The sequence below is a fragment of the Enterococcus sp. DIV0213h genome, assembly GCF_051711285.1.
Classification (GTDB): domain Bacteria; phylum Bacillota; class Bacilli; order Lactobacillales; family Enterococcaceae; genus Enterococcus_D; species Enterococcus_D casseliflavus.
The window spans coordinates 2,665,001-2,720,473 of record NZ_JBIOMH010000001.1 but is presented as its reverse complement, the minus strand read 5'-3'; the positions used below and the strand labels follow the sequence as shown (position 1 = coordinate 2,720,473).

The 55,473-nt window shown below is 39.0% G+C and carries 68 protein-coding genes, 2 tRNA genes and 1 rRNA gene (1 of these 71 running past the window's edge); 59 read left to right on the top strand and 12 right to left on the bottom strand.

Going from position 1 to position 55,473, the window contains the following annotated elements; translation table 11 throughout:
- Window positions 1-78: transfer RNA gene (locus IGI77_RS12690), tRNA-Ser, on the top strand; it begins 10 nt to the left of the window's first position.
- A 142-nt stretch (window positions 79-220) separates the two neighbouring features.
- Here the strand turns inward: IGI77_RS12690 and IGI77_RS12685 are convergent.
- From IGI77_RS12685 to IGI77_RS12670, 4 genes are all read right to left on the bottom strand, one after another.
- Window positions 221-1,354 (bottom strand): tyrosine-type recombinase/integrase, encoded by a 1,134-nt coding sequence (locus IGI77_RS12685; RefSeq protein WP_041120566.1) that lies wholly within the window; start codon window positions 1,352-1,354, stop codon window positions 221-223.
- 107 nt (window positions 1,355-1,461) lie between these two features.
- Window positions 1,462-2,172, bottom strand: coding sequence for an Ltp family lipoprotein (locus IGI77_RS12680; RefSeq protein WP_144316750.1), 711 nt, complete (start codon window positions 2,170-2,172; stop codon window positions 1,462-1,464).
- Window positions 2,173-2,265: 93 nt separating this feature from the next.
- On the bottom strand, window positions 2,266-2,742 hold the full coding sequence (locus tag IGI77_RS12675; protein ID WP_142964689.1) for an ImmA/IrrE family metallo-endopeptidase: 477 nt from the start codon (window positions 2,740-2,742) through the stop codon (window positions 2,266-2,268).
- An 8-nt stretch (window positions 2,743-2,750) separates the two neighbouring features.
- Window positions 2,751-3,188 (bottom strand): helix-turn-helix domain-containing protein, encoded by a 438-nt coding sequence (locus IGI77_RS12670; protein ID WP_270267263.1) that lies wholly within the window; start codon window positions 3,186-3,188, stop codon window positions 2,751-2,753.
- Between the two features lie 149 nt (window positions 3,189-3,337).
- Between IGI77_RS12670 and IGI77_RS12665 the strand changes: the two genes are divergently transcribed.
- The 15 genes from IGI77_RS12665 to IGI77_RS12595 all read left to right on the top strand — a co-directional run bounded on the left by IGI77_RS12665 (window position 3,338) and on the right by IGI77_RS12595 (window position 9,452).
- Window positions 3,338-3,601 carry a helix-turn-helix transcriptional regulator gene (locus IGI77_RS12665; protein WP_142964690.1) on the top strand — a complete coding sequence of 88 codons (264 nt, stop codon included), beginning with the start codon at window positions 3,338-3,340 and terminating at the stop codon, window positions 3,599-3,601.
- A gap of 15 nt (window positions 3,602-3,616) precedes the next feature.
- On the top strand, window positions 3,617-3,943 hold the full coding sequence (locus IGI77_RS12660) for a DUF771 domain-containing protein (protein WP_041120560.1): 327 nt from the start codon (window positions 3,617-3,619) through the stop codon (window positions 3,941-3,943).
- Between the two features lie 13 nt (window positions 3,944-3,956).
- Complete coding sequence (locus IGI77_RS12655; protein WP_179190645.1) at window positions 3,957-4,094, top strand: hypothetical protein; 138 nt, start codon at window positions 3,957-3,959, stop codon at window positions 4,092-4,094.
- 4 nt (window positions 4,095-4,098) lie between these two features.
- Window positions 4,099-4,353 (top strand): hypothetical protein, encoded by a 255-nt coding sequence (locus IGI77_RS12650; RefSeq protein WP_413127382.1) that lies wholly within the window; start codon window positions 4,099-4,101, stop codon window positions 4,351-4,353.
- 18 nt (window positions 4,354-4,371) lie between these two features.
- The gene (locus tag IGI77_RS12645; protein ID WP_223080229.1) at window positions 4,372-4,593 is read left to right on the top strand and encodes a hypothetical protein; all 222 of its coding nucleotides are present in this window, start codon (window positions 4,372-4,374) and stop codon (window positions 4,591-4,593) included.
- 169 nt (window positions 4,594-4,762) lie between these two features.
- Window positions 4,763-5,587: a rolling circle replication-associated protein gene (locus IGI77_RS12640; RefSeq protein WP_438770178.1), complete on the top strand. Its 825-nt coding sequence runs from the start codon at window positions 4,763-4,765 to the stop codon at window positions 5,585-5,587.
- Window positions 5,588-5,601: 14 nt separating this feature from the next.
- Window positions 5,602-6,009 (top strand): hypothetical protein, encoded by a 408-nt coding sequence (locus IGI77_RS12635; protein ID WP_438770177.1) that lies wholly within the window; start codon window positions 5,602-5,604, stop codon window positions 6,007-6,009.
- On the top strand, window positions 5,984-6,484 hold the full coding sequence (locus tag IGI77_RS12630) for a Holliday junction resolvase RecU (RefSeq protein ID WP_438770176.1): 501 nt from the start codon (window positions 5,984-5,986) through the stop codon (window positions 6,482-6,484). Before IGI77_RS12635 ends, IGI77_RS12630 begins: the two co-directional genes overlap by 26 nt.
- A gap of 4 nt (window positions 6,485-6,488) precedes the next feature.
- Window positions 6,489-6,791, top strand: coding sequence for a hypothetical protein (locus tag IGI77_RS12625; RefSeq protein WP_438770175.1), 303 nt, complete (start codon window positions 6,489-6,491; stop codon window positions 6,789-6,791).
- Window positions 6,751-7,131, top strand: a complete 381-nt coding sequence (locus IGI77_RS12620; RefSeq protein ID WP_438770174.1) for a hypothetical protein — start codon at window positions 6,751-6,753, stop codon at window positions 7,129-7,131. Before IGI77_RS12625 ends, IGI77_RS12620 begins: the two co-directional genes overlap by 41 nt.
- A gap of 23 nt (window positions 7,132-7,154) precedes the next feature.
- Window positions 7,155-7,457 (top strand): MazG-like family protein, encoded by a 303-nt coding sequence (locus IGI77_RS12615; protein ID WP_438770173.1) that lies wholly within the window; start codon window positions 7,155-7,157, stop codon window positions 7,455-7,457.
- Between the two features lie 43 nt (window positions 7,458-7,500).
- Complete coding sequence (locus tag IGI77_RS12610) at window positions 7,501-7,716, top strand: hypothetical protein (protein ID WP_438770172.1); 216 nt, start codon at window positions 7,501-7,503, stop codon at window positions 7,714-7,716.
- Between the two features lie 27 nt (window positions 7,717-7,743).
- Window positions 7,744-7,953: a hypothetical protein gene (locus tag IGI77_RS12605; RefSeq protein WP_169058870.1), complete on the top strand. Its 210-nt coding sequence runs from the start codon at window positions 7,744-7,746 to the stop codon at window positions 7,951-7,953.
- Between the two features lie 42 nt (window positions 7,954-7,995).
- Window positions 7,996-8,661 carry a DNA cytosine methyltransferase gene (locus IGI77_RS12600; protein WP_438770171.1) on the top strand — a complete coding sequence of 222 codons (666 nt, stop codon included), beginning with the start codon at window positions 7,996-7,998 and terminating at the stop codon, window positions 8,659-8,661.
- A 2-nt stretch (window positions 8,662-8,663) separates the two neighbouring features.
- Window positions 8,664-9,452, top strand: coding sequence for a DNA adenine methylase (locus IGI77_RS12595; RefSeq protein ID WP_438770170.1), 789 nt, complete (start codon window positions 8,664-8,666; stop codon window positions 9,450-9,452).
- Window positions 9,453-9,494: 42 nt separating this feature from the next.
- On the opposite strand, the gene IGI77_RS12590 is transcribed toward IGI77_RS12595, so the two are convergent.
- The gene (locus tag IGI77_RS12590; protein WP_153883646.1) at window positions 9,495-9,650 is read right to left on the bottom strand and encodes a hypothetical protein; all 156 of its coding nucleotides are present in this window, start codon (window positions 9,648-9,650) and stop codon (window positions 9,495-9,497) included.
- 109 nt (window positions 9,651-9,759) lie between these two features.
- Here IGI77_RS12590 and IGI77_RS12585 point away from each other — a divergent pair, with 109 nt between their 5' ends.
- The 29 genes from IGI77_RS12585 (at window position 9,760) to IGI77_RS12445 (ending at window position 32,744) form a co-directional block, all read left to right on the top strand.
- A complete protein-coding gene (locus IGI77_RS12585; RefSeq protein WP_218193408.1) occupies window positions 9,760-10,170 on the top strand; it encodes a hypothetical protein in 411 nt (136 codons plus the stop codon).
- Window positions 10,160-10,444, top strand: a complete 285-nt coding sequence (locus IGI77_RS12580) for a hypothetical protein (RefSeq protein WP_438770169.1) — start codon at window positions 10,160-10,162, stop codon at window positions 10,442-10,444. The genes IGI77_RS12585 and IGI77_RS12580 overlap by 11 nt, the downstream gene beginning before the upstream one ends.
- Before the next feature lie 5 nt (window positions 10,445-10,449).
- A complete protein-coding gene (locus tag IGI77_RS12575) occupies window positions 10,450-10,935 on the top strand; it encodes a hypothetical protein (protein WP_438770168.1) in 486 nt (161 codons plus the stop codon).
- A 3-nt stretch (window positions 10,936-10,938) separates the two neighbouring features.
- A complete protein-coding gene (locus tag IGI77_RS12570) occupies window positions 10,939-11,193 on the top strand; it encodes a hypothetical protein (protein ID WP_438770167.1) in 255 nt (84 codons plus the stop codon).
- Between the two features lie 4 nt (window positions 11,194-11,197).
- The gene (locus IGI77_RS12565; RefSeq protein ID WP_196044568.1) at window positions 11,198-11,521 is read left to right on the top strand and encodes a hypothetical protein; all 324 of its coding nucleotides are present in this window, start codon (window positions 11,198-11,200) and stop codon (window positions 11,519-11,521) included.
- A 159-nt stretch (window positions 11,522-11,680) separates the two neighbouring features.
- Entirely contained in the window at window positions 11,681-12,169 is a 489-nt protein-coding gene (locus IGI77_RS12560) for a hypothetical protein (protein WP_438770166.1), read from the top strand.
- Between the two features lie 210 nt (window positions 12,170-12,379).
- Window positions 12,380-12,727, top strand: a complete 348-nt coding sequence (locus tag IGI77_RS12555) for a hypothetical protein (RefSeq protein ID WP_311824836.1) — start codon at window positions 12,380-12,382, stop codon at window positions 12,725-12,727.
- Window positions 12,728-12,759: 32 nt separating this feature from the next.
- On the top strand, window positions 12,760-13,092 hold the full coding sequence (locus IGI77_RS12550) for an HNH endonuclease (RefSeq protein ID WP_144316765.1): 333 nt from the start codon (window positions 12,760-12,762) through the stop codon (window positions 13,090-13,092).
- A 151-nt stretch (window positions 13,093-13,243) separates the two neighbouring features.
- A complete protein-coding gene (locus IGI77_RS12545; RefSeq protein WP_118215270.1) occupies window positions 13,244-14,485 on the top strand; it encodes a phage portal protein in 1,242 nt (413 codons plus the stop codon).
- Window positions 14,478-15,239: a hypothetical protein gene (locus IGI77_RS12540; RefSeq protein ID WP_231434896.1), complete on the top strand. Its 762-nt coding sequence runs from the start codon at window positions 14,478-14,480 to the stop codon at window positions 15,237-15,239. The genes IGI77_RS12545 and IGI77_RS12540 overlap by 8 nt, the downstream gene beginning before the upstream one ends.
- Before the next feature lie 59 nt (window positions 15,240-15,298).
- Window positions 15,299-16,708, top strand: coding sequence for a DEAD/DEAH box helicase family protein (locus IGI77_RS12535; protein WP_142964706.1), 1,410 nt, complete (start codon window positions 15,299-15,301; stop codon window positions 16,706-16,708).
- Window positions 16,709-16,788: 80 nt separating this feature from the next.
- The gene (locus tag IGI77_RS12530) at window positions 16,789-17,250 is read left to right on the top strand and encodes a capsid assembly scaffolding protein Gp46 family protein (protein ID WP_041120521.1); all 462 of its coding nucleotides are present in this window, start codon (window positions 16,789-16,791) and stop codon (window positions 17,248-17,250) included.
- A 4-nt stretch (window positions 17,251-17,254) separates the two neighbouring features.
- Entirely contained in the window at window positions 17,255-18,148 is an 894-nt protein-coding gene (locus tag IGI77_RS12525; protein ID WP_194185628.1) for a phage major capsid protein, read from the top strand.
- The gene (locus IGI77_RS12520; RefSeq protein WP_438770165.1) at window positions 18,148-18,474 is read left to right on the top strand and encodes a hypothetical protein; all 327 of its coding nucleotides are present in this window, start codon (window positions 18,148-18,150) and stop codon (window positions 18,472-18,474) included. The genes IGI77_RS12525 and IGI77_RS12520 overlap by 1 nt, the downstream gene beginning before the upstream one ends.
- 4 nt (window positions 18,475-18,478) lie before the next feature.
- Window positions 18,479-18,922, top strand: a complete 444-nt coding sequence (locus IGI77_RS12515; RefSeq protein WP_041120514.1) for a phage Gp19/Gp15/Gp42 family protein — start codon at window positions 18,479-18,481, stop codon at window positions 18,920-18,922.
- The gene (locus IGI77_RS12510; RefSeq protein WP_231434898.1) at window positions 18,864-19,202 is read left to right on the top strand and encodes a hypothetical protein; all 339 of its coding nucleotides are present in this window, start codon (window positions 18,864-18,866) and stop codon (window positions 19,200-19,202) included. Before IGI77_RS12515 ends, IGI77_RS12510 begins: the two co-directional genes overlap by 59 nt.
- A complete protein-coding gene (locus tag IGI77_RS12505) occupies window positions 19,195-19,431 on the top strand; it encodes a hypothetical protein (RefSeq protein ID WP_041120510.1) in 237 nt (78 codons plus the stop codon). Before IGI77_RS12510 ends, IGI77_RS12505 begins: the two co-directional genes overlap by 8 nt.
- On the top strand, window positions 19,432-19,767 hold the full coding sequence (locus tag IGI77_RS12500) for a hypothetical protein (RefSeq protein ID WP_438770164.1): 336 nt from the start codon (window positions 19,432-19,434) through the stop codon (window positions 19,765-19,767).
- 12 nt (window positions 19,768-19,779) lie between these two features.
- Window positions 19,780-20,361 carry a phage tail protein gene (locus IGI77_RS12495; RefSeq protein WP_086295612.1) on the top strand — a complete coding sequence of 194 codons (582 nt, stop codon included), beginning with the start codon at window positions 19,780-19,782 and terminating at the stop codon, window positions 20,359-20,361.
- A complete protein-coding gene (locus tag IGI77_RS12490; RefSeq protein WP_086295611.1) occupies window positions 20,358-20,621 on the top strand; it encodes a hypothetical protein in 264 nt (87 codons plus the stop codon). Before IGI77_RS12495 ends, IGI77_RS12490 begins: the two co-directional genes overlap by 4 nt.
- Window positions 20,622-20,632: 11 nt before the next feature.
- Window positions 20,633-21,016, top strand: a complete 384-nt coding sequence (locus IGI77_RS12485) for a DUF5361 domain-containing protein (protein WP_438770163.1) — start codon at window positions 20,633-20,635, stop codon at window positions 21,014-21,016.
- Window positions 21,016-23,421, top strand: coding sequence for a phage tail protein (locus tag IGI77_RS12480; RefSeq protein ID WP_438770162.1), 2,406 nt, complete (start codon window positions 21,016-21,018; stop codon window positions 23,419-23,421). The genes IGI77_RS12485 and IGI77_RS12480 overlap by 1 nt, the downstream gene beginning before the upstream one ends.
- Complete coding sequence (locus tag IGI77_RS12475) at window positions 23,418-24,908, top strand: distal tail protein Dit (RefSeq protein ID WP_438770161.1); 1,491 nt, start codon at window positions 23,418-23,420, stop codon at window positions 24,906-24,908. Before IGI77_RS12480 ends, IGI77_RS12475 begins: the two co-directional genes overlap by 4 nt.
- Complete coding sequence (locus tag IGI77_RS12470; RefSeq protein ID WP_438770160.1) at window positions 24,905-28,723, top strand: hypothetical protein; 3,819 nt, start codon at window positions 24,905-24,907, stop codon at window positions 28,721-28,723. Before IGI77_RS12475 ends, IGI77_RS12470 begins: the two co-directional genes overlap by 4 nt.
- A 13-nt stretch (window positions 28,724-28,736) precedes the next feature.
- Entirely contained in the window at window positions 28,737-28,940 is a 204-nt protein-coding gene (locus tag IGI77_RS12465) for a hypothetical protein (protein WP_434237154.1), read from the top strand.
- 55 nt (window positions 28,941-28,995) lie between these two features.
- Window positions 28,996-29,439: a phage holin family protein gene (locus IGI77_RS12460; RefSeq protein WP_200125069.1), complete on the top strand. Its 444-nt coding sequence runs from the start codon at window positions 28,996-28,998 to the stop codon at window positions 29,437-29,439.
- Window positions 29,440-29,478: 39 nt separating this feature from the next.
- Window positions 29,479-29,733, top strand: a complete 255-nt coding sequence (locus IGI77_RS12455; protein ID WP_438770159.1) for a DUF5960 family protein — start codon at window positions 29,479-29,481, stop codon at window positions 29,731-29,733.
- 1 nt (window position 29,734) lies between these two features.
- The gene (locus IGI77_RS12450; protein WP_438770158.1) at window positions 29,735-30,550 is read left to right on the top strand and encodes an N-acetylmuramoyl-L-alanine amidase; all 816 of its coding nucleotides are present in this window, start codon (window positions 29,735-29,737) and stop codon (window positions 30,548-30,550) included.
- 679 nt (window positions 30,551-31,229) lie between these two features.
- Complete coding sequence (locus IGI77_RS12445) at window positions 31,230-32,744, top strand: hypothetical protein (protein ID WP_438770157.1); 1,515 nt, start codon at window positions 31,230-31,232, stop codon at window positions 32,742-32,744.
- A gap of 40 nt (window positions 32,745-32,784) precedes the next feature.
- Here IGI77_RS12445 and IGI77_RS12440 read toward each other — a convergent pair whose 3' ends face one another.
- The 4 genes from IGI77_RS12440 to IGI77_RS12425 form a co-directional block, all read right to left on the bottom strand.
- Window positions 32,785-33,054, bottom strand: coding sequence for a hypothetical protein (locus IGI77_RS12440; RefSeq protein ID WP_438770156.1), 270 nt, complete (start codon window positions 33,052-33,054; stop codon window positions 32,785-32,787).
- Window positions 32,975-33,241, bottom strand: coding sequence for a hypothetical protein (locus tag IGI77_RS12435; RefSeq protein ID WP_438770155.1), 267 nt, complete (start codon window positions 33,239-33,241; stop codon window positions 32,975-32,977). Before IGI77_RS12435 ends, IGI77_RS12440 begins: the two co-directional genes overlap by 80 nt.
- A 1-nt stretch (window position 33,242) precedes the next feature.
- Window positions 33,243-33,533, bottom strand: a complete 291-nt coding sequence (locus IGI77_RS12430; protein WP_148395129.1) for a DUF5960 family protein — start codon at window positions 33,531-33,533, stop codon at window positions 33,243-33,245.
- A 395-nt stretch (window positions 33,534-33,928) separates the two neighbouring features.
- Entirely contained in the window at window positions 33,929-34,588 is a 660-nt protein-coding gene (locus IGI77_RS12425) for an Ltp family lipoprotein (protein WP_086338018.1), read from the bottom strand.
- Between the two features lie 228 nt (window positions 34,589-34,816).
- On the opposite strand from IGI77_RS12425, the gene IGI77_RS12420 reads away from it, so the two are divergent.
- Window positions 34,817-35,005 carry a hypothetical protein gene (locus IGI77_RS12420; protein ID WP_438770154.1) on the top strand — a complete coding sequence of 63 codons (189 nt, stop codon included), beginning with the start codon at window positions 34,817-34,819 and terminating at the stop codon, window positions 35,003-35,005.
- 59 nt (window positions 35,006-35,064) lie between these two features.
- On the opposite strand, the gene IGI77_RS12415 is transcribed toward IGI77_RS12420, so the two are convergent.
- Window positions 35,065-35,214 (bottom strand): hypothetical protein, encoded by a 150-nt coding sequence (locus tag IGI77_RS12415; RefSeq protein WP_005229155.1) that lies wholly within the window; start codon window positions 35,212-35,214, stop codon window positions 35,065-35,067.
- 466 nt (window positions 35,215-35,680) lie between these two features.
- Here IGI77_RS12415 and asnB point away from each other — a divergent pair, with 466 nt between their 5' ends.
- The gene (gene asnB / locus IGI77_RS12410; protein WP_010749664.1) at window positions 35,681-37,576 is read left to right on the top strand and encodes an asparagine synthase (glutamine-hydrolyzing); all 1,896 of its coding nucleotides are present in this window, start codon (window positions 35,681-35,683) and stop codon (window positions 37,574-37,576) included.
- Window positions 37,577-37,629: 53 nt separating this feature from the next.
- Here the strand turns inward: asnB and IGI77_RS12405 are convergent, their stop codons facing one another.
- Window positions 37,630-38,433, bottom strand: coding sequence for a Cof-type HAD-IIB family hydrolase (locus IGI77_RS12405; protein ID WP_438770153.1), 804 nt, complete (start codon window positions 38,431-38,433; stop codon window positions 37,630-37,632).
- Window positions 38,434-38,694: 261 nt separating this feature from the next.
- Between IGI77_RS12405 and IGI77_RS12400 the strand changes: the two genes are divergently transcribed.
- Together IGI77_RS12400 and IGI77_RS12395 are read left to right on the top strand one after the other, a co-directional pair.
- On the top strand, window positions 38,695-40,134 hold the full coding sequence (locus IGI77_RS12400; RefSeq protein WP_005237180.1) for an NCS2 family permease: 1,440 nt from the start codon (window positions 38,695-38,697) through the stop codon (window positions 40,132-40,134).
- Window positions 40,135-40,235: 101 nt separating this feature from the next.
- Window positions 40,236-41,441: a multidrug efflux MFS transporter gene (locus IGI77_RS12395; protein ID WP_438770152.1), complete on the top strand. Its 1,206-nt coding sequence runs from the start codon at window positions 40,236-40,238 to the stop codon at window positions 41,439-41,441.
- A gap of 47 nt (window positions 41,442-41,488) precedes the next feature.
- On the opposite strand, the gene IGI77_RS12390 is transcribed toward IGI77_RS12395, so the two are convergent.
- The gene (locus IGI77_RS12390; RefSeq protein ID WP_008377814.1) at window positions 41,489-41,671 is read right to left on the bottom strand and encodes a YjzD family protein; all 183 of its coding nucleotides are present in this window, start codon (window positions 41,669-41,671) and stop codon (window positions 41,489-41,491) included.
- Window positions 41,672-41,818: 147 nt separating this feature from the next.
- Between IGI77_RS12390 and dnaE the strand changes: the two genes are divergently transcribed.
- The 10 genes from dnaE (at window position 41,819) to IGI77_RS12340 (ending at window position 55,391) form a co-directional block, all read left to right on the top strand.
- Entirely contained in the window at window positions 41,819-45,130 is a 3,312-nt protein-coding gene (gene dnaE, locus IGI77_RS12385; protein WP_438770151.1) for a DNA polymerase III subunit alpha, read from the top strand.
- Between the two features lie 161 nt (window positions 45,131-45,291).
- Complete coding sequence (pfkA, locus tag IGI77_RS12380; RefSeq protein ID WP_005229169.1) at window positions 45,292-46,254, top strand: 6-phosphofructokinase; 963 nt, start codon at window positions 45,292-45,294, stop codon at window positions 46,252-46,254.
- An 83-nt stretch (window positions 46,255-46,337) separates the two neighbouring features.
- Window positions 46,338-48,122 (top strand): pyruvate kinase, encoded by a 1,785-nt coding sequence (pyk, locus tag IGI77_RS12375; protein WP_005229179.1) that lies wholly within the window; start codon window positions 46,338-46,340, stop codon window positions 48,120-48,122.
- A 195-nt stretch (window positions 48,123-48,317) separates the two neighbouring features.
- On the top strand, window positions 48,318-48,878 hold the full coding sequence (locus tag IGI77_RS12370; protein WP_010749661.1) for a YceD family protein: 561 nt from the start codon (window positions 48,318-48,320) through the stop codon (window positions 48,876-48,878).
- A 56-nt stretch (window positions 48,879-48,934) separates the two neighbouring features.
- The gene (rpmF, locus tag IGI77_RS12365; RefSeq protein WP_005229191.1) at window positions 48,935-49,114 is read left to right on the top strand and encodes a 50S ribosomal protein L32; all 180 of its coding nucleotides are present in this window, start codon (window positions 48,935-48,937) and stop codon (window positions 49,112-49,114) included.
- Window positions 49,115-49,299: 185 nt separating this feature from the next.
- The gene (gene gndA, locus IGI77_RS12360) at window positions 49,300-50,721 is read left to right on the top strand and encodes an NADP-dependent phosphogluconate dehydrogenase (protein WP_005229192.1); all 1,422 of its coding nucleotides are present in this window, start codon (window positions 49,300-49,302) and stop codon (window positions 50,719-50,721) included.
- A gap of 139 nt (window positions 50,722-50,860) precedes the next feature.
- On the top strand, window positions 50,861-51,547 hold the full coding sequence (locus IGI77_RS12355; protein ID WP_005229193.1) for a response regulator transcription factor: 687 nt from the start codon (window positions 50,861-50,863) through the stop codon (window positions 51,545-51,547).
- Between the two features lie 14 nt (window positions 51,548-51,561).
- Complete coding sequence (locus IGI77_RS12350) at window positions 51,562-53,067, top strand: HAMP domain-containing sensor histidine kinase (RefSeq protein WP_034696083.1); 1,506 nt, start codon at window positions 51,562-51,564, stop codon at window positions 53,065-53,067.
- A 615-nt stretch (window positions 53,068-53,682) separates the two neighbouring features.
- Window positions 53,683-55,242: ribosomal RNA gene (locus IGI77_RS12345) — 16S ribosomal RNA — on the top strand.
- Between the two features lie 76 nt (window positions 55,243-55,318).
- Window positions 55,319-55,391: transfer RNA gene (locus IGI77_RS12340), tRNA-Ala, on the top strand.
- The last annotated feature ends 82 nt before the right edge of the window (window positions 55,392-55,473 follow it).

Sequence of the window (55,473 nt, the reverse complement as noted above, 5' to 3'; positions counted from 1 at the left end):
CAGAGTGGTAATGCAGCGGACTCGAAATCCGCCGACCCGGTTCATCCCGGCGCGCAGGTTCAAATCCTGTACTCTCCTTATGAAGAAACCAGAAGAACCCTTGACTATATAAGGAATGCTTATATATCAAGGGTTCTTGCATTTTTTTAAATATAAGAAAGTGGGAGAAAACTAGAGAAAATAGAATGATTTTGCACCAATTTTGCACGAGATTATGAATTCATGCAAACAGCTCACTCATTGTCGTGCTAACGATTTGAGACTCTTTTTGTTCCATTTCATCAAGAATATGCTGATAAATACCTAATGTCGTTTCAATTTTTTTATGGCCCAAACGTCTGGAAACGTATTTTAGATTAACACCTTGATAGATAAGTATTGATGCATGTGTATGTCGAAGTCCATGAAAGTTTATCGGTTGATCTATTCCAATTTTCTTTTGATGTTTCTTCAACGTTTTGTTTACTGCAGAGTTTGATATCAACTCCATATCGTCATTTAGGAAAACTAGATTTTTCTCATTCTTTAGTATCCTACCAAAATAATATTCACGTTGATGTTTCTTTAATTGTTTTAAAAGGTCAAGAGTGAAGTCGTCAACAGTAATAAGGCGCATTGATTGGTAATTCTTTGTATTTGAAAAGTCTTGTTTGTATACATAGTCCCATGTTTTCTCAACTCTAACAGTTTTATCTTCAAAATCTATACAGTTCCAAGTCAATCCAAGTATCTCCGCATATCGCATTCCTGTAGCAATACCTAAAAGAATCATATATCTAGATACGTAGGTTGGCTTGATGCCATCAATCAAAGAATTTGTGAGTTTTTTGGTTTCATTGTAGCTTAGGAATTTATCTCTATCTGATTTATCTGAAATACCACCACGAGATGAAACCTTATAAGTAGGGTCTTTAAAAATAATTCCTTCTTGCAGTGCATCCTGGATAGCTGCTTTCATATAGATGTGAATTTTTGAGACAGTGGAGGATCGTCTTGTTTTAGCAAATTCATTCAACTTCTGCTGATAAATTTTCCTATTCAAATCTTTAAGTTTTATTCCTTTGAAATTTGCTTCCGCAAATTTTATAGACTTTTCTATATCAGCATCATTTGCTTTTGAAAATTTGCCTTTTCTATAAACTTCATACCATTCTCGAAAATAGACAGGAAATTCTTGATCAGCATCAGAAATTTTAAACCCTTCAGTTAGTTTTTTTTCAATAGCAGCTGCAGCTAAATGAGCTTCTTTTTTTGTAGCGAATTTCCCTTTAGTTTTTGTTTTGTATTTACCATCAGTATCCTTATAAGAAACACGATACTGCCAACCATTATCTTTCTTTTGAATACTAGCCATATTGATTCAACTCCTTAGTTTTGCTACAATAGGCATGACTAAATAAGCCTTACGTTTATTTGGGTCCAGCACGTCCTCGACCGCCAAGAAGAGGGACGTGTTTTTTATTAATTTAAATTATTAACAGCGTAATCAGCCTCTTCTTGTGTGAACTGACCTCCGTATTCAGAAACTAATTGATCTCTAATTCCTTCAGGGGACATTGACATGCTTTCTTGATAACTCTTTGCTTGTTCCAATGCATTAGCATTCCAATCAGCTTTAATGTTATCAATAGCGTATTGCGCTTCTTCAGCTGTAAATTGACCGCCATTTTCAGAAATTAGTTGGTCATAAATTCCTTGTTTAGACAGATGCATCGAATCTGAATAAGATTCAGCTTGTGCCAGTGCGTTAGCATTCCAGTCAGCTTGGATATTATCAATTGCATACTGCGCAGCATCAGGTTGAAATTGACCACCATACTCGGATACTAGCTGATCATAGATTCCTTGTTTGGACATGTGCATTGTATCTGAATATGATTTCGCTTGATTCAGTGCAGATTTAAATTCGCTAGAAACATTATCTTCTGGCTTAGACTCTTTTTCAACAACTGTAGATGAACTTTCTTCTTTAATTGATGAACTCGTCGATTTATCTGCAACAGAAGAGCTATTTGAAGATTTTTCGGCAGCAGAATCATTATTACCACCAGATAAACCGTTACCCACTATTGCTATAAAGATAATAGCTAGTACCCAAAACCAAACCCTTTTGTAAAATGGTTTCTTAACCTTGTACATTTTACCATCTTCGCCTCTAACTCTTTTTGCCATTTTTCTTTCCTCATTTCTTTGATATAATATATTTGTACAGTCTCAGAAATGAGCAGATCTTTTGGGAGCGGGAACTTCCAAAAGATTTTTTGTTTATCCAAAAATTTTAATAGGTTCCACGAATATAAACTCATTGTCGAATGTAAATTTATAGTTGCGATGATAATGGTATTTACCGTATTTATTGAAATAGTGAATGAGAGTATCTTCAAAAAATTCGGGAGTTACGTTCAGGTGTTCGCTGCATTCATAAATGTTGTTGCATCCATTCAAAGCACAGTCTAAGAGATCATCAAGTGTGATCAGAATTTCAATACCATATCTTCTAGCTTTCCATTCTTCTTTCCAAGCCTCGGGATCTTTATAATTAAGAATATTTCCAATAGTTCTTTTATGGTGACCAAATTCTTCAGCCAAAACAACCTTCTTTTTTCTACTTGATTTATTTTTATCTAAGTAGATCCGATTGTTTCTATAAAGACCTGTATATCCAGTATCCTGCTCTAAAGGTAATTCTATAACTGGAATTTCAGTCGTAACCTTGTTTAAAAGATTTTCAAAATCATCCATCTGCAACCCTACTTATCATCAAATTTTTTATCTGCTTCATCTAAATATCGATTTAGATCTTCAAATTCTTTCTTAGATAACTTCCTATTAGGATCGTCAGAGTGAGCTGCGATTGTGAATAATTCTTTCTTCTGTTCTTTGAGTTCATTTTGAGCAAAATCATATACTCTTTTTTGGCGATCCATATTCAACTGGCTGTAAATAGAATCTATTGAAGACTTGCTTTCTTTGTAAGTAGTGTCAATATCACTTTTCATAATCCCAAAATAATCAGCGATTTTTTGAATAACTCCATGAGATGGATTAGAGCGCAAATTCATATAGTCACTCATAGTTGATGGAGAAATCCCAATTTCTTTAGCTAACTGTTTTTGGGTTATATTATTTTTTCTAATAAAACTTTTTATATTTGCTGCAATAATGATATTCCTTTGTTTATCATCCATGTTTTCACCTCTTTATATTTCATATTATACGAAAAAATCGAATCAAAGTAAATATATAAGTACGAAAATTACGAATTTATTTGTTGACAATACGAAAAAATCGTATTATATTTGACTCATCAAATACAGAACTATGAGGAGGAAGTTGAATGAAGACCCTAAAAGAGTTGCGAGTGATGCATAGTTTGACTCAGGAAGAGCTAGCAGAACTTTTTGATGTTACTTCAAGAACTATTCAAAATATGGAAAAAGACTCTTCCAAAATAAAAGATAGTTTGCTTAGGAAATATATTGATGCTTTCGGTGTCAAGTATGATGAAATTTTTTTAGGCAATGAATACGAAAATTTCGTACACGAGCAAGATAAAAAGAAATCAATCATTTTGACCTTCAAAAGCAAACAAAGAAATTAGGGAGGGAGAAACACTATGTCTCAAACCATTGAAATCAATACACCGATTCAAATCTTAATACCTTCGCATTTAAAAGTTGTGGAAATTGAAGAATATGAATCATTAAAGAAAAAAGATTTGATGGGTCAAACATGGACAATGGATGATCTTAAGGAACGGCTGCAAACTACTGACGAAGATTGGATAAAGGAAAAAATCCTTTATCCAAACAGAGAAATACTAGATGTCAGGAACGGCGGTTTTGTTCGTTACTCAAAAGGCAAAGGGAATCCTTGGAAATTCAATGCTTTAGAAATGGCGAAGTATTTGCAAGAAAACTGGGCAAATATCATGTCAGATTGAAAGGAGGGATTTTGTGAATAAGAAATGGTTAGCTACGCTCCATGACAATCCATTGTATAAAGCACGTCAATTACAAGGGATTGCTTATGCCAGCTTATTGTTAAACGGTATTTTGTTAGCTATTTGTTTCCTATTAATGATTGGAGGATAACTAGATGTTTAAAGAAAGAGAAATTATTTTCACTACTAATCGAATGTATGTTAAGCCATACACTCAAAAAATTAAGTCGATTATCTGGAATAAGTTTGAATCGACATGTGAAGTAGAGGATCGTTCATTTGATAGCGATGAGACACCAACGATTGCTTTATATTTCGTTGTTTCAGATGACCAGTTTCAAAAGTTAAAAATGGCCATCCCAAATTTGTTACCGGATCTGGTTAAAAAGGGCGGAATCCAGTATGAGTGAAAGCTGCAGGTGATGTAAATGTTATCGAAGGCGATCGAGTATTTGGAAAAGATGCCTGCAATTGTGATGCAGGTGCGTATGAGAAAACGTGGCGAGAATTATGTATACAGTATTGAAGCGAAAACTGAACGAGGTAGAGTAGAAACATTTCAGTTACGTGGAAGGACTCTTTATCACCATATTTTTCATCTTGGAAAACAAACCGAAGAAAAGGTTCTTTTCCAGTTTTCAGAACAATAAAAAAAGCCGCCAAATTTGGCGACTTCTGAGAATGGTATTTCTTATCTCCGACAAGATAAGTATACCATCCTCAGACTATTTTTGCAAAAAAACGCTGCTATTTCGGCGTTTTATCGTCCTTGTATTAGATACTAACTTAACGGACGTAGAAAATTCTGGGGTGTTTGTCATGAAGAAATCATTTGTTAGAGAACGCAGAGTGGAAGCAGGACCATATAAAGAAATCCGACTTTACAGTAGGACGATCGAGCAAGAACGAAAATGCAGAGAACCCAGAGGTAGGAGAAAGAAAGTAACTGGCTTATCTCAAGCAAGATGGAATCAAGCCCAAAGTAAAAGAAAGGCCGCATTGTTCCTATATGCAAACTTTGGAGAGAAAGATTACTATGCCACTTTCACTTATTCCGATCAGTTTCTACCTGAAAAGCCTGCTGACGCCAAGCGTGATCAAGAAAACACTTTGAAAAAACTAAAAAGACTCTATGAGAAAGAAGGGTTCGAACTCAAGTACATGTGGTTTACCTCTTATCAATACGATGAGGAAGTAGGCTATATCACTCGAATCCATCACCATATTGTTTTAAACAATGGACCATCAAGGGATGCAATTGAGAATGTTTGGTCTAAAGGTCGAGGAAAGAAGAAGCAGCCTCTTGGTAGAAGGCAAGTGCAAAACATTCAATACGATTCAGATGGGATGCAAGGCTTGGTCAATTATTTAACTGGTCAAGAGAAATGGGAAAATCGCCAGTGGAAGAAAGGTCAAAAGCGATGGTCCAAGAGTCGAAACCTTAAAGAACCACACGAAACAACGAACGATGATTATTGGTCATTTAGAAAACTAAATAAATTAGGTATGTCCAATGATGATGGAGCAGAGGAAATTCTCAAGAGGTTTCCTCAATACCGGATTTTAGGAGATATATTGAAAATCTACGATGAGGATCGTGGGTGGTATTTCAAAATCGAACTGTTCAGAAATTATGATGGATAGAGAAAGAGGTAGAAATGGAAAGTAAACAAACGTATCTGGTCGCCTGCTTTGATAAATCAGATTGTATCGACATGATGCAGGAAGTCTTTTTGATGTTAAACATTGATAATCAAAACAAAGGGAAATTTTCTCCATGTATTAAAACATTGGAAATCAAATCAGAAGAAAAGGAAATCCGGTTTCTTCAAAATCAGCAAATTTGCGATGCTGCATCAAACAAGTTAAATGATCATTCAGCATACACAGGAATAGTTAAGAGCGATCGGTACTCACAATTCGTTTGTTTTGAAGATAAAGCACATTATGAGCGCATTTACCGAAGAACATTAGATACATTTGGGCAAAACGACAAAGAAGGATTTATTACTGAACTAATGAAGAAAGTAGGTAGAAACGATGTCTTCAAGAAAATACCAAAATAGAGTCAACAATGATTTGGGCGATATCTTTGAAAAAATGATTGATCAAGGATGTTGGTATTACAGAACAAAAGAAATAGCTTTAATTGAAAAAACACCTGAACCGTTTCGTGTGAAGCAGATACTCGGCGATGGCAGAATGATCGTTTATCCGATTGGGAAAGCTCAACCAGATTACAAAGGAACTCTTTGGGATGGACGTGCCATTGTTTTTGAAGCAAAGATGACCACAACGGATCGATTAAAGAAATCAGTAATCACACACAATCAAGAGGCATTGTTGGATCTCCATCAAAAATTAGGAGCGATGGCAGGTGTTTGTTGCATGATCAAAAAGACCGTTGGGTTTATCCCATGGAGTGATTGGCAGAACATGAAAGCAAAATATGGCCGTCAGTACATTCTTGAAGAAGAGTTGGAAGAATATCAGGTTGCTACGCCAGGCTACATCGATTTTCTAAATAAAACAAATTGGTGATCCTATGGATGAAAGAATAACAAGTTTCAAAGTAGCACGTGTCGAATTTACCATGTTTTGCAAGATACGAGGATGGACGGTGGAGTATTTTTCTAACAATCCCAAGAATTACCGTCAATACTATGCAAGATGTTACGTTCCGGAAAAGGCGGATACCTATCATTTTATTATTACACTTTCAGGAAAGTACTATCGCCTTCTCGGAAATAAGAAGTGGGAGCCTTATGAATATGTGTATAAGCCAGCAGATGCAGGAGGTGATCAACATGAAACAGAACCAACAGGCGATGAAGCAGAAAGAACATGAGAAAAAGAAACGCCACAGAGAACGTGCTTTAAAACTACAACGATTGCTTTACCTTTCTAACCTTGATGATCGAGAGATTGATCCATTAATTGAGGAAGAGCGGGAAGCATTGCGTGTTGAACTATGGAGAGGGGAGCAATCCCATTTGCGAATTGTTGAAGTTCTATACAAAGGCGAAGTGATTTTCACAGGTACTCGGAAAGACGTATGTCGGAAGTGCAAAAAAGCAAATCGAATGATGAACGATTTATTACGTTATGGTCATGAAGATAAACAAGGAAGGACTTACCGCTATAAGGATTGGAGTGGAACCATTGACGCGGTGGTTGATTACGATTAATCAAAATAATTGGAGGGAAATTTATGAATGAGTTAGTTGAATTAGTAGAACAATGGTCTAAAGAAAAAGGATTGGATAAAGCAGATTCTAGCAAACAAATGTTGAAAGTTGTCGAAGAAACTGGTGAAGTTGCAGCTGCATTAGCAAGAAACGATCAAGATGCACTAAGAGATGGTATTGGCGATGTAATAGTAACCTTGATCATCTTGGCAATGCAAAATGATATGGCCTTGTACGAATGTTTGAACTTTGCTTATGACGAAATCAAAGGACGGACTGGAAAGATGGTCAATGGTGTTTTCGTTAAATCCAGTGACCTGAAATAATTCCTGAATCGGAAGAGATAACGGAATAGGAGGATGGAAAGAAATGGCATTATCAGCGGACGTTAAAGATTTGACTATTGTCGATAATCATACCAACGACACACATGAACTGTTTGCGGATGTAGGCACAGGCTTCATTTATTTCACAACGGTGGATCAGCACGCTATTAAGCAGCATGATATTTCTATGACATTTGAAGAGTGGGATCTTTTTAAGCAAATCATTGATATGGGGATAGCAAAAGAAAGAAGTAAGTGACAGAAATAAAAAACTAGGAGGTGCGTTATGCAAATAGAAAACTCAGCACTCCCAGAGAGTGGATACATTGAAAAAGTAATCGATGTTGAAAAACTAGAGAGTGGGAATTATCAAGTAACGGCTCGTGCTTTTCCTACAAGAAAAAGGAAAGTCCAAATTATTACTATGGAATTTTCTCAAAATGGGTTTAATGCATTAGTAGGTTCATTGATGGCTATGTCGCAAGGAAGAGAATAATTCCGCTATCCACCAAAATAACCAACTGAAGGAGGTAAAGCTTTGAAAGTATTAGAATTATTTGCCGGTACCAGATCCATCGGAAAAGCTTTTGAGAAAGTAGGGCATGAAGTCTTTTCTATCGAATGGGATAGAAAGCATGAAAATATTGACTGGTATGCCGATATTTCAAAAATCACTGCACAAGATATCTTGCTTAGATTTGGACAACCGGATGTGATATGGGCCAGTCCAGATTGCACATCATACAGTATCGCTGCAATCAGTCATCATCGAACGAAAGAACCAGATGGAAATCTAGCCGCGAAATCAGAATATGCATCATTTTGTGATTTAACAAATCAACATATGCTGAAATTGATTCGAGATTTGAATCCTAAACTCTTCTTTATCGAGAATCCCAGAGGTGGGATGCGGAAGATGCGATTTATGAAAGACTTACCACGATATACAGTAACTTATTGTCAGTACGGCGATACACGCATGAAGCCAACGGATATATGGACAAATCATCCAGAGCCGAAATTTAAACCGATGTGCAAGAATGGAGCACCTTGCCACGTTTCTGCACCTCGTGGATCGCAGACAGGTACACAAGGGATAAAGGGAAGTGTTGATCGTTCGAGAATTCCCCAAGAGCTTTGCGAGCATATTGCAAGTATCAGTGAGGAATATGTTTCAGCTGCAGTTTTGAAGAAGGTGAACTAATTTTGAAAAGAATATTAAATTATCCTGGTAGTAAATGGCGCATGGCGGATTTAATTGTTGATATGATTCCAGAGCATACGACTTATGTGGAACCATTTTTCGGTAGCGGAGCTGTCTTGTTTAACAAAAAACTATCAGCGGTCGAGACAATAAATGACTTGGACCAACGTGTTTATAATTTTTTTAAAGTGTGCAGAGATGAACCAAAAGAGTTAGCAAAGGTTGTCTATTTAACACCTCATAGCAGATTGGAGCACCAGCTGAGCGGACAGACTGTGGGCGATAGTATAGAAGATGCCAGGACATTTTTAATTCAGAGTTGGCAATCTATTGGTGGGATTCAGAAACATAAAACTGGATGGAGAAGTAATATCGATAAGATAGGCGGCAAGATTCATGAATGGAATGAAATACCAGAGCGGATAATTGAAGTCGCAGAACGGCTTAAACAAGTTCAAATAGAAAATCAAGATGCAATTGAATTACTTCAAAGATACAATCGCAAAACTGTATTTGCCTATATCGATCCACCGTATGTGATGGCGACCAGAAAAGGCAGGCTTTATCAAACGGAGTTTGAAGATAAACAACATGAACAACTGTTGGATTTCCTTTCATCTGATTTTAAAGGCAAAGCGATATTAAGCGGGTATCAATGTGAAATGTACGATGACATATTAAGTTCATGGTACAAAGTACAATTTCAAGCGAATGCAGAAGCCGGTCAAAGTAGGCTAGAAACACTTTGGTGCAATTTTGAGCCAAACGGTCAACTGTCATTATTTGGTTAGTCAGCTATCCGAAGAAATAAAAGAACCAACCAAGTGGTCGGCTCATTCTTTGATTGGAGATTTTTCAACCTGTGAAGGCTTAGAAGTAACAAGCCCGCATTTTTGGCATTTGTAATCACCAGTTGGCATACCAAGTAAAACTTCTCTTTTAAAATCATGAGTACACTCTTTAAGAGTTGAAGCAATCTTTTCAGTCATAAAAAATCTCCTTTCTTAGAAATAAATTATAACATATCAAAAAGATTGTGTGTTTGAGTATTAAATAACTATTCCGCAATCGTCAGCGATAGCAAACAGGAGGGATAAGATGAAAAACGCATATGATGTTTTTATAAACGGAGAACATGACGGTACAGCACTGAAGATGACTTTAGCAGGTAACAATATTTACTTTGAGGGCTATACCCCAGATAAGCCAATCGAAACAGAAGTATTTCGCAAAGATACTGAAGAAAAGTATTGCATAGTTGTTGGACGAAAATTAACCAAAGGGATTTTTTGGCAAGTAGTTTGGTATAGCGAAGAATACGATATCGCGCATATGTCTGAATTAAAAAATGCGGATAAAATTTATCCTGAATCGAGATTAGCCCAGTATTTTCCAATGAATAAATGTTACGAAATCATCGTTGATCACAATTTAAATCTTGTCGGAGACTATATTGTTATAAAGCAAGCTGAAACAGAAATTGAATTGGTGGAAGCCAATGAAAACTAGCCAAGCAATCATCATAATGCTGCTAACGATCCTTGGCCTAAGTTGGCTATCCTATACAATTACGGATTGGGGGAATAAACAATTGAAAAGTAAATACGTGATTTATATCTTGTTAGCAATGCTTGCTGTGTCTTGTTGGGGATCAACGTACGTAATTTGGTCCCAATCAAAGCAAATTGAGCAGTTACAAGAACAGCTGCAGTATGAGGAGATGAAGTACAAGATTATTATTAATGATCCGCTAGTGCGAGATGCGATGGAAAGTGGAGGATGAAACAAATGTTAAAAGAAATAGCACGAATTGCTTTGCATGGTATGAATTCGAACGATGAAGAAGTCATGAAAGCTTGCTTAGAAAAAATATGGATCATGTCCATTGAGAATGTTTCAGAATCAGAAGCCAGCAAAATAATGAATGACAACCAGAAAGATAAAATCAAAGCAGATGATGATCGTGGGGCATATTTTATTAAAAAATACGGCACATATAAAGGGCATTCAAAATTCAAATTAGCGTTAGATTTCTTTCAAATGAGCAATGACCGCTTTTTTGAAATATATAAGTTTAACTTTGTACCTAGAGGCGAATTGTATAAGGTAGCCAGATCATATATAACCGGAAGACAATTGAATAAGGGGTTAATAGCTGGAACAAGTATTTCTGCTAATATGCTGAGTCAATCCGGAATGGAGATAAATATATCGAGTGGTATTGCAAATCAGATTTGTAATTCTTCAACTAATTCATTTAAGCTTGGAGGCTAAAACATGGAAAACAAACGAACCGGACTTGAAAAAGTAAGTGATGGAATCGGGTTAGTAATACAAGGAGTTGTAGAGGTATTCTCGAATGTTATCTCAGCAGTTTCTAAAGTAATTAACAGGATGGATTGGGAAAGGTTAGCTAAGGTATCAGGCGATGACCGAATACGAAGATATTATGCTATCTATAGAAGAACCAATAAATCCAGAATTAAGAAGAAACAAGTCAAAAAGATTAAAGCTATTTTAAACGGAGGATGAAAGAATGAAAAATCAAAAACCAATGTGGCAAATAATGAGAGAAGCCGCTTTAGAACGTGAAGAAAATGAAGTTCTAAAAATGGAAGAGAAAAAACGGACTGTACAGCGTAATGCAAAACAAATATTAGAGAATTCAAAGTATGGGCGTAGATACTATTTCCATGCTGATAATGGTTCAAAATTACTCATCCGTGGAGTTGAACTAAGTCCAGTAAAATCAAATGAAGTGATGGCTCGGTTTATAGTTGAAAATCAAATATTCATTCTCACACTGCCAGTAGACAAAATCGAAAGATGGGAACTGATCTGTAAGGATGATTGCTTATGACGTTTGCTATATTGGGATTTTCGGGATTCGTGGTGATTATGGTCATTGCAGTAATTGTCGGGAAAAAGATGGACGAGAAAGAAGGCAAATAAAAAAGCCACTACCTTTTGGGTAAGTGACCAGTGACATGATTATTTTACCATAAAAGGAGTGGCGTTTGTGAGATTTCAGTGGCTTAAAAATTATCAAGATTTGGAAGAGCAGATTCTCTTCATGAAATGGAATCTTAACAAAAGTAAGTTGGAATTGGAACGATGGGTCAGTGGTGATTTAGCAAACGTCCGTCTCGAAAAAAACTCAAGGTCAGCTTCTTTAGAAGAGAATATTCAAATAATTGAAGAAGAAATTGAATTACTAGAAGATCAACTAAATGAAATGGTTCTACTGATAAAGTCATTTAAGGGATTAGATAATCAAATAATGTATTTGAAATATGTTGAAGGGATGACTTTAGAAAAAATTGCCGAAGATCTTAACTACAGTACATCGTATGTTCAAAAGAAACATACTGAATTAAGAAAAGCAATTGATTTTGTCGATGAGTATATTTTAAACAAAAATAAGTTGAAGATGAAGATATCATTGCAAGATCATCGAGAAAAGTTGCACAAAAGTTGCACCACTAATTCTAGTTTTAAACTTGATTAATATGGAATATATTTATAGCGTAGAAGAAACGAGAGATGGTCTATGGCTACTCACATAATCATAAACCGAATGGAGGAAAGCTCCTTATCGCAAAACTTCTTTGAATAAATAGAAAGACAGCACATTATTTTGAAACGAGGTGAATCACTTCAAATCAAAATTCGCTAGTGCTGTCTTTTTATATTTAATTAAATTAAAGGAGGAAATCACATGAAAGAGTTTAGCAAAGTGAATGTGCTAGGAACGCAGTACACAATTTACAAAGATACAACAGAACTCGATAGACCTTTCATAAGTGGAGCTGATGGGATCACTGACTTCACTACTAAAGAAATATTCATTGCTCCCCTTGATGATGGTGATCCTAATAACATGCAGGCTATGGAGCATTATGAAAAGAGAACCATAAGACATGAGCTTATTCATGCAATCTTATTTGAATCGGGTTTGGATCACAACAGTAAATGGGGAAGAGATGAAGAGTTAGTAGATTGGATTGCAATTCAATTCCCTAAGTTGTTAGCTGCATTTAAAGCTTTAAACATTGAATCGTTTTAGTACCCCATCTCCTAAAGAAAGGACCCTATACAATGGCGTTAAGAGCAGACAGACAAGGACCCCATCGAGTAGCCTTTGAGAAGAACAAAAGGGTACTGCTTAAAACTCACAACACTTGCGGCATTTGCGGTAAGCCTATTGATAAAACACTAAAGGCACCACATCCTTTGAGTCCAGTAGTGGATCACATTGTACCAATCAATAAAGGTGGTCATCCATCAAGCATCGAAAACTTACAGCTGGCTCACTGGACCTGCAACAGACAGAAGTCTGACAAACTTTACTCGGTCAAAGATGAAGCGCCTAAAGTTGTAGGTAACAGAAACCTTCCACAAAGCACTGATTGGGCTTCTTATGGCGGTTAAAAAATTTAGATACAATCATACCAAAAAGAAATTAAAAACTGATACAAGCGAAAAGAGAAGGGGGGGATAGGTACCCCTCCGCCTTGGCGGCCGAGCTTCACGCCGTCACTGTACATTTTTTCTCACGCGACTTTTTGAAAGGAGTGAAATAATGGAAATTTATGGCATTGAGTACCTAAGAAATAAGCTAGCTACTCATAAAATTCGTGTTGATTTAAGGTATAGACAATACGATATGAAGAAGAATGAATCAAGCTTCGGAATCACAATTCCACCTGAAATAAGAAAAAGATATCGATCAGTTTTAGGATGGTGTGCCAAAGGGGTGGATTCTTTGGCTGATCGTTTAGTTTTTCGTGAATTTGAACATGATGACTTTGAGGTAAACGAAATTTTTGAAGCAAATAATCCGGATGTATTTTTTGATAGCTTGGTTTTGTCATCTTTGATTGCTTCTTGTTCTTTCGTTTATATTTCAAGGGGTGAAGGAGAAATACCTAGATTACAAATAATTGAAGCAAGCAATGCAACGGGGATTATTGATCCAATTACAGGACTTCTAACGGAAGGGTATGCAGTTCTCGAAAGAGATAAAGATGGAAATCCATCTATTGAAGCATATTTTCTGCCTGGTATAACTCATTACTATTATGCTGATGAAAATATACCGGATGAACCTATCGAACATAGTTTTGATTATCCATTATTAGTGCCGGTAATTCATCGGCCAGATGCAGTTCGGCCATTTGGTCGTTCTCGTATTACACGATCAGGTATGTATTACCAGTCATACGCAAAACGTACACTAGAACGTGCAGATATCACCGCAGAATTTTACTCATTTCCGCAAAAATATGTTTTAGGAACAGATCAAGATTCAGAACCATTGGATACTTGGAAGGCAACCATTTCAGCGATGCTCGAATTTACAGTTGGAGAAGGTGGTAATGCTCCAACAGTGGGACAGTTCACGACTTCTAGTATGACTCCATTTACAGAACAATTAAAAACTGCAGCTGCTGGATTCGCTGGTGAAACAGGACTTACATTGGATGACTTAGGATTTGTTTCCGATAATCCCTCATCGGTTGAAGCGATTCGGGCAAGTCATGAAAATTTAAGGCTAGCTGGACGTAAAGCACAACGATCGTTAGGATCTGGAATATTGAACGTAGCATTTATTGCTGCTTGTTTACGTGATGACTACCCGTATTTTAGATATCAGTTTGCAAAAACAATTCCTAAGTGGGAACCATTATTTGAAGCTGATGCCAATTCATTAACATTAATTGGAGATGGTGCGATTAAATTGAATCAAGCGATTCCAGGATATATCAATAGTGAAACAATCAGAGATTTAACTGGAATAAAAGGTGGCGATAGTAATGGATAACGACATTGTTCCCGCATTACTTGAAAAAATTAAAAATGAATTTAGTGAGCAGACAATCAATAGTCAGAAGTTGAAGTCTGCTTTTTCTTTGCTCAAAAATCGTAAGGCCACATACAAAAATGTAAATGAGTTTGCTATTGAAATTGGAGAAATATTAGCAAATGTATTAGACAGCAATATCAACATTGACATTCTTCCTGACGGGAAAATGTATTTTAATATTGCTGATCGGTTGCTTAATGAAACGCTGAAAAATAATTACGATTTGATTTCAAATTTTTCTGTTGATGTTCAAGAGCAGTTAAACAAAGAAGCGGCAATTAAAATTAAAGGACAGAAACCTGACTTCAACCAAGACAGGGTGAATGGCCTTGTAAACAAGATATCAGCAGCAGAAGATTTCGATACTGTTAAGTGGGTATTAGGAGAACCGATCGTAAATTTTAGTCAAAGTGTTGTTGATGATGTTATTAAAGCAAATGTAGATTTTCATGCGAAATCTGGGTTAAGGCCAAGAGTCAACAGAACCTTAGTCGGACATGCTTGTGATTGGTGTAAAAGTTTAGCTGGCTCATTTGATTATTATGATTTACCAGATGATATTTATCGAAGACATGAAAGGTGTAAATGTATAGTTGAATATAAACCGGGTGATGGTCGAAAACAAAATGTATGGTCAAAAGCTTGGACTGATCCACAAAAGGAACAGAAAATTCAAGCTAGAAAAAATATAAATTTGAGAAAGGATGCGTGATCCAATATCTCCCAGCGACAGGGTTATCATGCATGATCGAGATTGAAAGGGGATAGTTTATGACTACTAAAGTGAAATTTGGTAATCAACATCCTACTCAATCGGTAATTATTCCATATGATAGATCTGTATCTCAAAGAGCGATTGAAAGATATCAAAGAACTGGTCGCAATTGTTATGATTGGCAAATTAGTATGCTTGAACCTATCTTGGCTATTGATGAAGATAATTTATGGGTTCATCAAAAGTTTGGTTTCTCAATTCCACGAAGAAACGGTAAAACCGAGGTTATTTACATTATTGAGTTAGATGCTTTAGAAGAAGGATTAAGTATTTTGCATACGGCTCACAGAATCAGTACGTCTCACGCTTCATATGAACAAGTAAAAAAATTACTTGAAGACACGGGATATATTGAGGGCGAGGACTTCAATTCAATCAAAGCTAAAGGTCAAGAACGATTGGAGCTATACTCAACTGGCGGCGTGATTCAATTCCGAACAAGAACATCTAGTGGTGGGCTTGGGGAAGGATTTGACTTGCTTGTGATCGATGAAGCTCAAGAATACACTACTGAGCAAGAATCAGCTTTGAAGTATACCGTGACAGACAGTCAAAACCCTATGACGATTATGTGTGGTACGCCACCAACTCCTGTATCTAGTGGTACTGTTTTTACAGGTTATCGAGATACTACGCTATTCGGTAAATCGAAGTATTCTGGATGGGCCGAATGGTCAGTTGAGGATATGAAAGATATCCATGATGTCGAGGCTTGGTATAATTCCAATCCTTCATTGGGATATCATTTGACGGAACGAAAGATTGAAGCGGAACTTGGTGATGACAAACTCGATCATAACGTACAGCGTTTAGGATACTGGCCTAAGTACAATCAAAAATCTGCTATTTCTGCTAAGGATTGGACAAGGTTGAAAGTAGTAGCTCTGCCTGTATTGAAAGGACCGTTGTATGTTGGTATTAAGTATGGGAATGATGGACAGAATGTTGCAATGAGTATTGCAGTTAAAACTTTATCTGGAAAAATATTCGTTGAAGCAATTGATTGTGTGTCTGTAAGAAATGGCAATCAATGGATCATTAATTTCTTGAAAAAAGCTAACGTAAATGCAGTGGTCATTGACGGTGCTGGAGGTCAAAATATCCTAACTAAAGAAATGGAAGAGTTTAAAATTAAAGCGCCAATCCTTCCAAAAGTATCAGAAATCATTACTGCCAATTCATTATGGGAACAAGGGATATTTCAACAAACAATTTGCCACAAAGATCAGCCATCTCTAAGTTCAGTAGTTACGAACAGTGAGAAGCGCAATATCGGTAGCAACGGTGGATTTGGTTATAAATCGCAATTTGAAGATAGAGATATCTGTTTAATGGACAGTGCACTATTAGCACATTGGGCTTGTAGTATTAAAAAGCCCAAGAAAAAACAACAAAAAAGGTATTAGACGACTATTTAGCGGTAGTCGTTTTTTAATACACAAAATTACCGAACTGCCGGGCAAGCAGGAGAAAGGAAGTTTGTATTATGACATTCAAAGCAATTGAAACACAAGAGGAACTGGACCGTATTATCCAGGAGAGATTGAGTCGTGAAAAAGGGAAGTTCGCTGATTACGATGAGATCAAAACGCGTAATGCTGCATTAGAAGCAGAACTAGATGATTTGAAATCAACAATCGAAGAATCAAGCAATGCCGCTAAGACTCATGAGCAAACAATAGCTGATCTAAATAAACAAATCGCTGAGAAAGAAACAGTGAATTTGCGCACTAGAATTGCGTTGCAAAACGGATTGCCAATTGATTTAGCAGATCGCTTGGTTGGAGATGATGAAGAAAGTATCAAAGCTGATGCAGAACGGTTAGCGAGTTTTGTAAGTAAGAAACAAACGCCGCCACCTTTGAAAAATACTGAAAATAATTTAGGTGAAGGAAAAGATGGCGCTTATAAAAATCTAATTGAAAATCTTAATTTAGAAGGAGAGTAATATTATGTCAACATTATCAAAAGGAAGTTTATTTGATCCAGAATTAGTTACAGACCTTATTAACAAAGTGAAAGGAAAAAGTTCTTTAGTAGCTTTATCTCAACAAAAGCCGATTCCATTTAACGGTCAAAAAGAATTCACTTTCACTATGGATTCCGAAATCGATATCGTTGCTGAAAACGGTAAAAAAACACATGGAGGAGTTTCTATTGCGCCGTTGACTATCGTGCCAATCAAGGTCGAATATGGCGCTCGTATTTCTGATGAATTCTTGTATGCTTCAGATGAAGAAAAAATTGATATTGTAAAAGCATTCAATGAAGGTTACGCTCGCAAACTTGCTCGTGGTTTAGATTTAATGGCATTCCATGGAATCAATCCACGTACTGGTACAGCTTCAGCAATTATCGGAACGAATCACTTTGACGGGAAAGTAACGCAAACAGTTGACTTTAATGAAGCAGATCCAGATGTAAACATTGAAACGGCTGCTTCAATGGTACAAGGTGCGGAAGGTGTAATTTCGGGTATGGCGATGGATCCGCAGTTTTCAGCTGCCTTAGCATCTTACAAAGTAAATGGTGTCAAACAATTTCCAGAGTTAGCATGGGGAGCGAATCCGGGAGCTGTTCGTGGAATCCCAACTGATATCAATCGCACAGTATCTAACGGCGGGAATGACTTGGTTATAATTGGTGACTTTGCTTCCATGTTCAAATGGGGATATGCCAAAGAAATCCCATTGGAAGTTATCAAGTATGGTGATCCTGATAATAGCGGACAAGATTTGAAAGGTTACAACCAAGTTTATTTACGTTCAGAAACATACCTGGGTTGGGGAATTATGGATGGCAATAGCTTTGCTCGTGTTATTAAACCAGCAGGAGGCGGACAATAATGCAATATAAAAACACAAAAACAGGAGTTACTTTTAGTAGCCCTTGCGTTGTTTCTGGAGGTGATTGGGTCTTGTTGAAAGATGAGCCAAAAACTGATGAAGAACCAAAAGCACTGAATGAAGTAGAAATTGAAAATACTGACGATGAAGCTGAAACACCAACTGCTGTTCCAGAACAACAAGCTGATGAAAAAGATGAACAAGTGGCTGGATTAGAAGGCATTACTAAAAAGCAAATCATGCAGGAATTAGATGCATTTGGCATCAAGTATAACCCTAGCTCTAAAAAGCAAGAATTGTACGATTTGATGATGCAAGGGAAGTGATTTCATGGCAGCCTTTGCAACTATTGATGATTTGTCAAACCTATGGCGTGCCCTTAAGCCAGAAGAAATCACGCGAGCTACTGAATTGCTTAATATTGTTTCTGATTCTTTGCGAATGGAAGCCGATAAGGTGGGAAAAGATTTAGATAACATGATAAGCATGAAGCCTGATTACTTTTTGAATGTTGTCAAATCGGTAACTGTTGATGTTGTAGCTAGAACACTAATGACATCAACTGATCAGGAGCCAATGACCCAGTATGCAGAAGGAGCATTGGGTTATTCCGTTTCTGGATCGTATCTTGTGCCAGGTGGCGGATTATTTATTAAAAACAGCGAATTGAGCCGTCTTGGTTTAAGACGGCAACGGATGGGAGTGATTGAACCTTATGGCACTTTTGAAAGGAATAACAATTCAATTGGTGGGTTTGACCAAAACGGGAACTGATCCATTCGGGAATCCAATCTACGAAGAAGCAGATATTGATGTTGAAAATGTCTTAGTCACTCCTACTTCCACTGATGATATTGTCAACCAACTTACTTTAACTGGAAAAAAAGCTGTATATACGTTAGCAATCCCGAAAGGAGATACTAATGATTGGGAAGACAAAGAAGTAAAATTCTTTGGTAAACGATGGCGCACCTTTGGCTTTCCTACAGAGGGTATCGAAGACTTAATCCCACTTGATTGGAATAAGAAAGTGATGGTGGAACGTTATAGCTAAGATGAAATTCAAGTTGAACCGGAGTGGAGTAGCAGCTCTAATGAAGTCCAATCAGATGCAAGGTGTATTAGAAGAGAAAGCAACTGGTGTGAGAAATAGAGCTGGCGAAGGTTACAAACAAGATATTTATGTAGGTAAAACGAGAGCAAATGCGATGGTATATGCGGATACATACCAAGCAAAAAAAGACAATATGAAAAATAATACCCTCTTAAAGGCGGTGCGATAAATGATTGAAATTGTGATCAAGAATTTTCTCGATAGTCATTTATCTGTAACTTCCTTTTTAGAAAAACAAGGGAAAATGCCAGAAAGCTATGTTCTTTTCGAAAAGACTGGTAGCGGTGAAAACAATCTTATTTCGACTTCAACATATGCTTTTCAAAGCTATGCACCTACTTTGTATAAAGCTGCATTGCTAAATGCTGAGTTGAAAGAAGTTTTAAAAAATCTGATCAAACTGGATGAAATCAGTAAGATTAAGTTGAATAGTGATTATAACTACACGGACACAACAACAAAAGAGTACAGATATCAAGCAGTATTTGATATCACTCATTATTAGGAGGTTAACAAAATGTCAGATGCAAAAAATGTATCAACAGCTAAACCCAAGGTAGGTGGAGCTATTTATTCGGCACCATTGGGAACTACATTGCCCCAAAATGCAACAACTGAGTTAAACGCTGCATTCAAAAGCTTAGGGTATATTTCAGAAGATGGTATGACGAACTCAAACACACCGTCTTCTGAGAATATTAAAGCATGGGGTGGGGATACTGTTGCAAGTCCTCAAACAGAGAAAGAAGATACCTTTACTTACACTTTGATTGAAGCGTTAAATCCAGAAGTCTTGAAAGAAGTCTATGGATCGACAAACGTAACGGGCACAATTGATACTGGAATTGAAATTAAAGCAAATGCAAAAGAACTTGAAGAACACGTCTTAGTTGCAGACATGATTCTAAAAGGCGGGATTCTTAAAAGAATTGTTATCCCAAACGGAAAAGTAACGGAAATCGGAGAAATTAGTTACACTGATGCTGATGCAGTAGGTTATGAAACAACTATTACTGCTATTCCGTCTGATGATGAAGGAAATACTCACTTCGAATACATTCAGAAACCAGCAGCTAGCACAGGAGGTTCAGGACAATGATTAAAGGGGAAACAAATTCAGGATTCAAGTATTCTATCGAAGAAAAACGATTAGATAATTATGAACTCTTAGAAGTTATTGGTGAAATAGATGAAAATCCTGTGGTTGCGCCGAAAGCTTTAAATCTTCTTTTAGGAAAAGAACAGGCAGCAGCTTTGAAAGAACACGTTCGAGATGAAGATGGAATTGTTCCTGCTGCTAAAATGGTTGAAGAACTTGGAAATATTTTTCAAAATCAAGATCAAACAAAAAACTCCTAATCCTCGCCGGAATGATCAATATCGATGAGAGTTCATTGATATGCGATCTAGCCGAAACCTATAAAATATATGACTACAAACAGCTGCCAGCTTCTAAGGTAGCTGTTTTTTCATGTGGACTTAGAGATGAATCTAGAATAAAGCAAAAGCTTAGTGGGCAAAAAATTCCGCTGAATACTCTTTTATTAGCGGGAATAAACGATAACTTAAGACTTTTGGTTTGGGCAAAAACAAAAGATGGCCAAAAAGGAAAAAAACAGCCTGAATCGATTCTTTCTAAATTAGTCGGAAATAACATGAACGAAAGAGAGGAAGTTGTATTTGATTCTGGTGAGGATTTTACTCGTATGAGAAAACAACTGATTGGAGATTCAACGAATGGGGGTGAAGAATAATGGCAACAGAATTAGGACAAGCTTTTGTACAAATCATGCCCTCTGCCAAGGGAATTAGTGGATCCATAACAAAACAATTGTCTGGTGAAGCTGATGCAGCAGGAACAAATGCTGGGAATTTAATTGGCGGTAAGTTAGTTGCGGCGATTGGGGGAATTATTGCAGCTGCTAAAATTGGCGAACTTATAACTAAAGGTATTTCTGCTTCTTTGTCAGAGGGTGCCGCTTTGCAACAGTCATTAGGAGGGATTGAGACTCTTTTCAAGGGCAGTGCGGATAAGGTCAAGCAGTACGCCAATGAAGCATATAAAACGGCTGGATTATCGGCAAACGATTATATGGAGAATGTTACTAGTTTCAGTGCAAGTTTGTTGCAGTCTATGGGCGGAGATACTGAAAAGGCTGCCGATAAAGCGAACATGGCGATGGTTGATATGTCCGACAATGCTAATAAAATGGGCACAAATATGGGTGATATTCAAAATGCCTATCAGGGATTTGCGAAACAAAACTATACTATGCTTGACAACTTAAAACTTGGTTACGGCGGAACTAAAACAGAAATGGAAAGACTTTTAGCAGATGCTACAAAATTAACCGGCGTTAAATATGATATTAACAATTTGAGTGATGTGTACACTGCGATTCATGCTGTTCAAGAAGAATTAGGAATTACTGGAACTACAGCTAAAGAAGCTGCAGAAACATTCAGCGGGTCTTTTACTTCAATGAAATCAGCGTTTTCTAATGTGCTTGGAAATCTTTCATTGGGACGTGATATAGTTCCTTCTCTTCAAGCATTAGCACAAACCACTTCAACGTTTTTATTCGACAACTTCATTCCAATGGTCGGTAATATATTGAAAGGTCTGCCGGTAGTGTTTTCTACACTATTTCAAGAAGCTGGTCCAAGGTTTCTCGAAGGTGGGGAAGCATTGTTGTCACAGTTAGGAATTGGGATCGATGGAGGTTTATCAACGTTGTTAGGAAACGTTCGAAGCGCAATCGATCCAATAATTCAAGCATTTAAAACAGCCTTTGGTCAACTTCCACAGCTATTTCAAACAGTGGTATCTACACTTACGCCAATAATTAACACAATTGCTACTGCCTTTACTAAGCTTGATTTTAGTGGGCTTCAAGCAGTAATCTCTGCAATCATTCCTGCTATAACGAATGCTTTCAGTACGATGATGACAATTGTTAGTCCTGCTATTGATATGGTCGTCAATTCTTTTGTAAAAATGTGGAATGCAGCTCAGCCTATCGTCACTGTGTTGGCTAGTGCGCTGATGCCTGTTTTACAAGTTGTAGGTGCATTTTTAGGAGGAGTTTTCAAAGGAATTCTAATGGGTGTTTCTGCGACATTCGACATGATCACAAGTGCAATCGGATTTTTAACGCCAGTTATTACGTGGCTAGTTGAAGCGTTCAAAGCCTGTGTACCTGCATTAACAACTGTTGCTGAGTGGGTTGGAACTGTTATTGGGTACTTTACAAATTTAGGCAGTGCAGGAGGATCGTTAAGTGGCATACTAAGCAGCGCTTGGAGCAATATTAAAACTGCGGTATCAACAGCTGGAAGTTTAATATCAGGTGCAATTAGTGGCATTCGTGTCGTATTTAGTAGCTTAGGAAGCGCTGGTAGTGCTTTAAGTGGTGTTATGTCTAGTATATGGGGCGCAATTCGATCAGTCATTTCAGCTGCAGGAAGTATTATCAAAACTGTGATATCAACTGTTAGTAGCGGATTTAGTGCAATGGGAAGTATTTTTTCAAGTGTTGGATCTCAAGTAACAGGTATTATCAATAATGTAAAAAATGTTATTAGTGGTCTTGCTAATATTGATATCAGTGGTGCTGGTGCAGCTATAATGAATGGATTTTTAGGAGGATTGCAATCGGCTTGGGAAGGTGTAAAAAATTTTGTTGGAGGCATTGCAGATTGGATCAAAGAACACAAAGGACCGATTTCTTATGACCGAAAATTGTTAGTACCAGCTGGTAAAGCAATAATGGGAGGGTTTAACGAGTCATTAAAAGATAAATTTAAAGATGTTCAGGAAACAGTAAAAGGTATGGCGGCCGGTGTTGCTAATAGCTTTGTAGTAGATGAAGTAAGTAAGATGAATGATAAAAATTATCAAATGAGTATTGCTAAAACAATTACTAATGGCAATATCGCACCTAATCAGATGACTAATAATTCAAATTATCCTGAAAATAATACAGTATACCGACTGATGGTCGAAGCAATTGAGAAACTTGCAAGTAGACCTGTGCTTGTTAGCGTTGAAGCTGACTATAATGAAATTGTAAGGATTTTTGCTGAACCTATTGCACAAGAACAAGCTGCAATCGAGACCTTTAAAAATATTATGAATGGAGTGAGTCCAAAACGATGAAATTATCAGTTGAATTTAATGGACATGATTTAAGCGAATTCATTGTCGTTTTAGATGGTTTCACTCAATTTGTTGGATCCGATTGGAAACCTTCACTTTCGGAAACCGATGGAACTCCCAGAGGGGCGGAATTCGAATACACAACATACAAATCAAAGACGATTCCCATGCCTTTTTATATCAAAACTCAGTTACCAGAAAAATACGATGAATTGCAAAAAATTCTTAATGTCGATGAACCCAAAGCGTTAATTTTTGGTAATTTGCCTAATCGTGTATACTATGCAATTCCTGAAGGGCATCTTGATTTTAAAGAATGGATTTCTTCAGGAAAAGGTACTATTAATTGGGTCATTCCAGAAAGTATTGCTCGATCAACAATCATTCGGCAATTTCCAGCAACATTGAATGCATCGGGTATTTTAGAGGCAATTGTAACGAACAACGGATCAGAATCCGCTTGGTTAGACTATGATATTCATATGAACCATGAAAATGGTTATATTGGTATTGCTTCTGAGTATGGTGCTATTCAGCTTGGAAAAGTTGATGAAACGGATACTGTACCGGCTGAGAAGTCGGAGTGGTTGGTTAATGCAATTGGTTTTGAGGCATTGAATACTTGGACAACAAATGCTGGTTTCGTACCATTTAAACCATCAGATTTTGTCAAAGGCGGTTCTTGGAAATCAGAGATTAACAAAGGACAAACCTATCTTAATTGGGCAAATCTTGGAACAGGGACAAAATATCATGGCGTAACCAAACAATTACAACTGCCTGCCGATAGTCATGGAGAGGTCGGAGTTAGTGACAAGTGGGCCCTTCAATTTAAACCTTGGTTTGCGAATACACAAATCGAGGGTGGAGGAGTTCAGGCAATTATCTTGGCTACTGCAGATGGCAACTATCGAACAGGCATTATGATTCAAAAAGATCGCCGATGGAATAATAACTTCAAAATGATTGTGTTTGATGGTGGTCTATCAAATGAAGGAGCCGCAACTACCAAATTTACTTCCAAGTATTTTGATTTAGCAGAATCTAAGAATAAATTCACGGCTTGGGATAGCGGTATGTTCGAAATTTCCAAAAAAGGAAAGCAAATTGTTATTAAGTTTCCAGATGGAGGCACACATACAATTAATGATTCCGATGATTCGATCGACTATACAAATGTGACAATCATGTCTGCTGCACATGGAAGCAGCACTCCTTTACGAAATATGGGGTGGCTTTATGTCAAGTTAAGAAAAGATAACGTGTATTATGACAAAGATGTTCCAAACCGTTTTGCAAAGTCAACGGATGTTTATATTGATGGTGAAGCGGGAAAGGCTTATGAGAATGAGAAACCAATTGCACATGTAATCGGTAGTAATTTCTTTCTTGTACCGCCAGGAGAAACAAAGATTCAGTTTTCTTATTCAGACTTCAGCGATCCAAGACCTGATATTGTAGTAAGTATGCGAGAGGTGTATGGATGATGACAGAGATTCCAATCATAGCGGTAAAGAGTCAGTACGATCAAGTACTGGCTTTTTTTAATAATGCAGCACCAAAGGCGATGCATTTCAAAAACGATCGTCTCCATGAATACGTAAAAGGAAATGCTAGTCAGTTCACATTTAAAACTGCAGCAAAACATCCGGATTCTCAATATCTTATCGAAGGCAATAAGCTGGCTTTTCGATGGAAAAACAAAGACTTTGACCTGAATATTGTTAAAGTCGTTAGAAACGAGATGACGGTTGAAATTACTGCTTATTCGACTATGTTTGAGTTACTTTATGAAACAAGAGGAGAGTATAGCGGATCAGCGATGACATTTGAGCAATATCACAACGTATTTGATCCAGAAAAAGTATTAGTTATTGGGATCAATGAAGTTTCGAATGTGAAAATATCAAATAAATGGGAAGGCAAACAAACCATGCTTGCCCGTTACTTTTCATTAGCTTCTGTCTTTTCAGCGGAAATTGAGTTTGTGACTGAGTTGAATGATGATTATAGCTTGAAGCAAATCACAATGAATATTTACAAACAGTATTCTGATGGAATCAATCAGGGCATCGGTCAGAATCGCTCAGACCTTATACTGAAATATGGTAAAGGAATTTCTGGAATCACAAAAACAACAGATATTACCAAAGGGATCTATACAGCAATTTTGGCGTATGGGAAAGATGGTTTGTCAATTAGCAGCATTGAGCGTAACTGGTATGATGCATCTGGAAATCTGGAATACTTCACACGTAAAGGACAGCCTAGAATCTATGCACCACTGGCAAGAGATAATTTCCCATCTAACATTTTGGCACCAGAAAACGAGCGATATACAGGTTATGTAGCAGAAGATACCGAGTATACTTCGCAAGAAGCTTTACTAGGATATATGCTTTCTGAACTCAAAAAGCTAAGTGCGCCAGAAGTAACTTATGAAATTGATGGCAAATTCGATGTGGATGTAGGGGATACGATCATAGTTGAGGATGACGGCTATAATCCTACATTATATTTATCTGTACGTGTGGCCGAAACTGAAAAGAGTCTCTCCAATCCATCTATCCGTAAAGCAGTTATTTCAAATGTAAAAGAATTAAGCTCTGAAATCGATGCTTCGCTGTTAGCACAGGTTCAAGCTTTAATTGAAGCGAACAAAACATACAACTTCGAAATCCTTACAAGCAGTGGAATCGTATTTAAGAATGGATTCGGCAGTACCACATTAACTGCTCGTGTTAGAGATGGTATCAATGATGTAACAGATACCTTTAGTCTGAAATGGTATAAAGATGGCACCTTGTTTTCAAACACCAAGACAGTGACGATCAATGCTGCAGATATCGAAGAAAAAGCAGTCTTTCGTTTTGAAGTAGCAGACGATTCGGGGAATGTGCGTGGTGGCGCTGAGGTGACAGTCACGAATGTTGACGATGGAAAAAAAGGGGAACCAGGCGAAACATACTATCCACATCGTGGATATTTGATGGCTGATGGTACGCTTGTCAATCAGGTTCCTAATGAGAACTTACTGAATGCTAGATTAGTATATCCAAGTTCTAATAATGCTACAGCATATCCAATCTCCAATACCACTATGGTTGAAGACGGAAAACAGTTTAATAGAACTATGCGTACCAATCCAACCTCACAACCAGGAATATTTAGTATCTTTACAGCTATCGATATTACTGCATTTGCTGCTAAGTTATCTGGTAAACGTGTTGGTTTAAGTGTGATGGTTAGAGGTAGTTCACCAGTTAATATGATGCTTATGGCAAGATATCGTATTGCTGGGGGTGAAAGCAGTATATTTCCAGGGGAAGCTAATGAACGAGTAGATGTAAGAACCTATTGGACTCAAGTTAAATTTGTGGTTGAATCGTTTCCTGCTAATATCGATTTACTACGGTTCAATCCATTATCAATTATAAACCCAGTTCCAGACCTAAGTAAATTCTATTTAGATATGAGAGATTGGAAAGTTGAGATCCTTGAACCAGGTCAAGAACCTAGTTACTACACAACTCCGCCAAATGTAGACTACGAGAATGCATATCCTAAGTATGAAGGTTTCTATTCAGATACTAATCAAGCACATTCAACTGATCCAGACAAGTACAAACCATGGACTCCATTCATGGGACCGCAAGGGGGACAAGGTCCCAAAGGAGATTCAGCACCACTCATTTCTTTATCAGGAGCAACACAAGCGATCACAGTTGATAAAGATGGAAAGATCACTCCAGCTTCTAGTTTTGCGGTGAACGGAACTGCAGTGAACACAGTTATCTCAAATTGGACGTATAGTCTAAACGGTGGCAATTTTGGTTCAGCTGTTCCGACAGGAGTCACACGATCAGGTAATACGGTTACGATTAATCCAGTTACTGCGACATTTGATCAACTAACCATCAAGGCGGCAGATGCGACAGTGAGCGATGTATTCACCATTTCTAGAATCAAAGACGGTGGAGAAGGGACCCCTGGCGCAGATGCTTATACTGTGTTTCTTACGAACGAATCCTACACCTTTGCGGGATCAACAACTGCAGCATTGGCTGGATCAACAACAACAGAAGTGATCGTATATAAAGGCATCAACAAAATCACGCCTACTAGCATTACCGTAGGAACTAAGCCGACAGGACTCTCCTCTAGTGTGAGTGGATCAATAATCACATTAACCGCTACAACTGCATTAGTATCAAAAAGCGGTACCGTGCCAATCACAATCACAGCTGATGGCAAAACATTCACGAAGCAGTTTGCCTATTCAATTTCTTTTCAAGGTGGAAAAGGTGATACAGGAGATACCGGTAAAGGGGTTGCTGCCGAAGAAATAAGCTATTCCATTTCTCAAGATGGAGTAAATCCACCGACCTCTGGATGGTCAGGGACTAGACCTACACCTAAAGCGGGCTGGTATATGTGGACACGTACCAGATTCAAATACACGGACAATACCTACAGTGCTTATTTCTATCTTGTCGCTCAACAGGGGAACGATGCGATCGTTATCTCTGATACAGCACCTGCCAATCCAACAAAAGGAACTTTATGGCAAGATAGCAGCGTTGTTCCTCAGATCATTAAAGTATTTGACGGCACTGCTTGGAGTATGTGGGGGATGCCTATTGATAACTTGCTTGCTACCAACATTCTTTCTGAGAATGGGTTGTTCAAAAGGTTAGAAGGGGCCGAGATTGTAAATACATTTTCCTATACAGATTCTGGTGTAACTTATACTGGAACTACTACTATGAAAGATGGGAATGTGACTATCTCACGAACAGGTTCAGACGGATCAACTTGGACAACCACAATGGATCGTGTACAAGGGTTCGTTGATACCTACAAATCTGGTCCCTCAGCACCTTCAAGAGTTACTCAATTAGGGCAAGGGAAATTATATATGGTGGAATCTGGTGTGGGTGGCTACCTGCCTGCAGCAGCTTTAAATCCTGCAAGTTGGACAAATTTATCTTACGCATCAGGATTTACAACAGCAGAAAATAACCCATGTCAGTATCGAAAAGTTCAATTAGTTGACGGATCGTGGGAGTTGCAACTTAGAGGCCAGATTAAGCCGACTTCTGGTGATTTTAGTACATCAGCCTCACCAACAGGAGGAATATTACCTGCTGGATTTAGACCAACAAGGAATGAACTGGTACCCGCTGCAGATAGCACCAAAAAAGGTGCGAGGGTAGTTGTTTTGTCAACAGGGGAAATTCAAATCAATACACCAAATGGAGGGAACTATGTTTCCTTTGGTGGGATAAGGATTGCATTGTAGAGGAGGAGAGACTATGTTTCGCTGGACCAGCATTACCCCCGTTTACTCAGCTGACGGGACAATTTTGGAATACAACATTGCTGTAGATGCACAAAATGATCAAAGGGAATCTGCGTATGGACAAATTACTGTTAAACCAGAAGATCTTGATCTAAGTGAAATCAATCGTGTTTCTAAAGAAAAACTCATTGAAATGTTAACAGAGGAGCAAGCATAGTGCTTGCTCTTTTTATGTTGCTAATTGTCAAAAATAGAAAAGGAAAGTGAGATATATGGATATGAAAATGTTGTTATGGGCACAGGAAATGATGAAGGATGAATATGGGAAAATTGTGATTTGGCTGGTATTTATTTTGGTTCTAATGGCGATTGATGTATTAACTGGTTTTATCCAAGCTTATACCAATCATGACTTGAAGTCTGGAAAGATGAGTACTGGTTTGTTGAAGAAATTCGCCTTGCTCTTGGTTATGGTAGCAATCGTTCCTTTAACAGTGGTGTTGCCTGGTATTGTTTCTGTCACCGTGATTATTAGTGTTTACACCTTAGAAATGGTAAATGAATTGATCAGTATCTTAGAGAATTTAAACAAGCTAGGTGTTGGCACAAATATCTTTGATCCTATTATGAAACGATTAAAAGTAAATAATGAAATTCCGACTGAAGAAAAACCAGACTATGGCGATGGTCAGGAGTTCACAGAAAAGAAAGAGTAGCCTATAAGTTGCTCTTTTTAACTTGAAGGGATGATGAACATGAGAAACAAAGAGAATTTTATTAGTGACTTTGAAAAAGTTGCTAACGAACAAACACTTCAAACGGTTGATCCAGTAGAAGATGCTTCACATGCAATGAATCAATCAAATGAACTTAAATATGTACTTCCAAATGTGCTCAGCAAAACAGGTAAGGATGAATCCTTCATTTTCGCGAAGAATCTGCGTGAAAAGACGGGTTCTGATTTAGGCGAAGTATTAGAAGATTATTTTTATGTAGGAAGAGGTGAATAGAATGGCGTTTAAAGATTCGCATGGTGGTCATTGGGGATTAAATATGATGGATCCTGGTGCTTTAGGCTGCGGATATAAAGAAGCTGAAATCGCACATAAAATAAATGAGCTAATGCGCTCTTATACGGGGGTACCTGATACTTCAGATTATAAAGCGACCTCAGTCAATCAAAACTTAGGTAATATTGTGACGAATATGAACAACTTTCCGGGAGATTATCATATTAGCAATCACTTGAATGCTTTTAATGGTATTGCGAACGGTGTCGAAGTTTGGTATTGGGCGGGCGATGAATCGGCTAGACAAATGGCAGAAAAAGTCTCTGCTACTATCGCCAAAGTAACTGGGCTATTTAACCGAGGTGCAAAAGCAACTACTAGCTTGTATGTTATTCGTAACTCAAATGGGCGCACATTGCTTATTGAATGGGGCTTTATTGATAATCAGGGCGACATGAATAAGTTGCTTCCAAATCTTGATAAGGCAGTTCAAGAAGTTGTTAAATTATTTGGATATACGATCAATTCAAATAATCAAGAATCAGTAATCAAAGATACACCAGAAATCGAAAAAATCTTAGGAGGAATTGGTATGTTTATTTACTGGCAACCACAAGCAAAAGGAAATATCAGTGATGGATATGGAGTATGGGGGAATAAACGATTTCATCTGAACAATGATGAAAAAGTCAAACACTTTAGAGCGATGGTGCGTAATGCAACAGGTGCAGCTTGCAGGGAATATCGTTGGCCTCGTGGGAGTGAACAAATCAAAACTGTAGAAAGTTTTACAGAGCTTCAAAAAACAGTAGTTTAAAAAATAGCCCGCTACGGCGGGCTTTTACATAAATCATATTCGTTTTACTTGCAGTAACCAACTTTATCCTATAGATTAGTAGGTGCGTGCAATACTCTACGAGGAGTATTAGGCGGTAATGCTTGGGGAAGTGTGCCTAGTACTCCTCGATTTTTTTATTTTAGCATTATTTCAATGTAATAGATATTCTTGATTAGAAAATCGTCATAAATTGGTTGAGTTTAATTAATAAAAGTTGTAATGTAGACTCATACCAACCAATCCAATTTTTCATTTGTTTACTCTTCTTTTAGTCCACTCTATCATAACTAGGGTGGACTTTTTGTTGAAATAAAAACTATGTTCTTGTAGAATGAAATCATAGCCTTGACCGGGGCTATTTCATTTTATATCTTTTTTCAGGCCCACTCTCCTTGAGGGTGGGTTATTTTTTGCCAATGGTTTGAACGATTTGGAAATAGCTGATATAATTAATTTACCTTATAAAAACTTTTTCATCTAATTGTGCCACTCCTCCCCGGGAGTGGTTTTTTTGGTGAAATGCAAACTGACGTTTGGTATAATTAACTCATAATCCTCAATAGATTATATCTGCTATGGAAGTCTTGGAAAACGCTTGTTTTCGAGGCTTCCTTTTGGTTTAATGATAGTAATTAAATAAATAGAGAGGATGAATTAATTGGCTCTGAATAATACACAATACCCTTACTCAATTGGGGATTGGGTGGATAAGATGATAAAACAACCCGAGGAAGAGATTAAAGAAGATAGTCCCATTATGGAATATATCCAAACAATTAAAACTTTTCAAACTTCTTTACAGAGTATATTAAATTTTAGAATATCAAGTGAAAATAAGCCTTCTTTGGCAATGAGAAGGTACAAAATTCCAGAAGAATTAAGAGAGTTTTACTTAGTGTATGTTAGTAAAATTGAAGGAAAAGACCTTGTAAATATAAAAGGAGAACATGATCAAACTAAAATTGATCATTTTAAAAAAACGATAGAAATTAAAGGAAATAAGATATTTATTTCAGATACTACTACTAGACTAATATATCAACAGTTTAGACAACATGAAGAGAAAATTGAAGGTGAAAGAACTCAAGATTTATATTTAACTTTATTGAGTCTCGCCTCTATCTTTGAAGTTTTGGTTAATAAGCTATTAGAATATCATTTACTTTATGTGGAAAAAGGACCAGGTAGCTTAGGAGAAAAGCAAATTAAGTATTCTGAGATTTATAATCTTGAAAGTGTAGATATAAAAAAGAAATTTGCGGATTCATTCATTGAATCAATAATGTACAAATCATTTGATGATTGGATAGAAGAATTTTTTAAAATTTGTTGCGATAAAAAATACGATATTTCAAGAGACTCGTATATAATTCCTTTGAAGAAAAGTATTAGTGAAATGTATCAGAGGAGAAATATTATTATTCATAATAATGGAATTGTGAACCAGGTTTACAAAACTAAAGTTCCAGATACTCCCTACGAATTAGGGGAAAGAATAAAAATCACAGACGAATACTTAGAAGAACTTACTCTCAAAGTTAGCATTATGGGAAATTATATGATAACACAGCATATTAAAAATAAAAAAATGCTTAAAAATAGAGAACTGTACGATAGCCTTGAAACAATATGTTTAGAATTATTAAATAACGATAGATTCGCAGAAACCAGGTTAATCACAAATATTTTAAGAAAGAAAGTCGACTTTCAGGAAGACGATACTTGGTTAAGTGATATTGAAATAAAACGTAAAGCAGTTTCTGACTTTATTCATCGATATAATTATTGGCTCAGCTATTATCTGGAGGGATTAGAAAGTATCCCTCAGAGAGATATACAAAAATATATTAATAAAAATAAGGGTAAAGAATGGTTTAAGCAAGATGAACAAATCCAGTTAGGGATTTCATCACTTACTGACTCCAGAAAAGAATTTGCAAACAAAGCGATAAGGTATTGTAGAGAAATGGAGCAAGTAGGAAAAGTCAGTTTATTAAGAACATTAGAGTGGCCTATGTTTAGACTCATATCAGATGAAGAGAATTTTATTGATTATTCCAATGAAACAAAGTACAATGTATTTGTAAAGGAATCAGAAGGAGAGATTACTATGCTGAATAATAATAATAAAGAAATGGAAAAAAAACCATCGAATAAAAACGCTAAAAAATAATCTTTTTTGAATTTTATTTATGTTAGGCGTAAAAAAGATCTTAACGAAAGTTAAGGTCTTTTTTCATTGCTTCAAACTCAATCATAATCTTAGTTTTGCCAATAACAGTGTACTTCTTCACAACAAATTGTTTCCGATCGTTATACTCACCAGCGACTACGATCTGCATCCCTTCGTCCACATCCGCTAGAAAGTTTAAACTATGCGCTGCAATTAAACAGTTCACTCCATCAAGCGAGAACCGCACCAAAGGGGTCTTGCTCATCTTCAAGACACGTATCTTCGAAACTACACCTTTCATCGATTTCATAACAATCGCCTCCATAAGCTCGTACATAATAGCGACAATCCGTTTTACCTAAAGTGACAGAAACATAAAACTCGATACATTTTGAGCCGTATAAATCTTCCTGAGATTCAGAAATCGAGTTCGGAAATTCATTTATAAACTCAGAAAGAGATAGGTAGCCCTGCTCGTATTGACTGATTATGTTCATATCAGTTGCCGCCGGGCTTATACTTTGTGTTAGGATCATATTTTCGAAGAATCTTGTCTTGCGTCCTAACATGATCAAACAGGTAGTTGTCACCATCTTTTTTAAATACAAACGCCAACTCTTCCGGATATCCGCTGTAACTGCTGGGGATGGTGAAATAGGGTTTGCCGAAGTTCTCCATAGTTCTAACAAATTGATCGTACAATAAGTGTGCAGGACCCATTCTTTCGATAAATTCATAGTAGTATCTTTCTAATGCATAGGTTCGTTGGTGCGCAAGTGGTATTTGCATATCAATCACTCCTTGCAAGAATTATACGAACAAATGTTCTTTATGTAAAGAGTGACTAATAATAATTTGAAAAAAACAGTTCTCACTAAGAAAATTTATTTTGCATCAATTTTGCATTAACTTTGAAAAATAGCTTATAAATCAATGTTTGTAATGGGGGTTTTAGGCTTGTACTCTCCTTATATCAACGCTTTGGAGCGTTTAGCCTATCTTTTGAGATAGGCTTTTTTGTTTGTTGTGGGCAGAAAAATGGGCAGAGAAGCTAACTGACTGCCGAGCTTGATCGATGACCATCTGAAAAACCCTCAGCCTAGACTCGATCTGGAAATCAACAGAAATGTACACTAATTCGTCGAACCCTTTTTTGCTTGTGGTCCTGCAACAAACGAAAAGAATCAATCGGGCAAACGCGCTAAGGCGTATTCAATTTGTTCAGAAGTAAAGCCTTCAAAAGAAAGTTGGCTCGCCACACGCTCATCTGATAAGGATAAATTTTGCGAGTAGCGAATTGCTTTTTTCAAAGCTTGCTCGTTCCAATCGGCATCCACGGTGGCTACGGCAAAGTCTGCTGCGCTCTCAGAAAAATCTTCATAGAGTAATTGACGTTTCAAGCTCGACTGAGAAAACGCATTGCTGGATAAGTATCTTTCTGCACGATTCAGTGCATTTCTTTCTTCACGAGAAAGTTGAGGTGTATGTTGCTCGTTGTTTGCGGGTTCTTCTTGTTGCGCGCTGCTTGCTTCGTTGTTGCCAGCTGTTTGTTCTCCTTGTGGTTGTTCCATGGAAGCAGTGGCATCGCCAAAGGATTCATTTTTCCTTGCTTCGTTACGTAAAGAAAGGCTTAATTGCGCAGTGATGCTATCGAAAGACGTCACATCTTGGTAGAAGGACAAGCCACCATACGAAAACAAGACAATAAAGGCGGAAGCGACAATGAGAAAAACATTTCGATCTCGTTTGTTTTTTTGAGTTATCAACCCAATATAAAATAAGATAATGCCAAAAATGAAACCGATCAAACCGATAAAAAACAAACCAGCGAAAAATGTAGCCATAAGCATCCCTCCTAAGAAAACAGTTTCCTAAAGTTAATAGTACTATGTCTGGAATCAGAAAACAGATTTGTCTTTTCATGAATAGAGGAAAAGAATGATTTGACAAATGTAACGTGTATGCCATTAATGGATCATTCATATGTATTAAAGAAGTGACGCTCAAGAATTACTGGTGAAATCGCTGGTAAACGAAATGAAAGTACAGTTGTATCAGTAGGAGGGAAGAAGATGGATTTTGAAGAAAAAGATTATTTTATGCGTTACACAAAAATTGCGGCACAGGGATTGAGCAAATTTATTACGCAAGGATCTGTTGATGAAATCTTACAGCTGGATGAACAGCAAAGTGGACAGAAGCAAGAAGCGGATACTGCAAAAGACAAAAGCGAGCCAAAAAACAAGAAAGCACCTAGCTAATTTTTTCCTTAGCGAGGTGCTTTCAGTACGAATCGGTATCCTTCATTTGGATAAACTCCTTATGCAGTTTTTTTCAATTCTTGTACAGCTTGCTCGATCGTAATTCCAGTCGCAAAATGATTCGCATCTTTTTTATCGAAAACGATAAATAAATTCAATTTGGTATCCAGAGTTACACGATATTGTAGATCTGTGTTATAGAATGTCATAGTCATTCTCCTTTCTTAAAACTTGTCATTGAAAGGCAACGGTTAGTTGATAACGAAATTCCATAGTTAGAATAACACTTTTTTTCACATTCGTCCAATAAAACTATCAAACGAACGAATCTGACTGATCCTTTTCAAGAAGTCAATGCCTGAGAATGGCAGCAAAAGAAGTTTCCTGGAGTCAGTAAATTCGGGAAAAGTATCTTTGTATATTTTCAGAAAAATAGAATTCATAAAAAATTTCTTAAGAATTTTGAGGATAGCTATTTTCTTAGATAACAAATTTGTAAGATTGAGAGTATGAGTTGGTTGGAAACCTTGATATCATAAGGTTTATCTCCAAATTATGTTTTGTGCAAAAATATATTGATTGTATTTTTTTGAAAAAGAGATCGTATCTCTTGAATTCTATGGTATGATTTACTTTAGAAAAATGAAAATGGATTATGAAAACGGATGTGAAAATATGTGCGGAATTGTCGGCTTTGTCAATTCAAAAGACCAAAAAGAAATCATTATTGAACGCATGATGGACCGGATCGTTCATCGCGGACCAAACAGTTCAGGAAAATTTACCGACGACCAAGTAGCGTTAGGGTTTCGTCGTTTATCGATCATCGACTTAGAAGGTGGCTCACAACCGATTTTTAACGAGGATCGAACAAAAGTCATTATTTTTAATGGGGAAATCTATAATTTTCAAGTGTTGCGGGAAGAATTGATCCAAGCGGGTCATGTTTTTTCTACCCATGCGGATACCGAAGTAGTCTTACATGGCTATGAGGAGTGGGGCATTGATGTTTTGCAGCGCCTGCGGGGAATGTTTGCTTTTGCCATCTGGGATACTCAAAAACAAGAGCTTTTCGGCGCACGGGATCACTTTGGGATCAAACCATATTACTATGCGCAAATGAATGGCAGTTTTATGTTTGGTTCTGAAATCAAGAGCTTTTTGCCTCATCCAGATTTCAAGAAAGAGTTGAACCAAGAGGCATTGAAACCTTATTTGACGTTTCAATACTCGCCTTTGAACGGAGAAACCTTCTTTAAAGGCGTTCATCGTTTGCAAGAAGGGCATTATTATTTGTTTAATGAACAGGGATTGACGATCAAGCAGTATTGGGATGCAGATTTTTCAGTGAAAGAAAATCATTCAAGAGAAGAATGGGTCGACAAAATCGATCAAGCAGTCCAGGAATCAATTGCCGCTCATCAAATCAGTGATGTTGAAGTCGGCTCATTTTTATCCAGTGGTGTCGATTCAAGTTACGTAGCTTCTGTCTTGCGACCAGATCGCTCGTTTTCAATCGGGTTCGATGACAAAACCTACAACGAAGCGATCGAAGCCCGCAAATTGACGGAAAAACTCGGTTTGAACAACACAGCAGCGGTCATCGATGGTGAAATGTCCTTTGAGGCATTTCCCTTGATTCAGTATCACTTGGACGAACCAGATTCTAACCCAAGCTGTGTCCCTTTGTACTTTTTAGCCAATCTGGCAGCACAGCAAGTGCGAGTCGTTCAATCTGGGGAAGGGGCAGATGAATTATTTGCCGGTTATGCTGCTTATGGATTCCACACAAACTCTAAAGCGGTGCGCGTTTTTGCCCAAGGGTTGAAAAAATTGCCACAAAACATCCGCTTTCGTTTGGGACGTCAAATCGGCAAAATGAAAAACTTCCATGGTCGAATCCATCTTTATGAAGCCACGGCACCTGCCCAAGACTTCTTTATCGGGCAAGCACTGGTCTTTGAAGAAGAGGAAGCACTGCAGCTTTTAAAACCAACGTATCAAAAAGGACCCTCTGTTGCTGAAATCGTTGCGCCTCATTACGAGAAAGTCAATGGTCTCAAAGACGAGGTCAATAAGATGCAATATTTGGATCTTCATCAGTGGATGCCGAAGGATATCTTGTTAAAAGCAGACAAAATGTCCATGGCGAGTTCCTTGGAATTACGCGTTCCTTTATTGGATATTGAGATGCAAAAGCTGTCGCAAACGATCCCGACGAAATATTTGATCAATCAAAACAACACCAAAGATGTGTTTCGACAAGCGTCAAACCGTCATTTGCCAAAAGAGTGGGCAAACCGTGAAAAACTCGGCTTTCCTGTACCTATCAAGGCATGGCTGAAAGAAGGAACAGGGTATGAAGCAGTCAAGAGCCTTTTTGAGTCAGACTTTGCGGCAACCTTCTTCGATCAAACAGCAATTTTACAAATGCTTGAAGACCATCGCCAAGGAAAACCGAATCTTCAGCGAAAAATCTGGACGATCTTTACGTTCTTGACCTGGTATAAAGTATTCTTTATTGATGAATCGATTCCAGAAGCCAAAGAAATCGTTTATGAAACACTTTGATTTGAATATGGCAGCAAAAAAAAGCTGATGCGGACATCCCGCATCGGCTTTTTTTATAGACCTAAATATTTTTCCAAGTAATCGACCATGCCATCTTCCGCATTGGTTTTGTCGGTAACATCATTGGCGATCGATTTTAATTGTTGCGTGCCATTCGCCATGGCAACGCCCCAACCCGCATAATCCAGCATCTCCAAATCGTTGTGTTCATCACCAAAAGCGATGATATCTTGTCGATCCAAAGACAAAGAATCCGCGATCACCGAAAGACCAAGTGCTTTATGGACCCCTTTTGATACGATCTCTAAGATAGCTTGAGGTCCGCCCCATGTTCGAACATCGACCGCATCGTCGAATTGATCCTTGATACGTAAAGAAACAGATTCTGCTAATTCATTTTCGGTTTTCACCAGTAATGAAGTGGGGTCCGTTTTTAAATTTGCTAATAGATTTTTTTCGGAAGCATTGCCCGAAAAGAAAAAGTGCTGATCAAATCCGCTTAGGTCATCGATGAAAAAGGTTTCGCGATTTTCTGCTGCCACAAACGTCAGCCCCAGCTGCTCTTTTTGCGCCATGAGCTCAAACGCAATTTCTCGAGAGATCGAGTGCTCCATTTCATTTGCCCAGACTTGTCGAGGTTTATGGACTAACCCACCGTTAAAATTGACCATTGGTGTTGTGAGCGCTAATTCTTTATAGAATTGATCGCTCATACGAAAAGGTCTTCCTGTAGCGATGGTAACAAAGTGTCCCGCTTTGGTGGCGCGAACCAGTACCTCACGTGTGCGAGGGGAAAGTTGGGATTCAGTATTTAAGGTTGTGCCATCTAAATCAATGGCGATGATTTTTGGTTTCAAAAGACTCGCTCCATTCTCTTATGGTAGTGGCTTAAGTGTAACATATTTCTGTCATTTCACAATACAAGTAAGTTTTCGATAAGTTTTCATAATATTTACAAAGCAAAACACGAACATTAAACGTTTTTGGTTCGTTTTATTCGGAAAAAGGTTTGAAAAGCGAAAATTATTCCCTTATAATTTGTAATTGTTCGATGAAAAGCGCAATTATTCATTTTTTCTTTTCATAGAAACGATTAAAGTTCAGGAGTGAAACATAACATGGAAAAGTTTTTCAAATTAAAGGAGAATAAAACGACGGTTTCCACAGAAGTGATGGCTGGGGTCACCACCTTCTTCGCGATGAGTTATATTTTGTTTGTGAATCCGACGATTTTATCTGCTGCAGGCATGCCGTTTCAAGCTGTTTTCTTAGCAACGATCATCGCTTCAGTGATTGGTACCCTGATCATGGGCTTATTTGCAAATGTGCCTTACGCGCAAGCACCTGGAATGGGCCTTAATGCATTCTTCACCTTTACCGTCGTTTTTGGTTTGGGGTATACGTGGCAGCAAGCATTAGCGATGGTTTTCATCTGCGGCTTGATCAACATTTTTATCACGGTCACTCGTATCAGAAAAATGATCATCCATGCGATTCCAGAAAGCATGCAGCATGCAATTGGCGGCGGGATCGGGATCTTTGTGGCTTATGTAGGGATCAAAAATGCCAACTTGCTAAACTTCAGTGCAGACACTGCGGCAGTGACGGGTTCAGTTGTCGACGGTGAGACGATCGTGAGTGCCAATTTTAATGGGGGGATCGTCCCAGCTTTGGCGAATTTCAATAATGCACCTGTTTTGTTAGCAGTGATTGGTTTAGTAGTGACTACTTTATTAGTGGTGAAAAATGTTCGTGGGGCAATTATTTTTGGTATTTTAGGAACGACGATCATCGGTATTTTGATGGGTGTGGTGGATTTAAGTGCCATTGATTGGCACGGGAATTCATTAGGAAGTTCCATCAGCGAACTAGGCATCACATTTGGCGCTGCGTTTGGCTCTGAAGGAATGGGCTCACTATTCAGTGATTCTGCCAAAATCCCTCAAGTAATCATGACGATTTTAGCGTTTAGCTTATCAGATGTCTTTGATACGATCGGTACCTTTATCGGGACTGGACGTCGTACAGGGATCTTTTCGAAAAAAGATGAAGAAGCGGTTGAAAACAGTAACGGGTTGAACACGAAGATGGATAAAGCCCTTTTTGCAGATGCCGTAGCCACTTCTGTAGGTGCCATCGTAGGGACCTCAAATACAACGACTTATGTGGAATCAGCAGCTGGTATCGGTGCTGGTGGACGCACGGGCTTGACTTCTGTTGTAGTGGCAGCACTCTTTGCGATCAGCAGTATCTTTTCTCCACTGATCTCAATCGTTCCCGCACAAGCGACAGCACCAGCGTTGATCTTAGTTGGGGTAATGATGATGGCTTCGTTTGCAGACATCAAGTGGACCGATCTAGAAGAAGCAGTTCCCGCTTTCTTCGCGTCTATTTTTATGGGCTTGTCTTACAGTATTTCCAATGGGATCGCTGTTGGTTTCATTTTCTACGCATTAGTGAAAGTAGTGAAAGGAAAAGCCAACGAAGTGTCTCCGATCATCTGGGTCGTCAATGCGTTGTTTATCCTAAACTTTGTCATTTTGGCTTTGATCAGTTAAGTTTAATGAAGAAAATCTTTCTGTATGTTACCTGCAGAAAGATTTTTTTATTTGATTATTACTCACGATACGGTATAGTATTTGTGAAAGAAGGTTTGTAAATGAAGATTGATTGGAAACGAAATCTACTGATTTCATGGGTAGGTTGTTTTTTTACGGGAGCCAGTTTTAGTCTTGTCATGCCATTCATTCCCTTATATATAGAAGAGTTAGGCGCTCCAGAGAGTCAAATTGAGTTGTTTTCTGGATTAGCAATCTCAGTAACGGCGTTTGCGGCGGCTATCATTGCTCCAGTATGGGGAAATCTAGCAGATCAAAAAGGTCGTCGCTTAATGATGATTCGCGCGGCTGCGGGGATGACAGTGACGATGGGGTCTTTGGCTTTTGTACCGAATGTCTATTGGTTGTTGATCATGCGTTTCTTTACCGGAATTTTATCGGGGTATATTCCCAATGCGACTGCATTGATTGCTTCGCAGGCGCCTCGAGAAAAAAGCGGTTGGGCGCTTGGGACATTGGCTACAGGAGCCATCGCAGGGAATTTGATCGGTCCATCGATGGGTGGGGCGTTGGCGCAATGGTTCGGCATGAAAAATGTTTTTATCATTACTGGTGTTGTGCTGCTAATTACGCTCTTGCTTACGATTTTTCTCGTTCAAGAAGATTTTGAGCCGGTTGAAAAGGGCGATTTGCTGTCCATCAAAGAAATTTTTGGTCAAATCAAAAATATGCAGTTGCTTGTCGGTTTGTTTATTACGTCACTGATTTTACAGCTAGGTGTAACGAGTATCAGCCCGATCCTTACATTGTATATTCGTGATCTAAGCGGGAACAGTGGCAATATTTTGTTTGTCAGCGGATTGATCGTCTCTGTTGCTGGTGTTTCGGCAATCATCTCTTCGCCATTTTTAGGCAAAATCGGTGATCGTTACGGCAATCACAAGGTATTGTTAGGCGGTTTATTGCTGTCATTTTTCTGTTTCATTCCGATGGGCTTTGTCTCCACACCGTTTCAGTTGGGCGTGCTGCGCTTCTTGCTTGGTTTTTCGACAGGTGCGTTGATGCCGTCGATCAACACACTGATCAGCAAGATCACCCCGATGGAAGGGGTCAGCCGTATCTACAGCTACAACCAAATGTTCTCTAACTTTGGACAAGTGTTAGGTCCGATGGTCGGCTCAACGGTGGCAGCTGGCTTTGGTTATCCCGCCGTCTTTTGGGTAACTAGCGGGTTTGTACTGATCAATATTTTTATCTCAGGATTTAATTTCCGTAAAAGCTTGCGTAAAAAGGACATCAGTGAATAGTTGAAAAGAAAAAAAAACCAGTTACAATAAAGGTAACTGGTTTTTTTTTAATGGCTTGTCTTTTCAGGCGCTGGTGCGATAATACCAACAAGAATGATCACCACACCTGTGACCAAAGAGATGATTGAAGTTAATTGAAAATCATAAGTTGCTCCAGCAAGTGAGCTGCCTAGATAGCCAACGACTTGACCTAATACAAAAGTCCAAAATAAAGTGACTAAGTAACGCATGACGACACCTCTTTTCTGCGTATCTTCCATTTCGACTTTAGTTTATCACAAAAATATTTATTGTAAAGATTTTCACTTTTTCATTTTGTTTTTCAAATCTAATTACTAGCAGAAAGAAAGAGAATTTTCATTTTTGGAGGGATTTCAATGTATTCACAGCTCACCACCTTAAGCGCCTATTCGTTGCTGCAAAGTACGATCAAAATTCCTCACTATATAGAGCAAGCCAAAAAGATGGGCTATCAGACGTTGGGTCTGACCGATCATAATGTTCTCTATGGCGCGGTCGAGTTTTATCAGCAATGCCTAGCACAGGGCATCAAGCCGATTTTTGGCGCTTTGTTCGACTGTACCTTCGGAGAGGGATCAATGTCCTTTCCGTTGTACGTATTTGCAAAAAACCTCAAGGGCTATCAAACCTTGATGCGTTTATCAAGTGAAAAAATGATCACCGAGCAGTTGAATTTAGCTGCTTGTGATTCTTTGCAGGACCTCTTTGGTTTGCTGCCTGAAGGCGAGGGGTTTCTGCCTTCTCAGCACGATGATCTAGAAGCCAATCAAGAAGCACTGCGAGCAATCAGCCATAAATTTGATTCTGAGAGCTTGTTTTTAGGTATTACTAGCAAAGGGCTAGATCCAGAAACGATCGCTTGGTTTAACGAGCAAAACATTGCACCATGTGCCTATCAACCAATCGCGGCTTTAGCACAAGAAGAAACCTTTGCAGTCAAAGTGATGACGCATATCAAAGAGGGCTCGCAAATTGAAGACTTTCGTCAGGCTAAAGAGCAAGGGGCTGCGCAGCTTTTTCTACAACCAGCAGACCAACTGACCGCGGCATTTGAAGAATGGTCGCAGGCATTGATGAATAATCAGCGGATTGCAGCTGAATGCGCCGTCGAGCTGCCGCTGCATCAGCGGCTGTTGCCTCATTACCCGCTACCAGCCGAAGAAAGCGCTGCGGACTATTTGCGGAAAATTTGTTTTGAGCGTCTGCCTCAGCGTGTTGCCCACGTTACATCGGCGTACGAACAGCGTTTGGATTATGAGTTGTCCGTCATCCATAAGATGGGCTTTGATGACTATTTCTTGATTATTTGGGACGTCATGGACTTTGCCCACCAACAAGAGATCGTTACCGGCGCTGGACGGGGATCGGCTGCTGGCGCACTGGTGGCATATGTTTTATCGATCACCGACGTAGATCCAATCAAATACGATCTTTTGTTTGAACGATTCTTGAATCCAGAACGTTACACGATGCCTGATATTGATTTAGACATTCCTGACAATCGCAGAGACGAGATTTTACAGTATGTGCGCCAAAAATACGGGCAAGAATATATGGCACAGATTGCGACGTTTGGCACTATGGCGGCCAAAATGGTTCTGCGAGATGTTTCTCGTGTCTTTGGTCTTTCGCAAAGTGAAGCCAATCGCTGGTCAAAAGCCATCCCCAATGCCTTGAAAATGACCTTAGATCTTGCTTATGAACAATCCAATCAGCTGCGAGAATTGGTGTCGTTTAATGAGCGAAACCAAGTAATGTTTCAAGTCGCCAAAATTTTAGAAGGCTTGCCACGTCACGTATCGACTCATGCCGCTGGTGTGGTGATCAGTGACAAGAATTTGCTTGATTTGGTTCCCTTACAAGAAGGCAGCGATGGGATCTGGCTGACCCAATTTACCATGAATGACGTAGAAGCCATCGGCCTATTGAAGATGGACTTTTTAGGCTTGAGAAACTTATCGATCATTGATAATACCTTGAAAGGCATTAAACGAATCAGCCAACAAATCGTTACCCAAAAGGAGATTCCTCTTGATGATCCAGCAACATTGCGCTTGTTTCAAAAAGGCGAGACCGCAGGGATCTTCCAATTTGAATCAGCGGGGATACGCAATGTGCTGCGTAAGTTAGGACCAGAAAGCATCGAGGATATTGCCGCAGTCAATGCCTTGTATCGTCCAGGACCGATGCAAAATATCGATACCTTTATTAAGCGGAAAAAAGGACAAGAGCGTGTCTCTTATCCAGATGACAGCTTGATTCCGATTTTGCAAAACACTTACGGAATCATTGTCTACCAAGAGCAGATCATGCAGGTAGCTTCCAAAATGGCTGGTTTCAGCTTAGGACAAGCAGATATTTTGCGTCGAGCAATCAGTAAAAAGAAAAAAGACGTCTTGGATGAGGAACGTCGTCATTTTGTGCAAGGCGCCTTAGCCAATCAGTACGATGAAAAGACCGCCAATTTGGTCTATGACTATATCGAGCGGTTCGCCAATTATGGGTTTAATCGATCCCATGCGTTTGCCTATTCCTTTATCGGCTTTCAAATGGCCTATCTGAAGGTACACTATCCCGCACCATTTTTTGCTTCGATCCTACACTCGGTACGCAACACCGCCAGCAAAATGAAAGAATATTTAAATGAAGCCGCACGTTATGGCGTAGAAGTACTGCCGCCTTCGATCAATGCCAGTGGGTTTAGTTTTCAACTGCAAAATGAAAAACAAATTCGTTTTGGTTTCAGCAGTATCAGAGGAATCCGACGCGACATGATCCAAGACATTTTGGCAGAAAGAAAAGAGCATGGTAATTTCACGTCTATGGATCAATTTTTGCTTCGCTTAAATCAGCGTAACAGCAAATGGTTAAAATTGGATTATTTATTGCCGCTTTTGAGCATCGGCGTATTCGATGGGATCGCCCCCAATCGAAAACAAGCGCTGATCCAGCTAGAAGGAAAGATCCAAAACATTACTTATAGTGGCGGCAGTTTGGATCTCTTAGAAACTATGGCATTAAAAGAAGAAGCCGTTGCCGATTACAAACTAGAAGAAAAACTGGCTTTGGAAGAAGAATACTTAGGTGTTTATTTGTCTGGCCATCCCGTGGAACAGTTTCAAAAATTGCACCAATTAAAACAAATCACTGATATTGCTGATCTGGTTCCGAATGAACGGGTGCGTATCCTTTTATATGTGCGCAAGATTCGAGAGATTCGAACGAAAAAGGGCGAACAAATGGCGTTTGTCGAAGGAACAGATGCCAGCAAAGAAGTGTCAGTAACGATTTTTCCCATCGTTTATCGACAAGTACGTTCCTTGATTGAAGAAAATGCTGTTCTCTACATCGAAGGAAAGGTCGAGGTAAGTCGTTACAATGGTGAAATCCAACTCATTGCTGATAAAATAGACTTAGCAGAAAACGTTCAAAATAAAATTGCGTCACAAACTTGTTACTTAAAGATTTCTGCTGAAGCTGAAACGTCGCACCTGCAAGCATTGTCGAAGGAAATGAAGCAGCACCACGGAAATATTCCAGTGGTGATGTTCTATGAAAGCAGTGGCAAAAAAGTGTTATTAGCAGAAGAAAATTGGGTGACAGATGAGCCGAACTTTGTCAAACAACTGATCGCATTATTAGGAAATGGAAATGTAATTTTCAAGTAATTTTCCGAAAACGGTAATTCAACTTACACTTTTTTCAACTTTTTCCCACTATTTCAAGACATTTTCATGGAATAATGGTAGAATATGTCTCGTGGTTATTACTTGAAAACTAGCAAACAGGGGCTTCCCTAAACAAAATCTTTTGATGAGGTGAAAGAATAATGAAACGCATTGGAATTCTAACCAGTGGCGGCGATGCACCAGGAATGAACGCAGCGATTCGCGCAGTTGTCAGAAAGGGTATTTTTGACGGACTTGAAGTATACGGAATCAACTATGGCTATGCCGGACTAGTCGCAGGCGACATTCGTCGCTTAGATGTTGCTGATGTTGGTGACAAAATTCAACGTGGTGGAACATTCTTATATTCAGCACGTTATCCAGAATTTGCGACACAAGAAGGACAATTAAAAGGAATCGAACAATTAAAGAAATTTGGCATCGAAGGGCTAGTCGTGATTGGTGGAGATGGATCTTACCATGGTGCGATGGCACTTACTCGTCACGGTTTCCCAGCGATCGGGATTCCAGGAACGATCGATAATGACATTCCAGGAACAGATTTCACGATTGGTTTTGATACAGCGATCAATACTGTCTTGGAATCGATTGACCGTATCCGTGATACAGCGACATCACATGTCCGCACATTCGTGATCGAAGTAATGGGTCGTGGTGCTGGCGATATCGCTTTATGGTCAGGTGTGGCCGGTGGTGCGGATGAAATCATCATCCCAGAACATGATTTTGACATGCAAGTTGTTGCTGATCGTATCCGTGAAGGACGCGACCGCGGGAAAAAACATTGCTTGATCGTTTTAGCCGAAGGTGTGATGGGCGGAAATGATTTTGCTGACAAACTTTCTGAATACGGCGATTTCCATACCCGTGTATCAATTCTAGGACACGTTGTCCGTGGTGGTTCACCAAGCGCTCGTGACCGTGTGTTAGCAAGTAAATTTGGTTCATATGCCGTTGAATTATTGCAACAAGGCAAAGGCGGTCTATGTATCGGTATCGAAAACAATGAAATGATTGCTTCTGATATCATCGATACCCTTGAAAACAATCGTCACAAACCAGATCTTAGCTTGTATAACTTGAACAAAGAAATCTCATTCTAAAGAGATTTTTAAAGCAACGCAACAGTAATTTTGTAAAAAAAGCTTATTAGCTATTTTAAATAAATGAATAGGAGCGTTTAGTAATGAAAAAAACAAAGATCGTAAGTACATTAGGACCAGCAAGTAACAGTGTGGAAATTATTTCTCAACTGATTGAAGCCGGTGCGAATGTCTTCCGCTTTAACTTCTCTCATGGAGATCATGAAGAACAATTAGCGCGTATGACAATGGTTCGTGAAGCCGTAAAGAAAACTGGTAAAGATGTCGGTATCCTTTTAGATACAAAAGGTGCTGAAATCCGTACAACTGTACAAAATACGACAGAAGCAGACTTTGGTCGTGCTGGATACATCCAATTCAACGTTGGCGATGAAACACGTATTTCAATGGATCCAGAACACAAAGGAACAAAAGAAAAAATTGCTGTAACTTATCCTGGTTTATTTGAAGATGTTCATGTGGGCGGACACATCTTGTTTGATGATGGCTTGATCGACATGGAAATCAAAGAAAAAGACGAAGCAACTCGTGAATTAGTGGTTGTCGTTAAAAATGCTGGAATGTTAGGATCACGTAAAGGGGTCAATGCTCCTGGCGTATCAATCAGCTTACCTGGTATTACTGAAAAAGATGCAGAAGATATCCGTTTTGGTCTTGATAACGATATCGACTTCATTGCCGCTTCATTTGTACGTAAAGCGCAAGACGTTTTAGAAATTCGTGAAATTTTAGAAGAAAAAGACATGACTCATGTGCAAATCTTCTCTAAAATCGAATCACAAGAAGGTATCGATAATATCGATGAAATCATCAAAGTTTCTGATGGTATCATGGTTGCCCGTGGTGACATGGGTGTTGAGATCCCTGCTGAAGAAGTACCAATGGTTCAAAAGAGCATCATTAAAAAATGTAACGCTGCTGGTAAATCAGTTATCACAGCAACACAAATGTTAGAATCAATGCAACAAAACCCACGTCCAACTCGTGCAGAAGCTTCTGACGTTGCCAATGCTGTCTTTGACGGTACTGATGCAACAATGCTTTCTGGTGAGTCAGCAAACGGTGACTACCCTGTTGAAGCAGTAGCAACAATGGCACGTATCGACGTGGAAGCAGAAAAAGCTTTATCAGAAAACAGCACTTTCCAAATCAACCAATTTGATAAAACAGATGTAACGGAAACAATCGGTTTATCTGTTGCGCGTGCAGCGAAAAACTTAGGGGTTAAAACAATCGTTGCTGCCACTGAATCTGGCTACACTGCGAAAATGATTTCTAAATATCGTCCAGATGCTGACATTTTAGCTGTTACATTTGACGAACGCACAAAACGCGGCTTGATGCTTAACTGGGGTGTGTACCCAACCGTTGCTGAAAAACCATCAACAACTGATGAAATGTTTGAATTAGCAGCAAAACAAGCAGTGGATTTAGGCTTTGCTAAAGAAGGCGATCTAATCTTGATCACAGCCGGTGTTCCTGTTGGTGAACGCGGAACAACCAACGTAATGAAGATCCAATTGATCGGATCAAAATTGCTTGAAGCGCAAGGAATTGGTGAAAAATCAGTTGTTGCCAATGCCGTGATCGCTCACAGTGCCGAAGAAGCAATTGCGAAAGCAAAAGATGGCATGATTTTAGTTGTACCAACAACAGATAAAGAATATATGCCAGCAATCGAAAAAGCAGCAGCTTTAGTTGTTGAAGATGGCGGCTTGACTTCTCATGCAGCAGTTGTCGGAATCGCGAAAGATCTACCAGTGATCGTTGGTGCCAAAGACGCAACAACAACCATCAAAGATGGCGAATTGGTTACTCTTGATTCTCGTCGCGGTATCGTTTATCGTGGAGAAACAACAGCGATCTAATGATTTTTAACGATTGATCAAGCAACAGGCAAGTGCACGTTGTGCGCTTCCTGTTGTTTTTTTGAGAGTGTCGAAATCCCTTGAGAAAAGGCATTAAAATGACACGATCAAAAATGAAAAAGGTGTCAAGAAAATTTCATTGACAAAGCCTCAGAAGCCCTGTATAATTGCTTTTGTTGCTTAGGGGTGATAAAAATGAAATGGTCTTTATTGGAATTAAAAAAATACCAAGAGACACCGCTGATGTTTGAAGAAACACTTGACCTAAAAAGTCAACTGATAAAACGCGATGGACAGATCATTGATTTGTCTCCTGTAAAAGTAAAAGGGCTGATGAGTGTTGATAAGCAAGGATACTTGCTGCACTATCAAGTGGAAACGACGATGACATTGCCATCTACTCGTTCTTTGACACCTGTAGCGATTCCTTTTGATTTTTCAGTGGATGAACAATTCATGACACCAGAGCAATTTCAGCGTCGCGATGAAACGATCGTCGAAGAAGAAGTTTTGATCATTGAAGGTCAAACCATCAGCTTAGATGAATCGGTCGCTGATAACCTATTACTTGCGATTCCTTTGCAAGTCCTGACAGAAGAAGAAAAACAAGGTTCAGCAATGCCATCTGGCAACGATTGGGCTGTTTTGTCAGAAGAAGACTTTGCAAATCAAAAAGAAGCGCAAGCTCAACAAGTTGATCCTCGTCTTGCAAAATTATCCGAATTATTCAATGAATCAGATGACGATAACGCGTAGGATTGGAATAAATTGCAGCCTCAAGGTTGCGTTCATTAACAAGGAGGTGTAGCAAAATGGCAGTACCAGCTAGAAAAACTTCGAAAGCGAAGAAAGCAAAACGTCGTACACATTACAAATTGACAATCAACGGTTTGAACGAATGTGCAAACTGTGGTGAAATGAAAAAAAGCCACCATGTCTGCTCTAACTGTGGTCATTACGATGGCAAAGACGTAGCAACAAAAGAAGCATAATTCCTTTTTTTCAGAAAGAGGATTCTAAAACCTTAGGCTAACCATGGAGCCTGAGGTTTTTTTGTTTTTTTTGGAAAAGATGGAACTTTTCAGAAATATTTTTTGTCCATCGAAAGAGAATAGTTCAAAAGCAGGTACATTTGCGCTATAATGAAAAAGATAATTGAATCTTAGGAGGATGAAAGATGACAAAACAACAAATCGGCGTTGTCGGTATGGCTGTTATGGGCAAAAACTTAGCGTTGAACATCGAAAGCCGCGGTTATTCAGTTGCCTTATTTAACCGTACTGGTTCAAAGACAGAAGAAGTAGTAAAAGAACATCCAGATAAAAATTTTAAAGCAACTTATACGATAGAAGAATTTGTTCAATCAATTGAAAAGCCACGTCGTATTTTATTAATGGTAAAAGCAGGATTTGCGACGGATGCTACGATCCAAGAACTATTGCCTCATCTAGACAAAGGCGATATTTTGATCGATGGCGGAAATACCTTCTTTAAAGATACCGTTCGTCGTAACGAAGAGTTGGCAAACTCAGGAATCAACTTTATCGGTACGGGTGTTTCTGGTGGGGAAGAAGGCGCCTTGAAAGGTCCTTCAATCATGCCTGGTGGTCAAAAAGAAGCATATGAATTGGTTGCACCGATCTTGGAACAAATTTCAGCAAAAGCTGAAGATGGTACACCTTGTGTAACTTATATTGGACCAAATGGTGCAGGCCATTACGTAAAAATGGTTCATAATGGGATCGAGTATGGCGACATGCAGCTGATTGCGGAGTCTTATGACTTGATGCAAAACATTTTAGGTCTATCTGTTGATGAAATGGCTGATATCTTTGCCGAATGGAACAAAGGTGAATTGGATAGCTACCTAATTGAGATCACAGCGGATATCTTGACACGTAAAGATGATCAAGGAACAGGCAAACCGATCGTTGATGTGATCTTAGATGCTGCAGGCAATAAAGGAACTGGGAAATGGACGAGCCAAAGTGCCTTAGACCTAGGTGTTCCATTACCATTGATCACTGAATCTGTTTTTGCTCGCTATATCTCAGCTTACAAAGAAGAACGGGTCAATGCCAGCAAAGTATTACCGAAACCAGAAGCGGTTGCTTTTGAAGGGAACAAAGAAGAATTTATCAATAAGATCCGTGAAGCCTTATACTTCAGTAAAATCATGAGCTATGCACAAGGTTTCGCGCAATTACGTACAGCATCAAAAGAGTACGATTGGGATCTTCCTTTTGGTGAGATTGCCAAAATTTGGCGTGCAGGCTGTATCATCCGTGCGCAATTTTTACAAAAAATCACGGATGCTTATGACAAGAATGCTGACATCGAAAACTTATTATTAGATGATTACTTCAAAGACATCACGAAACGCTATCAATCTTCTGTACGTGAAGTAGTTGCGCTAGCTGTCCAAGCGGGTGTCCCTGTGCCGACGTTCTCCTCTGCGATCGCGTACTTTGATTCGTATCGTTCTGATCGTTTGCCAGCGAACTTGATCCAAGCACAACGGGATTACTTCGGCGCGCATACGTATGAACGGACAGATAAAGAGGGAATTTTCCATTATTCATGGTATGACGAAGCGTAAGCTTTAAGAGAATCCAAAAGAGAAAGGCCGAAAGTGAGAACTTTCGGTCAATCTCTTTTTTATTTTTTAGATACATGATAAAATAAGACAGATAATGTCTATTTTAAAGGCAGAATAATCAATAAAGGGGCTATCAATAATGAGTAATATTCTAATCATTGAAGATGAAAAGAACTTAGCTCGATTTGTGGAATTAGAATTGAAGCATGAAGGGTATAATACCGAAGTTCATTACAACGGACGGACGGGACTGGATGCTGCGCTGAATAATGAATGGGATGCAATCTTATTGGATCTAATGCTTCCAGAGCTAAATGGGTTAGAAGTTTGCCGACGTGTGCGTCAATCGAAGAACACCCCGATCATCATGATGACCGCGAGAGATTCTGTGATTGATCGAGTATCAGGTTTGGATCATGGTGCTGATGATTATATTGTGAAGCCTTTTGCAATTGAAGAATTGCTGGCACGCTTACGTGCGTTGCTTCGCCGTATCGATATTGAAGGGGACAAAAACGTCGCAAAACAAACCACGATCACTTACCGCGATCTAACGATTGAAAAAGAAAACCGTGTCGTTCGACGTGGAACAGATGTCATTGAACTAACAAAACGCGAATATGAGCTATTGTTGACTTTAATGGAAAACGTCAATGTCGTTTTAGCCAGAGATGTTTTATTAAACAAAGTCTGGGGCTATGAGACAGAAGTTGAAACCAACGTTGTCGATGTTTACATCCGCTACTTACGAAATAAAATTGATGTGCCAGGGGAGGAAAGCTATATCCAAACCGTTCGTGGTACAGGTTATGTGATGCGGTCGTGAACCTTAAAAAAAGAATGAAAAAATTAAAAGAACTGAAGGGGCCTTCTTTAACTGTAAAGTGGGCCTTCGCAAGTTCTTTCTTTATATTCGTCGTATTTACGATCTTTGCTGTGATCACCTATAAAACATCGGTGAATTTGATCGTCGCTAAAGAAGAAAACAATGTGGAGCGGACGATGTCAGAGGTTGCTTCTCGTTTAGCCAATTCGGATCAAGAACTAACATTGGTTCGGACGTATCGTAATTTAACCAAAAATGATGCGGGGACGACGAGCATTTATGATCGCACTTCAACGATCGATGGCAACTTAATGAAAATCGATTCCTTTATTTCGGAATTAGGCCAAGCGCCGTTGAGCTTGTTTGTTTATAATTTGAATGAGGATCTTGTGTTTAAAACCCATGAGAATGATTTAGCACTGATCGACACGCAGCGCAAAGCGCCAACCATCGTAACGCTGGATGGTATCACAGGCTTTCTCTCGATCCAACCCATCTATTCAAAAGGCACCAGAGAGCGGATTGGCTATGCACAAACATTTTATGAATTGACTTCTTTTTACGAAATACGCAGCAAACTGCTGCTGACTTTGATTATCTTAGAAGTCGTTTCTCTGATTCTTAGTAGTGTGCTTGGATTCTTTTTATCAGCGTATTTCCTTCAGCCGTTAAAGGTCTTGCGAGATACGATGGAAACCGTTCGGAAAAACCCACAGTCAACGGTGCATATGCCAGAATTAAATACGAACGATGAACTGTCTGATTTAGCAGATATCTTTAACGAAATGCTGGATCGCATGCGCCTATACATTGAACAGCAAGAGCGATTCGTCGAAGACGTTTCTCATGAGTTGCGAACGCCTGTGGCGATCATTGAAGGACATATGAATCTGTTGCAGCGTTGGGGAAAAGACGATCCAGAGATTTTGGATGAGTCTCTGGCAGCCAGTATGCAAGAGATCAGTCGGATGAAGACGCTAGTACAGGAAATGTTGGATCTCTCAAGAGCGGAACAAGTGGATGTTCATTATGCAAATGAAACAACCAATGCAAAAGAAGTTGTCTATCAAGTCTTCAATAACTTTAAAATACTGTATCCGGATTTTGTTTTTACATTGGATGATGACTTATACCATGAGTTGAAGCTGAAAATCTATCGCAATCATTTTGAACAGATCATTATTATTGTCTTGGATAACGCAGTGAAATATTCCACTGATCGAAAAGAAGTTCATCTATCCATTTCGTTGGATCGACAATCCTTTGAAATTGCCATTCAAGACTTTGGTGAGGGAATCTCCAAAGAAGACCTCGACAAGATCTTTAATCGTTTCTATCGGGTAGATAAAGCCCGTGCTAGAACCAAAGGCGGAAACGGGCTAGGGCTCTCTATTGCGAAACAGTTATTGGAAAGCTATAAAGGAAAAATTTCAGCAGAGAGTGTCATCGGTCAAGGAACGATCTTTCGAATCTATATACCGATCGTTCAATCAGAAGATCGGACGAAAAGAGAACGTTAGGCGAAAAGCTTAAGTTCTCTTTTTTTATCCATTAATGATAGATTTAGCCGCAAAATACTTCTTATAAACGAACGTTCGAATCGTTTGACAATGAATAATTCGCTTATAAAAATAGTTGCCAAAAAGCCTATTTTTTTAGTTGATTTTTCCTTTAAGAATTGCTATATTATTACTTGTCCTTGTTAAGGCATTTGTAACAAACACTGATTGATCTTTTTTGAAATTAGTTGTTGACGAAACATTTTACAAGTGTTATTATAACAAAGTCGAAAAAATATCATCTCTGAAAAACCTAATAAATCAAAAAAACTTTTCAAAAAAAGTGTTTGACATATAACGGTTGAGATGGTAAGATAAAAAAGTCGCTGAGGTTAAGAAAGAAGTTAAATAACAACTTCTTGAAAAAAACTTTTAAAAAAGAGTTGACAAATAAACGTCGCTCTGATATGATATGAAAGTTGCTAACACAGCACGGTAGACCTTTGAAAACTGAACAAAGCAAGCAAACGAACCAATGTGTAGGACGTTTCAATTTATTGAAACAAATACATGCAAGCAATAGCTAGCAAAGTTAATTTTTATGAGCTTAATGACCGTATGGTCATTCAAACAAATCATTATGAGAGTTTGATCCTGGCTCAGGACGAACGCTGGCGGCGTGCCTAATACATGCAAGTCGAACGCTTTTTCTTTCACCGGAGCTTGCTCCACCGAAAGAAAAAGAGTGGCGAACGGGTGAGTAACACGTGGGTAACCTGCCCATCAGAAGGGGATAACACTTGGAAACAGGTGCTAATACCGTATAACACTATTTTCCGCATGGAAGAAAGTTGAAAGGCGCTTTTGCGTCACTGATGGATGGACCCGCGGTGCATTAGCTAGTTGGTGAGGTAACGGCTCACCAAGGCAACGATGCATAGCCGACCTGAGAGGGTGATCGGCCACACTGGGACTGAGACACGGCCCAGACTCCTACGGGAGGCAGCAGTAGGGAATCTTCGGCAATGGACGAAAGTCTGACCGAGCAACGCCGCGTGAGTGAAGAAGGTTTTCGGATCGTAAAACTCTGTTGTTAGAGAAGAACAAGGATGAGAGTAAAATGTTCATCCCTTGACGGTATCTAACCAGAAAGCCACGGCTAACTACGTGCCAGCAGCCGCGGTAATACGTAGGTGGCAAGCGTTGTCCGGATTTATTGGGCGTAAAGCGAGCGCAGGCGGTTTCTTAAGTCTGATGTGAAAGCCCCCGGCTCAACCGGGGAGGGTCATTGGAAACTGGGAGACTTGAGTGCAGAAGAGGAGAGTGGAATTCCATGTGTAGCGGTGAAATGCGTAGATATATGGAGGAACACCAGTGGCGAAGGCGGCTCTCTGGTCTGTAACTGACGCTGAGGCTCGAAAGCGTGGGGAGCGAACAGGATTAGATACCCTGGTAGTCCACGCCGTAAACGATGAGTGCTAAGTGTTGGAGGGTTTCCGCCCTTCAGTGCTGCAGCAAACGCATTAAGCACTCCGCCTGGGGAGTACGACCGCAAGGTTGAAACTCAAAGGAATTGACGGGGGCCCGCACAAGCGGTGGAGCATGTGGTTTAATTCGAAGCAACGCGAAGAACCTTACCAGGTCTTGACATCCTTTGACCACTCTAGAGATAGAGCTTCCCCTTCGGGGGCAAAGTGACAGGTGGTGCATGGTTGTCGTCAGCTCGTGTCGTGAGATGTTGGGTTAAGTCCCGCAACGAGCGCAACCCTTATTGTTAGTTGCCATCATTTAGTTGGGCACTCTAGCGAGACTGCCGGTGACAAACCGGAGGAAGGTGGGGATGACGTCAAATCATCATGCCCCTTATGACCTGGGCTACACACGTGCTACAATGGGAAGTACAACGAGTTGCGAAGTCGCGAGGCTAAGCTAATCTCTTAAAGCTTCTCTCAGTTCGGATTGTAGGCTGCAACTCGCCTACATGAAGCCGGAATCGCTAGTAATCGCGGATCAGCACGCCGCGGTGAATACGTTCCCGGGCCTTGTACACACCGCCCGTCACACCACGAGAGTTTGTAACACCCGAAGTCGGTGAGGTAACCTTTTTGGAGCCAGCCGCCTAAGGTGGGATAGATGATTGGGGTGAAGTCGTAACAAGGTAGCCGTATCGGAAGGTGCGGCTGGATCACCTCCTTTCTAAGGAATATTTCGGAAGACTACACATCGTTTGCCTTTGTTCAGTTTTGAGAGGTCTACTCTCAAGTAAATACCCGGGGCCTTAGCTCAGCTGGGAGAGCGCCTGCTTTGCACGCAGGAGGTCAGCGGTTCGATCCCGCTAGGCTCCATTAACGACAATGGTCGTTAAGCTTTGTTCATTGAAAACTGGATATCGAAGAAATAATCAAAACAAGTAACACACACCGAGTT

What these genes read in the sequence shown, in the direction of transcription:
- IGI77_RS12530 (WP_041120521.1), top strand. Translation starts at nt 16,789, where the DNA reads ATGACATTCAAAGCAATTGAAACACAAGAGGAACTGGACCGTATTATC.
- IGI77_RS12680 (WP_144316750.1), bottom strand. Translation starts at nt 2,172, where the DNA reads ATGGCAAAAAGAGTTAGAGGCGAAGATGGTAAAATGTACAAGGTTAAG.
- IGI77_RS12415 (WP_005229155.1), bottom strand. Translation starts at nt 35,214, where the DNA reads ATGACATTCTATAACACAGATCTACAATATCGTGTAACTCTGGATACC.
- IGI77_RS12435 (WP_438770155.1), bottom strand. Translation starts at nt 33,241, where the DNA reads ATGAACATAATCAGTCAATACGAGCAGGGCTACCTATCTCTTTCTGAG.
- IGI77_RS12390 (WP_008377814.1), bottom strand. Translation starts at nt 41,671, where the DNA reads ATGCGTTACTTAGTCACTTTATTTTGGACTTTTGTATTAGGTCAAGTC.
- IGI77_RS12615 (WP_438770173.1), top strand. Translation starts at nt 7,155, where the DNA reads ATGAATGAGTTAGTTGAATTAGTAGAACAATGGTCTAAAGAAAAAGGA.
- IGI77_RS12550 (WP_144316765.1), top strand. Translation starts at nt 12,760, where the DNA reads ATGGCGTTAAGAGCAGACAGACAAGGACCCCATCGAGTAGCCTTTGAG.
- IGI77_RS12460 (WP_200125069.1), top strand. Translation starts at nt 28,996, where the DNA reads ATGGATATGAAAATGTTGTTATGGGCACAGGAAATGATGAAGGATGAA.
- pfkA (WP_005229169.1), top strand. Translation starts at nt 45,292, where the DNA reads ATGAAACGCATTGGAATTCTAACCAGTGGCGGCGATGCACCAGGAATG.
- IGI77_RS12470 (WP_438770160.1), top strand. Translation starts at nt 24,905, where the DNA reads ATGATGACAGAGATTCCAATCATAGCGGTAAAGAGTCAGTACGATCAA.
- IGI77_RS12520 (WP_438770165.1), top strand. Translation starts at nt 18,148, where the DNA reads ATGCAATATAAAAACACAAAAACAGGAGTTACTTTTAGTAGCCCTTGC.
- IGI77_RS12480 (WP_438770162.1), top strand. Translation starts at nt 21,016, where the DNA reads ATGGCAACAGAATTAGGACAAGCTTTTGTACAAATCATGCCCTCTGCC.
- IGI77_RS12675 (WP_142964689.1), bottom strand. Translation starts at nt 2,742, where the DNA reads ATGGATGATTTTGAAAATCTTTTAAACAAGGTTACGACTGAAATTCCA.
- IGI77_RS12425 (WP_086338018.1), bottom strand. Translation starts at nt 34,588, where the DNA reads ATGGCTACATTTTTCGCTGGTTTGTTTTTTATCGGTTTGATCGGTTTC.
- IGI77_RS12590 (WP_153883646.1), bottom strand. Translation starts at nt 9,650, where the DNA reads ATGACTGAAAAGATTGCTTCAACTCTTAAAGAGTGTACTCATGATTTT.
- IGI77_RS12605 (WP_169058870.1), top strand. Translation starts at nt 7,744, where the DNA reads ATGCAAATAGAAAACTCAGCACTCCCAGAGAGTGGATACATTGAAAAA.
- IGI77_RS12525 (WP_194185628.1), top strand. Translation starts at nt 17,255, where the DNA reads ATGTCAACATTATCAAAAGGAAGTTTATTTGATCCAGAATTAGTTACA.
- IGI77_RS12355 (WP_005229193.1), top strand. Translation starts at nt 50,861, where the DNA reads ATGAGTAATATTCTAATCATTGAAGATGAAAAGAACTTAGCTCGATTT.
- IGI77_RS12475 (WP_438770161.1), top strand. Translation starts at nt 23,418, where the DNA reads ATGAAATTATCAGTTGAATTTAATGGACATGATTTAAGCGAATTCATT.
- IGI77_RS12585 (WP_218193408.1), top strand. Translation starts at nt 9,760, where the DNA reads ATGAAAAACGCATATGATGTTTTTATAAACGGAGAACATGACGGTACA.
- IGI77_RS12420 (WP_438770154.1), top strand. Translation starts at nt 34,817, where the DNA reads ATGGATTTTGAAGAAAAAGATTATTTTATGCGTTACACAAAAATTGCG.
- dnaE (WP_438770151.1), top strand. Translation starts at nt 41,819, where the DNA reads ATGTATTCACAGCTCACCACCTTAAGCGCCTATTCGTTGCTGCAAAGT.
- IGI77_RS12485 (WP_438770163.1), top strand. Translation starts at nt 20,633, where the DNA reads ATGATCAATATCGATGAGAGTTCATTGATATGCGATCTAGCCGAAACC.
- IGI77_RS12610 (WP_438770172.1), top strand. Translation starts at nt 7,501, where the DNA reads ATGGCATTATCAGCGGACGTTAAAGATTTGACTATTGTCGATAATCAT.
- IGI77_RS12660 (WP_041120560.1), top strand. Translation starts at nt 3,617, where the DNA reads ATGTCTCAAACCATTGAAATCAATACACCGATTCAAATCTTAATACCT.
- asnB (WP_010749664.1), top strand. Translation starts at nt 35,681, where the DNA reads ATGTGCGGAATTGTCGGCTTTGTCAATTCAAAAGACCAAAAAGAAATC.
- IGI77_RS12630 (WP_438770176.1), top strand. Translation starts at nt 5,984, where the DNA reads ATGTCTTCAAGAAAATACCAAAATAGAGTCAACAATGATTTGGGCGAT.
- IGI77_RS12685 (WP_041120566.1), bottom strand. Translation starts at nt 1,354, where the DNA reads ATGGCTAGTATTCAAAAGAAAGATAATGGTTGGCAGTATCGTGTTTCT.
- IGI77_RS12465 (WP_434237154.1), top strand. Translation starts at nt 28,737, where the DNA reads ATGTTTCGCTGGACCAGCATTACCCCCGTTTACTCAGCTGACGGGACA.
- IGI77_RS12580 (WP_438770169.1), top strand. Translation starts at nt 10,160, where the DNA reads ATGAAAACTAGCCAAGCAATCATCATAATGCTGCTAACGATCCTTGGC.
- IGI77_RS12510 (WP_231434898.1), top strand. Translation starts at nt 18,864, where the DNA reads ATGGCACTTTTGAAAGGAATAACAATTCAATTGGTGGGTTTGACCAAA.
- IGI77_RS12535 (WP_142964706.1), top strand. Translation starts at nt 15,299, where the DNA reads ATGACTACTAAAGTGAAATTTGGTAATCAACATCCTACTCAATCGGTA.
- IGI77_RS12400 (WP_005237180.1), top strand. Translation starts at nt 38,695, where the DNA reads ATGGAAAAGTTTTTCAAATTAAAGGAGAATAAAACGACGGTTTCCACA.
- IGI77_RS12490 (WP_086295611.1), top strand. Translation starts at nt 20,358, where the DNA reads ATGATTAAAGGGGAAACAAATTCAGGATTCAAGTATTCTATCGAAGAA.
- IGI77_RS12650 (WP_413127382.1), top strand. Translation starts at nt 4,099, where the DNA reads ATGTTTAAAGAAAGAGAAATTATTTTCACTACTAATCGAATGTATGTT.
- IGI77_RS12635 (WP_438770177.1), top strand. Translation starts at nt 5,602, where the DNA reads ATGGAAAGTAAACAAACGTATCTGGTCGCCTGCTTTGATAAATCAGAT.
- gndA (WP_005229192.1), top strand. Translation starts at nt 49,300, where the DNA reads ATGACAAAACAACAAATCGGCGTTGTCGGTATGGCTGTTATGGGCAAA.
- IGI77_RS12515 (WP_041120514.1), top strand. Translation starts at nt 18,479, where the DNA reads ATGGCAGCCTTTGCAACTATTGATGATTTGTCAAACCTATGGCGTGCC.
- IGI77_RS12455 (WP_438770159.1), top strand. Translation starts at nt 29,479, where the DNA reads ATGAGAAACAAAGAGAATTTTATTAGTGACTTTGAAAAAGTTGCTAAC.
- IGI77_RS12440 (WP_438770156.1), bottom strand. Translation starts at nt 33,054, where the DNA reads ATGAAATCGATGAAAGGTGTAGTTTCGAAGATACGTGTCTTGAAGATG.
- IGI77_RS12370 (WP_010749661.1), top strand. Translation starts at nt 48,318, where the DNA reads ATGAAATGGTCTTTATTGGAATTAAAAAAATACCAAGAGACACCGCTG.
- IGI77_RS12570 (WP_438770167.1), top strand. Translation starts at nt 10,939, where the DNA reads ATGGAAAACAAACGAACCGGACTTGAAAAAGTAAGTGATGGAATCGGG.
- IGI77_RS12645 (WP_223080229.1), top strand. Translation starts at nt 4,372, where the DNA reads ATGTTATCGAAGGCGATCGAGTATTTGGAAAAGATGCCTGCAATTGTG.
- IGI77_RS12670 (WP_270267263.1), bottom strand. Translation starts at nt 3,188, where the DNA reads ATGGATGATAAACAAAGGAATATCATTATTGCAGCAAATATAAAAAGT.
- pyk (WP_005229179.1), top strand. Translation starts at nt 46,338, where the DNA reads ATGAAAAAAACAAAGATCGTAAGTACATTAGGACCAGCAAGTAACAGT.
- IGI77_RS12395 (WP_438770152.1), top strand. Translation starts at nt 40,236, where the DNA reads ATGAAGATTGATTGGAAACGAAATCTACTGATTTCATGGGTAGGTTGT.
- IGI77_RS12500 (WP_438770164.1), top strand. Translation starts at nt 19,432, where the DNA reads ATGATTGAAATTGTGATCAAGAATTTTCTCGATAGTCATTTATCTGTA.
- IGI77_RS12350 (WP_034696083.1), top strand. Translation starts at nt 51,562, where the DNA reads ATGAAAAAATTAAAAGAACTGAAGGGGCCTTCTTTAACTGTAAAGTGG.
- rpmF (WP_005229191.1), top strand. Translation starts at nt 48,935, where the DNA reads ATGGCAGTACCAGCTAGAAAAACTTCGAAAGCGAAGAAAGCAAAACGT.
- IGI77_RS12625 (WP_438770175.1), top strand. Translation starts at nt 6,489, where the DNA reads ATGGATGAAAGAATAACAAGTTTCAAAGTAGCACGTGTCGAATTTACC.
- IGI77_RS12540 (WP_231434896.1), top strand. Translation starts at nt 14,478, where the DNA reads ATGGATAACGACATTGTTCCCGCATTACTTGAAAAAATTAAAAATGAA.
- IGI77_RS12620 (WP_438770174.1), top strand. Translation starts at nt 6,751, where the DNA reads ATGAAACAGAACCAACAGGCGATGAAGCAGAAAGAACATGAGAAAAAG.
- IGI77_RS12545 (WP_118215270.1), top strand. Translation starts at nt 13,244, where the DNA reads ATGGAAATTTATGGCATTGAGTACCTAAGAAATAAGCTAGCTACTCAT.
- IGI77_RS12575 (WP_438770168.1), top strand. Translation starts at nt 10,450, where the DNA reads ATGTTAAAAGAAATAGCACGAATTGCTTTGCATGGTATGAATTCGAAC.
- IGI77_RS12640 (WP_438770178.1), top strand. Translation starts at nt 4,763, where the DNA reads ATGAAGAAATCATTTGTTAGAGAACGCAGAGTGGAAGCAGGACCATAT.
- IGI77_RS12450 (WP_438770158.1), top strand. Translation starts at nt 29,735, where the DNA reads ATGGCGTTTAAAGATTCGCATGGTGGTCATTGGGGATTAAATATGATG.
- IGI77_RS12565 (WP_196044568.1), top strand. Translation starts at nt 11,198, where the DNA reads ATGAAAAATCAAAAACCAATGTGGCAAATAATGAGAGAAGCCGCTTTA.
- IGI77_RS12430 (WP_148395129.1), bottom strand. Translation starts at nt 33,533, where the DNA reads ATGCAAATACCACTTGCGCACCAACGAACCTATGCATTAGAAAGATAC.
- IGI77_RS12555 (WP_311824836.1), top strand. Translation starts at nt 12,380, where the DNA reads ATGAAAGAGTTTAGCAAAGTGAATGTGCTAGGAACGCAGTACACAATT.
- IGI77_RS12665 (WP_142964690.1), top strand. Translation starts at nt 3,338, where the DNA reads ATGAAGACCCTAAAAGAGTTGCGAGTGATGCATAGTTTGACTCAGGAA.
- IGI77_RS12495 (WP_086295612.1), top strand. Translation starts at nt 19,780, where the DNA reads ATGTCAGATGCAAAAAATGTATCAACAGCTAAACCCAAGGTAGGTGGA.